Source organism: Neochlamydia sp. AcF84 (genome assembly GCF_011087585.1).
Lineage (GTDB): Bacteria > Chlamydiota > Chlamydiia > Chlamydiales > Parachlamydiaceae > Neochlamydia.
Genome location: NZ_VJOT01000061.1, coordinates 1 through 57,671, shown reverse-complemented (window position 1 = coordinate 57,671; position 57,671 = coordinate 1). Strand labels below are relative to the sequence as shown.

The window sequence follows — 57,671 nt, the reverse complement described above, 5'->3', positions numbered from 1 at the left end:
CCTGCGCATCTACTAATAGATGGTTGCTTAGTAAAGTGAGCTGTTGTTGTTTGGTTTTTAGATACTTTTCTACATCTTTGACTATCAGCTTATATTTTTCATAATTAACAGGGTGGCTTTTTTTTATCAATTGATAATATAGTTTCTCTAAATTAAATAGAAAATGGGTTTTAAGAGCTTTTGGTGCATAATATTTTATGCGATTATAGGTATCTTTATTTAATTTTAAAGGGCTACTAAATGTTAAAGTAAACTTTTTTAAAAAATCTGCTCGAGCTGCCAAGTCATGATATTCTCCTCTAACAGGTACACTCATTTTTTCCCTACTTATCTTTTATTAATGAAATTCTTTTTTCACGATTTTTAATAGTTTTTTGAATGTTTCTACCCTATCAGAAAGCACTGCTTCTTGTGAAGAGGGATTATTAGGCGAGGAAACATCTAATAATGCTGGTAATACTTCTGAGTCTTTGCAAGCTTCTAGTAAATTATGGGCTCCTTTACGAAAACCCTCTTGTAAGAACACTCTAATTTTATCATCTTTCTTTAAACTCTCCTGATACTCCTCAGCTGTTACAGGATCATCTTTAAGTTTAAAGTTAATAGAGGTGCACAAATTATCAATAATTTTTTCAGTTAAATTCCCTTTGGCTAAATTTTCAAGAGTCTTAGCGACAGTTGTCCAATTTCTACTATCAACTTTAAAATCATGATCAATTAAAGCTATACTTCTCTTCCCCTCTGAGGGCTCAGTTTGTAAGAGTAAATTATCCAAATTATTTGATCTTTCAGGATGCATGCGATCTGTATTGTGGAATAATACGTCTAAAAAGATCATTTCTCCTATATCCAATAAAATCTTTTCTTGCGTTAAGGCTTTCATAAATTCATCTACTGGCAGCTCAGCAAAAGGTGTGCCTGAAATATACTTCATTACCATTATATGTTGAGTACTTTCTAGCTGATATTCTAATTGCCTAATTCTCTCCCCATAGATTTCTGCTTGTTGGCTATCTTCTGCCAGCTGATGCTTTTCTCTTAAATCATTTAACGCCAAATTTTCTAGCTTCTTTAAGGCTAGTTGCCCTAACTCTGATTCTCTAGGGAATGTAGTATAAAGAGGGGTTGAAAAATTTAGCTTTCTATAAAAATGATCAGCGATCACATGGGTGCTAGGATTTGGCATTAATTTTAGAGCAAGAGGAGCCTCACTATAATCGGTATGATGTAGAAAATATATTCCTGTCTGTCCTGCTATAGAGCGTAGAATTTGAACAGTTTCTGGTAGTGTTCTTTCTAACTCTCCAAGAACAGCTCGATGATTTATAGCTATCTCGATAGGTACCTTACTTCCCACAGAAGAAGAAGAAGAGCTAAAAATGCTAAAAAACTTTTTGGAAAGAGTTTGTGGTTCTTTTGTGCTAAAAATTCTGTTTATGCTCTTTTGCGTTTCAATTACTTGATCTTCACTTAAATAGGGGGGTAGCTTACTAATAGAAATTTCTATTATCTTTTCATGAGTTAGTTTTGTAAAACCTGATGGAATCTCCTTCTTACGGCCTACGGCAATCTCATTCTCGTGAGGGTTTAGGTAAATATACTTTCTTCCCTCTTTTTTGACAGCTTCCTGTTGGCTATCTAACATTTGGCCAACAAGGATGTTCCAGCCCTCTAAAGATAAGGTATCAAGGTTGGCTCTGACAAATGGACTCTGTGAACTATTATCCATAGATAACCATATTAAATTACTATGCTTATAAAGCTATTATAAAATTAATTTTAAATTAAAAACATTAAATTAATTAATTAAATGAAAATTTTTATTATTATTATAAATAAATACTTAATCATTAATGCATTGTTATATCAGTAGACAAAAGAGTGAAAAAACTAGAGGATATTAGAAAAATTACAGGAAGATTTAAGCTGGAAAAGCAACGGATATGATTATCATTCTTTTCCTTGAAGAAGGAGAGGAAAATGAATACTCATAAGCCAAATAGCGTTTTTGTTGTATTTAAAGCTCTGGAAGATTCAAGGAAGCAAAGCAGCCAAGTTTATAGCTATTTGACATCACTATCATTGGCATTTTAGCGGTTTCATGGAGTGCAAATGATTGGGCAACAATCTATTGATGGGTATCTTGCAACCTAATTTGGCTGCAATAGCATGGAATTTGCCTAGCAGGCGTACATAATCCTTTAGGAAGGATTTTCGCTATGTTTTTGCCTCAAATTTTGAAAGATGTTTTATATGCTGGACATCAGCTAAGGCAGGGGCTATCAAAGGAGAAATTGCTATAGATGGCAAATAAGAGGCATCTCAAGATGCAGCTTGCGAAGGAAAAGCTATTCATAGGATTAATCTGTTTGCAGCCAAAAGTAAGAGACTTGGCCGGCTTGCTTACGGATACAAGATCAAAAGAAATAACTGCCATTCTATTCTTATTAAACATGCTGGGTATTTAAAAGAGTTATAATTAATTGGTAGTCTTGGATGTCAAAAGGTTACAGCTAAATATGTTAGCAATCAAGGAGGTTATTACTTACTCGCCGTGAGAGGTAATCGAGGGAATCTACATGCAAAAACCGAAAACATTTTTGATCAAGCTATAAAGGTAACACCTAAAAAAACGAGTGATGATTATGATTCGATTTGAAGAAAAGAGCATCCAGCGTTTTTATGCCATCTTTAAGGAAGTTTGTATGGAGGGTTCTTAAACCTTTTTCAAGCTTAGCCAATAAGTTAGTAGCTCAAGTTTAAAAGCTTTTTTTGCTTATTCAGTCTGTAAAGTTCACAAAGTTTTTTGTGCAATAACGCGCGTTGAAAAAGCTTTAAATACGTGAGAAGTACCTAGTAGTCTCAGAATTTTGAAAGTATTAAGAAATTTTACCTTAGAGCCTTATAAAGAAGAAAGAGGATGGTAAAAATTTAGCTGTAGATTAGCTTAGGAATAAAATCAAGGTAATCCCCTGAAGTTAAAATGTAACGAATCTGATTTTTTTCACCGAATAAGGGTAGATGTTTTTTTACATTATGTAAATGTCCGAAGAGGCAGGTATTAACATGATATTTCTCTAGCAGCTGGGAGACGGCTGAGTCTTTGAGGTCGGCACTAATAGGAGGGTAATGAGTCATGGCGATACGAATGGAAGCTTGAGAATTAAGGCATTTTAGGCTGCTTTCTAAGCGCTGTAATTCGCGTTGAAAAATCTTTTCAGCTTCTATTGGCTGATCATTTTTTTCTAGCAAAGTTTTTACACGAGGATTTTCTTTAAATTCGATATAAGCATTAAAATCATACGCGCTACTGTCCCATAGTCTACTACCGCCAATAGAATATTCCTTCCAATGAAAGGCATTATTTTGGATAAGATGAATAGAGGAAGGAAGAATCTTTTCTATTTTGCTAAGAGAACCCCACCAATAATCATGATTCCCTTTAATCATCACTTTAGTGCCAGGAAGTTCATGAATCCATTTTAAATCTTCAAAAGCATCTTTTAGGTGAATAGCCCACGAAATATCGCCTGGAAGGAGAACTAAATCAGAAGGCTGAATGCAATTAAGCCAATTCTTTTTAATTTTCTCTGTATAATTTATCCAAGGCTCTCCAAAGACATCCATTTTTTTTTCAGGGGTGCCAAATGCAAGGTGTAAATCAGCTAGAGCCCAAATTGCCATTAAAGTTACTTAAAGTTATAAGGTAAAACCATCGGGAATGCAGGCCCCACGAGGGACAATAATAATGCCATCGCGTATAAAAATTTCGTTACTGTTATAATGAGTGAGCTTATCTGCATTATTTAAACAGACATTATTGCCGATGCAGGCATGTTTGTCAATGATCGCTCGTTCAATCAAACAATTTTGCCCAATTTGATAATTTTTTGCTGTTTGATTGTCTTGCATGGGGGAATGGTAATGATCATTACCAAGAATGTAACAATCTTTGATGACAGTGCCTGTGCCTACTTGAGTACGAGGTCCTAAGATACTATGAAAAACTTCTTTGGCTTCGATTACGGAGCCTTCACAAATAATGGATTGCTGTACTTTGGTATTGTAAATTTTAGCCGCAGGAAGATTTAAACTATTAGTGACTAATAGATGCTTTTCGTCATACCAATTAAACTCCGGCTTATCTTCTGTAAGGGCTAGATTGGCATGATAGTAGGATTCAATTGTTCCAATATCTTCCCAATAGCCATCATAAAGATAGGCGGCAGCATTGCCGTTTTTAATGATGTTGGGAATTAAATGTTTTCCAAAATCTTCACGCATATCGGTAAGAAGGAGTTTTAAAAGAGCTGTTCTTTTAAATAGATAGATACCCATCGATCCTAAGCAAGCGCCCTCTTTATTATTCTTAAGTTGAAATTTTTTAAGGGTATTTTCGCTAACTTTAAATGCTTTTACTTGTTCCATATCTGTAGGTTTTTCCACAAATTCGGTAATACGTTCATTATGATCAATTTTTAAGATCCCAAAACGGTTAGCTTGACTCTCTTCAATAGGTAGGGTAGCAATGACCACATCTGCATTGGTCCGTTGCGCAACTTGCATCATTTTTTTGTAATCCATCTGATACAGTTGGTCTCCGGATAGTATTAAAAAGTAATCGATAGGAACATCGGTTAAATATTCAAGGTTTTGGCGAATAGCATCGGCTGTTCCTTGAAACCAGGCTTTAGTATGAGGTTTTTCTTCCACTGACAAAACTTCTACAAAGCCAGCTGTGAATGTGCCTGGTCGATAAGTTTTAAAAATATGGTCATGCAAGGTTTTAGAAAGAAACTGGGTAACAATAAATATTTTATGGCAACCAGAATGAATAGAATTAGACATGGGCACATCAATAAGGCGATATTTACCACCAAAAGTAACGGCAGGCTTACAATCAGAACGTGTAAGAGGATAAAGGCGAGAGCCTTGCCCTCCACCTAAGATAATGGTGGCTACACGGCTCATATCACATGAGAGTTCAGCAGTCGTATGGTGGATGGTCGGATGTTGTCCTAAATGATTTGCTTGTAAAGTGGCCATATTATTTCTCCTAAAAGTGACTTAACCGCACTTTAAATAAAGAGTATAATTACATCAAGAAATCAATTTAATTTTGGAGGATTAAGCCTTTTTAAGCAGCTCTGAAGGTGATAATCGAGGGTATATAAGTTATTTAAACTATATGATTTTTTTAATTAAAGGAGCCTTGCAGCAAATGTTCATTCTAGCTTTGCTCTCTTTCTTTTTAAGATAGGGGGTTTCCGCATGAAAGTAGCTTGACAAGGGTTTAAAAGTGGTGATCTATTCCTAAAAAAGTAAAGAATTACAACGATAAAATAGTACGCTTAAAAAACTTGTAGTTCTATCATTTGAGGATATGCACTAGCCTTTTTCTAAATTTTAATAAGGATGATGATTGAGGGGGAGAAAGAATATTAAGAAAGGAGAAAACCCTGCCGGTAGCTCTTTATCATATTACTGAGGGATTAAGCGCCATGGTAAAAAAGAAAGCCAGTGCTATCCTATATACATTAAAAGCAGTGGCTAAGGCGATGGAAAGGGAGTTTGCCTGCCAGACAGGAAAAGTATTTAAGTTATTGCACATGCGCTATTTAGAAATGGTTATAATGCTACAACTGTCATAATTTAGAAGGATCGGAGAAGATAGAAGGTTTGTAATAATTAGAAGAAAAAAGACCTTGAATGCCTGAGTAAGAAAAAGATTTTTTAGCATGGGTGAAAAAACGGCCTAAAACCTTACAAGCCGTTCATTATGTTTCTCTTAAGCGATCCTTAATTCATCCTAAAAAAGGATTAGGCAATAAAGCACCTTTACTAGGGTATGGGCAAACAAAGAAACACGACTTCAAGAACTTAAGATAGATTATAATAAAGTTACAAAGAACCAGAAAATATGACGATTGTTTCTTAAAAAAGATCGGGCTGGAAGAGAAATGAAAGAAAAGTTTATGCGCAGCTTCCTACACCTACTTACGTAAAGTGTTAGTTAAAAGTCTGCTCTATATTTAAAAACTAGGAATTAATTCTCATTTTTATCTTGTACGTTTTGTGTTTTCTTTTATATTCTTTTATTAAGCAGTGACTTAAGAATTTAGATAAATCTTAACCAAGGCTATAAAATGAATACTAACGCTTCTATTGCTTTTGCGCACTTGCCTGATGAAGTGCTAACCTCTATTTTAGAATATTGCGCCACACCTTCCCTATCTAGCGTATGTGGAAAATGGCGACACCTTTTAGATAGTGAGGTAATGTCCTCTATTTATAAGCAAATAGTTAAAGTTCACTTTCCTCAAGGAAATGTTAAAGAGCATGCTCTTATCTTAGATAAAATTTATAAGTTAGAAGATGGACTTTTTCCCATACAAAAAGTAAAGGCAATCTTTAAGCAAGTCTTTACTCTAGCTAGCACTCTTTCTCCTTTAGAGTTTAAAGATAACCTTGAGAAAACCAGATATTTCACCTCAGCTAATTACGCATCTTATCTGTTAAATATTAGTCGTCTCCTATTATGGAAAGAATTACCTGGTGGAAAAAAATACTTAGAGCAAGAAGAAATCAAGAGTTTGTCCCTAGAAAAAAAAGGAGAGTCCTTTAAGGGGTGGATTGAAAGATATGGAGGAGCTATTACATGCTTGCCATTAAGCATAATCGACTTAGCCTTTTTACCTCCAGAGATAGGTCAGCTTTCTCAGCTGCAAGACCTTCATTTAGAAGACAGCCAGATCACCACTCTTCCTCCAGAGATAGGGCAGCTTTCTCAGCTGCAAAACCTTCATTTAGAAGGCAGCCAGATCACCACTCTTCCTCCAGAGATAGGGCAGCTTTCTCAGCTTGAAAGTCTTTATTTAGCCTGTAACCAGATCACCACTCTTCCTCCAGAGATAGGGCAGCTATCACAGTTGCAAAGACTTTACTTAAATAATAACCAGCTTACCGTTCTTCCTGCAGAGATAGGGCAGCTTTCTCAGCTTAAAAGTCTTTATTTAGAACGCAACCAGATCACCACTCTTCCTCCAGAGATAGGGCAGCTATCACAGTTGCAAAGACTTCACTTAAATGATAACCAGCTCACCACTCTTCCTGCAGAGATAGGGCAGCTCACTGAGCTTCAAAATCTTCGATTAAGCGACAACCAGATCACGACTCTTCCTATAGAGATAGGACAGCTATCGAAGTTGGAAAGACTTCACCTAGATAATAACCAGCTCACCACTCTTCCTGCAAAGATAGAATGTTTATTACAGCTAGAAGAGCTTTACTTAAGAAATAACCAGCTTACCACTCTGCCTGCAGAGATAAGGCAGCTATCTCAGCTGCAAAGGCTTTACCTAGAAAACAACCAGATCACCACTCTGCCTGCAGAGATAAGTCAGCTATCTCAGCTGCAATGGCTTTACCTAGAAAACAACCAGATCACCACTCTTCCTTTAGAGATAGGAGGGCTCTCTCAGCTTGAAATAATTAGCTTAAGCAGCAACCAGCTTACCTTCCCTCCTGCAGAGATATGGCAGCTGTCTCGGCTGCAAAGGCTTTACCTAGAAAACAACCAGATCACCACTCTGCCTGCAGAGATAAGGCAGCTATCTCAGCTGCAAAGGCTTGAATTAAATCAAAACAAGCTTACCAGCCTACCTGCAGAAATCGGGCAATTGTCTCAGCTGCAAGGGCTTAATTTAAGCCAAAACCAGCTTACCACTCTTCCTGCAGAAATCGGACAGCTATCTCAGCTGCAATCGCTTGAATTAAATCAAAACGAGGTCACCAGCCTGCCTGCAGAAATCGGGCAATTGTCTCAGCTGCAAGGGCTTAATTTAAGCCAAAACCAGCTCATCGCTCTGCCTGCAGAAATCGGGCAGCTGCCTCAGCTGCAAAGGCTTTACTTAAATCAAAATCAGCTTACCACTCTTCCTGCAGAAATCGGGCAGCTATCTCAGCTGCAAAGGCTTGAATTAAATCAAAATAAGCTCACCAGCCTGCCTGCAGAAATCGGGCAATTGTCTCAGCTGCAAGAGCTTGAATTAAATCAAAACGAGCTCACCAGCCTGCCTGCAGAGATAGGGCAGCTTTCTAAGCTTGAAAGTCTTGACTTAAGCAGCAACCAGCTTACCTCCCCTCCTGCAAAGATATGGCAGCTGCCTAGGCTGAGACGTCTTTGCCTAGAAAACAACCAGCTTACCACTCTTTCTCCAGAGATAGGGCAGCTGTCTCAACTGCAATGTCTTTGCCTAGAAAACAACCAGCTTATCACTCTTCCTCCAGCGATAGGGCAGCTGCCTGGACTGGAATTTCTTTGCGTAGAAAATAACCAGATTACCACTCTTCCTGCAGAGATAGGGCAGCTGTCGTGGTTAAGTTGGCTTAACTTAGAGAATAACAAGCTTACCACTCTTCCTGTAAAGATAGGGCAGCTCTCGCAGTTACGTTGGCTTAACTTAGAGAACAATAAGCTTACCACTCTTCCTCCAGAGATAGGGCAGCTCTCGCAGTTACGTTGGCTTAACTTAGAGAACAACAAGCTTACCACTCTTCCTGCAAAGATAGGGCAGCTCTCGCAGTTACGTTGGCTTAACTTAGAGAACAATAAGCTTACCACTCCTCCTGCAAAGATAGGGCAGCTTACTGATCTTCAAAATCTTCGATTAAGCAGCAGCCAGCTAGTCCTCCCTCCTGAAAAGAAAGGGCAGCTCTGTCAGCTGCGTGTACTTTATACAGCGTGCAAGCAGTTTGACCTTTTTTTTTCAGAATAAGATTGCTCTCTTAGCTGCAAAAGCTTGGTTTGCAGCAAAATCAATTTGATTCTCTCTGTAATATCAGAAGATACCTACCTTTTAGAGAGGATAATAAGGAAAGGTGCGAATATATCATGACTAGAGGCTAGCTAATTAATTTTATAGATTTATTTATTGAGCAAAATCTGCTAAGATCTGCGGTTAGCACTTAAAGAAAATAATTTTCTTAAATAGCACTGGGGTTCGGACTATAATTAACAAGTACTGACATATCTAAGTGGAATCGACTAGTTTTTTAGCTTATAAAAATTTAATACGTATTTTTGTTATTCTTTTATTAGGAATCTTGCTGCTCATCGGGATTCGCTCTGGTTGCTTTTCTTCAAAGTATTTATCAAACTCTCAAAGCATAGTTATCGCACGTCATATCAATTGGAATGGTTTTGATTTTACTGGCAAAGAACTGAACGTCCAAGCCTTTGCTGAAGAGCTAGTGCTTGCTGCTGGTAAAGAAGCCAATCTGCGTATTCAATTTGTTCCTGCTAACCCCAATACCCTTTTAGAAGATCTTAGGGCGGGGAACTATGATGCCGTTTTCACTTTCATGGTACCTAATAGTCTTAATCGCCAAACCTATATTTTTTCCCATCCTTTATATAAATTAGGTTCCGTGCTTGTCGTGGACGAAAAATTTGATGCTCATCGCTTAGAGGATATGGATGGTAAAATTGTTGGTATTATTGCGGGAACTTCTTCCATTTATGATGTATCCCGTTATCCTTCTATTATCTTGGTAACTTATGAGAGCATGAATGCAGCTTTAGAAAATCTTAAAAACGACAAAATAGATGGTGTCATTATGGATATATGGCATGCACAAATGATGATCCATAGGTTTTATGATAATAAGCTAAAAATAGCCACAGCGCCTTTATCCCATCAAGGCCTTCGTTTAGTATCCTTAGATCATCCTAAATCGGAAGAATTTATTAATTTTTTTAACGAGGGGCTAGCGCGCGTCAAAGAAAAAGGTTTGTATAAGCAGCTTATACAAAAATGGGGCCTTTATGATAGCCCCTAATTTTAAAAAGCAAAATAATAAAAGCATTTATGAATGGGAAATGATTAACGGCCATACTGCCTATATTCGTGTTCTACCCTTCTCAGTATTTCAGGATCAGTAGGGCAAGGGCTTAAACCCCAAATCTTTTCGCAGTAATTTTTAATGGAAACATCTGTAGAAAATTTGCCCATTCCTGCTATATTGTGAATCGCATATTCTGCCCAAAGTAAAGGATTATCGTAAAGAAGCTCGACTTTCTTTTGTGTTTCAAAATAGCTTTCTAAATCCTTTAAAATAAAATAATGATCGGCTCCTGACCCGTAAAAACCTTCTAATAGTATTTGAAATATTCCATTAAAAGCTTGATGTTCCTGCTCATTATTGGCAAACGTATGATCTCGTAAGGTATTTAAGGCTGCTTGGATAGAGGGGTTTTTGTTATAGATTTCTTTAGGATTGTAAGAATGCTCGAATTGCATTTTTTCTATCTCAGCCCTCGAAGCACCAAAGGCAAAAGGCCACCATTTCTCAGTAATAGATTCTTTCATTTCTATGTTTGCCCCATCATCTGTGCCTATGGTTAAAGCTCCATTGATCGCCAATTTCATGTTACCTGTACCAGAAGCTTCCGTGCCGGCTGTAGAGATTTGTTCGGATAGATCGGTAGCAGGAATAATGATAGCAGCCCGCGAAACGTTATAATTTTCAATAAACACGACTTTCAAAAAACCTGCTACGGCAGGATCATGGTTGATCTTGCGGGCAACAGCATTAATGAGAAGAATAATATTTTTAGCCAGATCATAGGAGGCGGCAGCCTTTCCAGCAAATATGCATACTCTTTTTATCCTTTGATGTTGAGGATTTTTTAAAATTTCTTGGTAGGTCATGATGATATTTAAGATGTTCATCAATTGACGTTTGTATTCATGAATACGCTTAATTTGCACATCAAAAATAGCATCGGCTTCAATCAGGGGAGAGGGCACAACTAGGTCGCCTTTTTCATTGCGCTGCCTATTATTTTCATTAAGAAATTCTATTAACTGCTGTTTGTTTCTTTTTTTGATAGCCAAAAATTCTTCTTGGCTAGCCAGCTCGCTAGCAAAGTTAGCTAACTCTCCTATACTGGCAAAGTCCGTGATCCAGCCATCTCCAATGCGTTTAGTAATAAATTTAGAAAGCTCAGGATTGCATTCTAATAGCCAACGACGCTGAGTGACTCCATTGGTAACGTTAAAAAACTTTTCAGGAAACATCTCATAAAAATCTTTAAAAACTCGAGTTCTTAAAATTTCTGAGTGAATTTCTGAGACGCCATTGACTGAATGTGAGCCGATAACAGAAAGATTTGCCATGCGAATGCTTTGATTTTCTATGATAGACATGCGTCTTACCTTATCTTCATCACGAGGATATTTACTACGTACGGTATTACAAAATTCTTGGTTTAGCCTTTCAATAATCCGTAATTGTCTAGGCAACAGGTAGTTAAATAGATCTTTATCCCATACTTCCAGAGCTTCGCTAAGCACAGTATGGTTGGTGTATCCGGTACAGGCTTGTGTCATCTCTACAGCTGTTCTCCAAGGTAAGTCATGTTCTTGGATAAGCATGCGAATGAGCTCAGGGATTACCATGGCGGGGTGAGTATCATTAATTTGTATACGTACTTTATCAGCAAACGAGCGAAAGTTTTGATGATGAGCCAGATAATGGCGAACAATATCTTGTAATGAAGCAGAAACAAGCAAAAACTCTTGCTTTAAGCGCACCCTTTTACCTGTTTCGTGATGATCGCTAGGATATAATACGTCTGTTAAAGCGGAATTTTCAGCTGCTTGGTCCAAGCGACCGGCATTATAGCGTTGTAGCTGGAAATTACGAGGAGATTCTTTAGTCGTCCATAAACGTAAAGTTACGACAGAGTATTTATTATCTTTGGCATATCCTACGATAGGATAATCATAGGGAAGGGCTTGCACTTCTTCAAAGTCTTTTAGCTGGTAAATATCGTCACCGTGAATATTGTGGAGAGCAGTAGTATTTCCACAATATTTAACATGCACACGGCGGGTATCGCGGCGAAATTCCCAAGGGTTACCACTGATCAGCCAGCAATCAGGGGCTTCCACCTGCGCACCATTCCAAAGTTGTTGTTCAAAAATTCCATATTGATACCTTAGCCCATAAGCTTGAGCCGGATAATTTAAAGTAGCCAATGAATCTAAGAAACAGGAAGCAAGGCGTCCTAAGCCCCCATTGCCTAAGCCAGGATCGGCTTCATGGTAGATAATTTCGTTGTAGGAACGATTCAGCTTTTGCAGCACAGCTTGTACAATCTCTAGGGCTCTGAAATTGGTGACCCCATTATTTAGAATCCTTCCGGGCAGATACTCCATCGAAAGATAGTAAAGCATGCGGGTATCTTGCTTATTTTGTGTTCGGACCCCTGCTAACCAACGGATCATTACCTCTTCTCGAAGAGCATAGGAAAGGGCGTTATAAATTTCATCTGCATGCGCATCTTCAGCAATTCTACCGACAGTCGTAATCAGGTAGTGCTTGGTTTTATTTACAAGATTATCGACGATAGTATCTGTATCAATAGAGGCTGTCATAATGGATCTCCTTGGCTAATTTTAGCGTATATATTATCAACTTATTTTTTGATAAGTCTTTTGCCAAAATATTTACGCCCGCCCTGTAAAATAAGGCTTAAAGCTTTCCAAAATAAATTTTTTTAAGTCTTTAGTGTGAACGGATAATCATCTCTTTTCCCCTTAAAAAACCACCTCTTTTCCCCTTAAAATTAGTCTTTAAAATAAAAATATTTTTAATATTTATTAGTCCTTACAGGCTTGAATCTAGAGCTAAAATCTGATGAGTTTGCCTTTTATTAAAAAAGAATAGAGAAAATAAATGGAATAAGCCTGGTGTCTTCAAGTTGCTTTCTCTTTTTTAATCTATAAGCTGCTTGATATTATAAAAATTTAAAGGGAAAAGGCGCTTTTTCTTTCTTACTTCTTTATAGATCATAAAAATATAGCTTTTGTTTAAATTATTTTACCGACACTCCTACTAGGTCTTTGCATAAGTTAGAATCTTCCATTGGCTGCTTTTGTCTCTTAAAGGTAATTAAAATTACCTAACAAGGTGGCTAAATAAATATTTAGACCCTCCTTAAGCTTTTTTTTCGCTTTTCTTAAAAAAAAATTCTTTTCCTCCTTTAAAGCATGGAAGCTTAAGGGGCATTTATCATTTCTAGATCTCTTTTAACTTTCTCCATTCAAAAAGCTTTTTATTCCTCTCCTCAAGCAATTGGCGCATTATCAAAGGCAATTTGCTAAAGATCTAATTTCTAAGAGGAAAAAGGAGAGTCTTATGAATCATCCTATAGGCCCCCATTCTTCTCCGTCTTCTGAGCCCTTGCAAATAAAGAAGCCTAAAAAGGCCTAGAGAAGTTGACGAGAAAGGAAAAGAGAAGCAATTAGACGAAAGAGTAACTACAGTTTTTGTAAATCGAGTGAAGCAAGAAACTGAGGCACATCTGCAGTTTAAAGCTAATCTTTATACCTACCTGCAAATGAAAGAAGGGGATAGCGAGTCTTTGGCAATATTTCAATTCGCTAAAGAAATTTTTTCTTTGAAGCTCAGGCTTCCAGGCCCTTATTCAACTACAATAGGTTTCATCAGGAAAAAACTGGGCACCTATAGCGGCTACAGTGCATGTAGGTAAAGAAATTGAAGAAGTACTGAAGCACAGTTTACAGCAGACCGATGAAAAACTAGACATGCTCAGAGATTTAGAACAAAGCGTGCGAGCATTTGATAAGCTTCTTTTTACAAATAATCGCTACTCAATAGCTGAACTGCATGCTTCTCTGGTTGAAAAGTTCCTCCATTGTAGTGAAATAGATAATATAATTTCGCATATTCAAGAGTTGTTAGAAAGAATATCTAGCTTAGATGATTCTCATTCCCTTCCCCTTATCCTTCCTAATTTAGATGACACACGAGTAAGGCTTGCAGAATTTCCTCAAGATTTCCAAATGTTAGAAGATGAATATACAATTTATCAGCAGCAAGAAAAAGAAATTTATGGCCCAATAGATGAAAAAATTTAGTGTTTTGAGCAAGCAGTAAAGCAGAAAAAAGAGGTAATTGAAAAAATTGCAAACAAGCGTGAGAAATGTAAACTTGCAATAAATGAGGATTGGATTCTTTTAATAGACAAAGCTTCATCAGATTTTCCTCGAATAGAAAGAAAGCATAAAAGCTATCAACAAATGTCTAAAGAGCTAGAGGAAGCTCAGAGAAAATTCAATGCAGATAAGAAAGGACTTTCAGCTTGGCAGGAGAAAAGAGCTCGCTTAGTCTATCCTGGAGACGAGCAAATGCTGAAGCTTTCTCAACGGTATCTATTAGCTATAAAGAACTATTTTGGCTCTTCAATTTCTTTATCCGTTGATCCCTCTTCTTTCATCAAGCTTGAAGAATCTAGACATTTTATAGATGCTCAACTTCAAGTAACCTAACAACTCACTGAGACGCTTAGCCAAGAAATGAAGCAAGAAAAATATTCCTCTTATCGTTCTTATGAGCAGTTGCAATCTATTTTAATTAGCCAAACGCTTCAGATAGGCAAATAGTTTTCTTAAGCATAGGGAGGAGCCACTAAAATAGGCTCCTTTCCTTGCAAATGAGCAAAGTCCCATAGATGCAGCCATCCATGCTCATCACAAAAGAGTAGTTTGCGGCCATCGTAGCTAGCATGAATAGTATTAGAATTTACCCATGGATATGTGTTAGGCAGGAAGGGCAATATTATTCCACCATATTTTTTAGCTGGAGTATGTTGATAAAGTTCAAAACTCTTGAATTCAGGATGAAAAGTAGAGGCGAGGAAATGGTTTTCATCTAAAGCAAGAAAGCGCACAGAATCTATGTCGCCTATGTTTGATGACGTTAAAAAATTTCCATCATCAACATCATAAATTAAAACAAAAACTATACTTAATCCTACTCCTAAGCGCTTGCCATCATAACTAGAGGTTGTTAAAATTGACTTCTTATCCCCACATTTTTCCACAGGTCGTGGTGCCAAGGTAAACTCTATTTTCTTTTTTCCATTAGAAGCATCCCATATATGGCATCTTCTTTGTAAATCATCTTCACATAAAATAATGACTCGAGCTTCATCAAACTGGCAGAGTTCTTGATTAAGAGGGGACTTAAGGTTGCCTTCCAACGCCATAAGGCTGCTGGAGAAAGAGCTCTCTAGATTATTAATAAAATAAAGGCTGCCATCTAGACAGTGGATTAAGGCTTGATTATTTCGGCAGAGAATAAAATTGATCGGTGCCAAGGTAGTCTTGTAGCAGCTTAATCCTGTGCGTACATCCACAATTTTAAATTGCGTGAGATGAGAATTAACTAAAAATAAATGATTTTGAGCAAAGTAAGCCTCTTCAAAATTTTCAAGGTAACATAGAGAAGTTGTAGGAAAAGCCTCATTAACTTTCCAACGATAGAGCTGCCCTTCTTGCGTCACTTGAATAATATGGCCTTCTTGATAATGAATCAGACGAGAACTTTCCTCTTTCACATTATCATACACTAGCTGGCAACTTTTTTCGTCCAAGTGATAGATTTGCGCTGTACCTGCTGTAGCTTTTATAAAAGCAAACTGTTTCTCTCTTTTAAGTGCAAGGATTTTTCCTGAGAAATTAGGTAATTTGTAGATAGTCTCTCTACATTTATTTTTCGAATACTCGCCTTTCGTTAGCCTCATCGTTTGCGACATCTGCACTCTTTTCTTACAGATTTTTCGCCAGTTTTTTCCTGGAGAAGAAAAGTGGCTAAGGTTTTTCCAGCGTCGTTGGCAAATAGGCCGCCATAAAGAAGGATCTTGGGCCATTCGCTGCCAATGTTTGTTAACAAGGGCTGCAATCGGTAATTCTTTTTCATTTAGAAGGCTAAGAATCTTTAATTGCACCTCTTCGGGTATTTTTATGTGGGGGACAAAAGAAAGTGAATGCATATCTTTTTCCTATAAATTCCTTACAGATTATTTTTTGCAATCTCTTTTTCTCTATCTTTTCTATCCAACAAAGCGAGCAAAGTAGCTTCATAAGTTAAAGGGGCGCGAATTGGACCGAGTATCTGGCATAGATATTATAAAAGTTTTTATCCTTTAGCGTGATTTAACCTCTCTAGGCACTTCACGATGATGCCCCTCATAATAATAAGCAGAGAAAAATATAGGGAGATAGCCAATCACTTTTTCCTCTTTTTCTCCATCAATTTTAATTACTGCTTGATAGTGACGCATATTCCAATTTTGTTTAATAAAATCCTGTAGGGACGGCCATTGATGTTCTTTTATAAACTTAACAACAGTTACTTGCCCAGGATAGAGGGTAGGTAGGGGAATACTTTCTGTATGGAAAGTGCGACTTTGTAGTAAGTCTTCTAGTGGTTCGATCAAGACAAAGCGAATATAAACTTTTCCTGGAGCACTCGGCAAATTTCCGACATTCTTTATCTCAGCTTGTAGGGTAACTGCGGAGCCAGGATGGATTTTCATTGTTTTAATATCGCTAGGATTAGTTGAAGCTGCATGTAGGTGAGCTTGAAGAATAGCCTTAGGGCGAGGAGCCTCTGCATACATGCCAGATTGGATAACGAGTGAGTATAAGATAAACAGAAGAATTTTATTCATTTTAAAATTATCCTAAAAGAACGGTTAAAAATTCAATAAAGCTTTAAAGTCCTGCCATAGGTAGGTAAGGCGTAGCAGTTTAAATGACGGTAATAAGATACATTATAGCATTAAAAAAGCCTACAGCTATTAAAGCACCTGTAGGTACAGTCACTAGCCAGGAAATCATGATATCGCGTGTCATACTTAAGTCTAGAGCTTCTAAACCTCGTGCTAATCCTACGCCTACCACAGATCCCACCAACGTATGCGTAGTAGAAACAGGTAACCCTAATCTTGAAGCAAGTACCACTGTAGTGGCTGCGCCAAATTCTGCTGCGAAACCGCGAGTAGGAGTCAGTTCAGTAATTTTTTTACCAATTGTTTCAATGACACGCCAGCCCCAGGTAGCCAATCCTACTACGATTCCTACTCCCCCTAAAGCTAAGGCCCACACAGGCGTAGTGCTAGTGGTAATAACGGTATTATTAATGAGAACTTGGATGCCTTGGGAAAGAGGTCCAATCGCGTTGGCTACATCATTTGCACCATGCGCAAATGCCATTAAGCATGCGCTCATGATTTGAAGATAGCCAAAAATTTTCTCAACGGTAGCGTATTCAGATTTGTGTACTTCGCCATCGCTGGATTTCTTGATTGTGGTCGATACATTATCAACTTCATTTAGCAAGATAGATAAATGATAATGCATTTCATTTCCTGAGACTGTTTCTCTGGCCCTTAACAAATGCTTCCTAGCTTTATCTAAGGACAAGCTAGTCTCAGCATTACACACAGGCTGCTGGCACCGTGTAGGTGCGGAGATATTGCGTAAAAGTAGATAACTTATAAAAGAGCCGATCGTTCCTAAAAAAGCTGAGAAAATAAGGGCTTCTAAGAAGGTAAATTCTAAGTTTAAATTTTGCAAGCCTTTAAAAACCAGGATAAGGCCCATTACTATGACTGTTAAGAAAACGATCATAGGAGTAATCTTTTGGGCAGACCTGATAGGGTTAGGCGTATAGAAAATCTTCTTTCTTAGAATATTAAAAATAAAGTAAGAAATGATTCCACCCAGAATAGGGGAAATCACCCAGCTAGTGATAATAAATAATATATTTTCCCATTGTATTGCCTCTAATCCTCCTACAACAATGCCAAACCCTACAATTGCTCCTACAATGCAATGAGTAGTAGAAACAGGCCATCCAAAGTAGGAGGCAATCTGCAACCACATGCCTGCGGCTAGCAAGGAAGCTAGCATCCCATAAACTAAGATGCGTGGTTCATAAGCAAATAGAGTAGAGTCGATAATGCCTGTTTGAATAGTATCAGAGACATGGGACCCAAAGAAAAAAGCCCCTGAAAATTCTAGAAGAGCTGCGATGACTACAGCTGTTTTCAACGAAAGTGCGCCAGAACCTACAGAGGTTCCCATTGCATTTGCTACATCATTAGCTCCAATGCTCCATGCCATATAAAAGCCTGCTAGCAAAAGAAAGATGAGTAAAAGCATGTTTTCAGGTATCAATAGAATGTCGGGTATCATTCAATCTCCGTTATTGCAGTTCTAAGGTGAGTCTTACACGGTTAGCCAGCTTCTCAGATATATCGGAAAGAGCACCAGTTGTTCCAAAAATCTTTTGCCATAAATAAAAGGTACTATGCGTCATCTCGTTTTCAGAATGATAGAGGTTTTTCAAAAGTTTACGTTGAAGAATATCTACCTCATGTTCTTTAAAAGCTACCTTTTCTACCATACTTCGAACTTTTTCCGCTTCCACCCCTCCAAAGGAGGTTTCGATGAGTTCGTGTAATTCGTTAATAATTAGCCTTGCTTCTTCAAAAGATTCCATATTTTTAACAAGGAATAGATTAAATTCATTTTCGAAAATGGGCAATATTTCTAAAGGTTTCAACGTTGAAAGAACCCCTAGGTCTTGGGCTTTGTCAGCAATATCGTCCTGTAAAGATAAGATATCTAACAAATGCTGCCTTTCAATAGGTAGGTAAATATTTTTAGGTAGATGATTGCGAATATGGTTTTTAGCTAGATCGGCATGATGCTCTTGCTCAGATATTTTTTCTGCGATCTTTTCAACGGCAGCATAATCTTTATTTTTCATCGCTTCGAATAAACTAGGTAGCATTTGTACGCAGCTATTAACGATCTCCATATGAGACTGCAAAGGAGCAAAAGGAGAGCGACCAAAAATGCCTAAAATTGTTTTTAGCATAATTTTAACCTAAAATAATGAATTATAGGTAAACGATACAATAAAAGCGAATTTTGAATAAAGAAAGGAATATTTTAATAAGGGACTTACCTCCTATTTTAAATCTATTTTTCCTCGTAGCCCCACTTTGTCAAACCCTTTTGCTTGATCCTATAGCATGCTTAGTGTTAAAGGGGGGATTAAACATTTTTCTATAGTTTTTTCTTAACGCTAACCTTTTTATTATTAAATACCTAAGCATCCAAAGCCTCTTTTTAAGTGAAGAGATGTTCTATTAAAGCTGAGAGATAATTGGTTAAAAAATGTTGCAAAAGGTGAAAGATCCATGGTTATCAAACTACCATGGAAAAGAAGAGGAGAGAAAAGCCTTTTTTGGAGGTGAGGCTGTTTAAATGCTAATAGACAATCTTCTATCGTTTATAATTTTTAAAAAATTTTACATTTATCAAGAATTTTTTTAGATCATTTTTTTAAACTAATTGATTAAGTAGAAATATTATAATAGTTTAATAAACTAAATAAGTTAATATATAATATATTACTTTATTTAAAATTAATTGCAATAATTATAAATATATAGGTATACTAATTTTAAGAGAGTGATTTACTAAGGATCTTTTATGCAGCAGGAAAAAATAAAAGCTTTTGATGCCAAGATAAAGCCTGTAATTGAAGAATATGTGAACAACCAAGATTTTCATTTGCTAGCCACTCCATTAAAAACAGAGCATCAATACAGGTTAGCCTTTAAAGAGCAAATAGCCAAAGAGCTAAATTTAACTTTGCTGTTCCAAAAATATGTGAAAGGAATTAATTTGCTCAAAATCGAGCTATTAGAAAAAAGTGATACCCCCTCCATGCTAGAGGTTCTGAATGAAATAGAACAAGCTTTTAAAAAAATTCAAGAAATTCAAAAAAAGTATTCTATTTCAAAGGATCATGAGGTCTTGGATCCAAATAGTCTTATCGATGCCGATCAGCCTTTATGGACGACATTATATGGCCTTTCAAGTGAGACTTTACTCTTAATTTATGAGCTTGCCATCAAAAATTTTAACAATCATGCATTCGAAGAAGCTAAAACTCTTTTACATCTCTTATTAACATTTTCTCCCACCGTTTCCTCCTATTGGAATGCCATGGGATATTGCTATCAAAATGAGGGAGAGTACGCTAAAGCTCTTAATTATTATCTAATGGCTGAAGAAATAGATCCTAACTTTTTAGAGACCCAGTTTTATTTAGCTCGTTGTTATCAATCTATGCAGCAACATGGCTTAGCTTTGGAGTCACTAGAAAAGCTATGGGGCTTTATTGAGGCCTCACCCGAAGTAAAAGAAGAGTGGGAAAGCCATGTTAGGAAACTAGCTAAAGAAATAGAAGCTTAACATCATGAGGGTTATATGAGTGCTATACTTCCCAGAGATTTTTCTTCGGCCCCTAGCATGGATTCTGTACAGAAAACACAAGAAGCTCACAAGGGCTTTATAGAAATAAGTACAGAAAATCCAGGAAAAGGTCTGCCTAAGCTAACGACTGTGGCTAAACAAATGAAAGAGAGCAAAGCTTTGCATGCGCTTGCAACGATTGGTCGCGTAACAGCAGGTACTGTAGGGATTGTGGCCTTAATTCCCCTTGTACCCGTGGCAATGAGCTTGCATTTTTTTATAGCGGCTGTATTGGCCCCTGCAGGAGATGTGGTAAACAATGCCATTAAGAAATATACAGGTCATGAAATTAAGCAGGGAAGCATAGGCCTAGCGGATGCTTTTTTAGGCTTGTATTTTACCTCCTTCGAATTAATAGGAAATTGGATGATAGGCGAAAAGAAAAGCCATCCAGGCGTTCAGGTAGCAGAAAATTCTTCTGTCCCTCTGGAGCAGGCCATTACTCCAGGAAGTGTTGTAATCACACCTAGAACTTCCTCCACTTTTAAATCCTCTGAACACGTAAAAGAAGAAGAGGCGCGCCTAGAGGAAGAAGAGGAAGAACTTGAACATCATCCGCTACCTGCGGCTGCCTTTTTTAAAGCAGACAATGAGGAAAAAGAAGAAGCCGTTCACCATCAGTTAGCTGAAAAGGAAGAAAATAGTTCGAAGGCAAAAAAACATCCTTAAATAGGTGATTTCATAATGATAATAAAGTATATAGATAAAGAAAAAAGTTATACTCAATATGATAATCAATCGTTTGACTCTTTGGAATATACGGTTACAGGGCCTGATGGCAAAAAATATTCCCTTGAGTCTGGCCAGCAGACAAAATACACTCCTTTCCATAGAATTTTAATAGGTTTTAAATCCCTAGCATTGACCTTTTTTTCTTTAGGTTTTGGAATGATTTATAGCCAAATTAGAGAAGGATGGAAAGCATTTTTTACCGGTAAACGTTCAATAGCGGTTTATAAAAGCGATGACATACAACCTCAGGGCCAGGTGCGTAGGACTTCAGAAAAAGCGGATACTTTTTTCTATAAGTTCTCCCAAGAGGAAAAATCCACGCTGGATAAAGAGATAGGTAGACCCAATGCTAATTATCTGGAAGAGACTTTTGTAAGCGAGATTAAGGCAAATCCTAAGGAAAAAGTGAGTGAGCCAAAAGCTCAGCATAAAGCTTCTCTTGCTGCTAGCGATAGATTAGAGGAGAGTCTATTTCACTCAGACGATGGAGATTTCTATTACGAGAGCGACCTAGAAAGTGACGAAGATGAGATAGATTACGAGGAAATAGGCCAAAAAGAAGAAGATAGAGATTTAAAGAGCTTATGTATATCAAGCAATGATCCGTCTGCAAAACCGAAAAGAAGTGTAAAAGACCGATGCCTTGAACGTTTGAAAGGTGATTTAGCTGCCATAGATAAAGACTATGGAACAGCCATAGATAATGGTGATTGTTTTTTTGACGCTTTTGCTCAAGCGCTCAATAAAAAATTAAATAAAAACCTTACTCTTACGGATTTGCGAAGAAAAGTAAGCGAATATGTTAATACTCTTCCCTCTCAGAATAACTGGATAAAAGATAGCTTAGAGGAAGAATATGGAAATATAGATAGCTATGAAAGTTATATAAAAGGGATTAAGCATAATAGTAGTGAGGCAGAGAAAAATGGAGGATATCCTATTTGGGGTAAACCTGAAATAGATGGGATAATTCTTTGCCAGCTCTACCAGGTCAATTTAAAAGTATATGAAGTAGGTGATGGGGGCGATGGAATGGATGGGCTCTGGGTAGCAGAATTAGAGTATCCCTTAAACACCCCTTATGATACTACAGTGGAATTAGCTTTGTATCCAGACCACTTTCTACCGGTATATGATAAAAAATCACTTTAATACAAGCGATGGCTGCTGAAAAAATTAATATCACTTAGAAGCCTCTCTTTAAGCCAGTGATACATAGTAGAAGGAGATAAAACTTCTTTCTTTTCAACCTCTATCAGGAAGTCGTGGAGTTGCTTTAATGCAAGCTCTTCTAGCAGGTTTGTATGTTTTCCAATGCAGATTTCATAAAAATTGCCAATTTGATAGATGTATTCTAAGTCTGTTGGAGTATACGGGACGGCTTTTAAAGAATCTTTTCTCTTTTCGAGGTATTGATCGATAATGGTTTGATGCAGGGAGCTAAGGTAATGATAAGGATTATTGTGTGGCAGAAGATGCTTGTAAAAAGAATTTAAAATCGTTTCCGCATCTATCCCTATGATTTTCAACATGCATCCATTTAGCTGGAGATGAAGGGATAAAAACTCAGTTGCATGTTGATTAAAGCACTCTTGCTTGGCTTTTAGAAAAGCTTTAGCTTGTAGATTAAAACGACCCGTTGGTTTTAGTTCGTTAGCAATTTCTTGCATTTTGCCTTTCAATGCATGATCTTTTGGTAGGAAGAAGGGGGGTAAGCACCATCCATGGTGCTGAGAAGGGTGAGGGTACCCTGTTTGCTGGGACTGAGTGGTGATATGAAAGCTTTCAGGTATAGGAATGCTGGGACCTTTGCTTGTTAAAGAACGTTTGAAAGTGCCTTTAAGCTCAATAGTTTCCCCCGGAAAGGAAGATATCGTTTGCTCAAGAGCTACCACAGATTCAGCAATCGCTTTAGACAAAGGGGTCTGTTCCTTAATTACAATAGGCATTTCACGAATAATATTTAATTGTTCTGTCAAAGAAGTAAAGCGCACTTCATGATGTTTAAGCAAAGTAATAGCTTTCATACGAAAAGCGTCAATTTCTTGAGTAGTAGGCAAAAGTTCGCTTTGAGAAAACGGTGGGAGTGGTAACTTAATCTTTTCATTTTCTTGGCTATAAAGCTTGCAGGAAATTTCTTTGCCTAAATTTATTTTTCCTTTCTTTTTTTCTCTTTTAGGAATTTTGACAAGAAGTGTGTCCATCCATCGACGCCAGGGGAGTGGACGTCTGTTTAGATGATTGCTTACCGCATTAAAACGATCGACAGCTGTGTAAGCAGAAGATGCTATTTGTTTTTGCCGAAAAGTGCCCTGGGCTAAAGATTGAATTAAAGAAAAACTGTTTTTAATTACTGCAAGAGCTTGTTGAACCTTTTTTTTCTCTTCTACCTTAACAGAGCCAATAGAAAAAAGCTTTTTAGCAAATACTATAGTTTTTTTTAGAATAGAGGTAGAAGAAGATGTTTCTTTACGATAAGAAAAGCTCTCTAAAATTTTTATAGCAGCTTGTAGCTCTCTAGTAGAAACGTATTTTTCTTTATCCATTCAAATGATTACCTATTCATCAATAACTTCAGGGATAGGCTTGCCACAGGCCGCTGCCACTTTTACCTGTGTATTTTCGATAATATCCATAGCATTTTGATTTTCATGAGCTTTGTCAATAGAAATTAGCTCACCACGCCTTAAATACTCAAATGCTTTAGATTCGGAAGGAAGCACCTGCAAGCGGGAGCCTAAATGTTTTTTGCCATCTACCCCACATAAATAAAAACGTGTGCCATGAAAAGACTCAACTGGAGGGCTAATCACTCGGTAATATTTTCTCTCTTCTAAAATAGGCCATTCAGCTTGAGGGCTACGAAAAATTATATAAGACATTTTTAAAGAGCCTAGATTGATTTGGGCAGCACGTTGAATTTCTCTGATAATATAAGGCTTATAAAATTCTCGCTGGGCATAGCAGGGATTGTTTTTAGTTTGAAGGGCGGGACATTCTCCTTTCCACACACAAGGGGCTTGTATAGGTACCTTTTTTCTTACCATGCAATCGCGTATCTGTAAAATCCTCTGGTTTGCTTCAGGATGAGAAGAATCGACAACTACTAAATTGCCCGCAGGCGTGAGTCGATTAAGTAGCATGGATAAAAATTCATTTTGCTTAGTCTGCCAGTTAGCACTATTGATAGGAAAAAGTTCTTTTAAACAATGAGCTACAATGATTAAGTCAAATTTCCCTTCCAAAGGAAGGGGTGTTTTAAGGCAATTCCAGGAGCGAATGCTTAAAGCATAGCCTGATCTTCCACATACTTCAGCGCCGAGTTGTAGAGCAGCTTGATTATAGTCTAAAGCTGTTACTTCTGAGGCCCCATGCTTAATGGCTGCTAGAGAAAAAGCTCCTGGCCCACTACATATGTCTAAAACACGTTTAGGTTTAAGAGGGATTTCGGCTAGGATAGATAATCCTTGTTGATAATTAACTACCCAATGATAAAGCAGATAGGAGCCCAATAAATCTTTATCTGTAAAGTAATCTCTACCTATAAGTTGATTACCTGTTTCAAGGCCTACTTGTAAATTCTTTACACCTTCCACCACGCGACGAAATTCACGTGTTTGCAATTTATCAGCAGGGCCAGCCTCCTTATGCATACGCCGCCAGGCGCCTAAAAGGATAGGCATGATTTCTTCTAGCTGATGGGCAGGTATCCTATTTGCTTTCATTAATGAGTCTCAAATATTAATTTTTTTTCTCGATCGGTTAAAGAGCGCCAGCTGCCTACAGGCAATTGTCCTAAGATCAAACCACCCAGGCGAATGCGCGTTAAGGAGTAAACTTTTAAGCCTACTGCTTCTAATAAATGACGCACTTCGCGTTTTTTACCTTCCATAATGATCACCTTTAAAGTCCCTTTACGAACTTTTGTAACACGGACAGGTTTGACAAAAGAACCTTCGATCAGGGTACCGCTAGCAATAGCTTTTAGATGCTCATCCGTAATATCTTGGTCAGTTTTTACTAAATATTCTTTTTGAATATTTTGGGAAGGATGAATGACTTGATTAGCAAAATGCCCATCATTGGTCACTAAAAGCAATCCTGCTGTTTCTTTATCTAGACGACCGACCGTAAATAGCCTTTGCTCTACATTTTCAAAGAGATCTATAACAATTTTGGTATCACGATGCCTGGCATTTGTGCATTCGTATCCAGTGGGCTTATTTAAAAGATAGTAAACTTTTGCTTCCGCTTGCTTTATTTTTTCATCATCAACAGCAATGTTATCTTTAGCGCCGACCATGGTTTGCGGGATAAGGCAGATATCACCATTCACTTTTACCCGACCAGCAAAAATAATCTCTTCGCAGCCTCTACGAGAAGCTACTCCAGCAGCAGCCAAAAATTTGCTCAGTCTGTTTTTTGTTTTTTCCATTAAAAAGCCTAATTAATTGATTTTAAGAGATAACTTTAAACAATTTTTATTAAAATTACAACCCTTATATCTCTGTAGAAAAGCTCACCCACGGTAGCTTAGTTTGCAAGTCTAAATGATCAACCTTGACTAGTCTCTTAAGGAGTTATAATTTTCTTGATACTTGCTTGATGAGTAGCTATGATGAAAAATTATAATGAATGTAGGTTACTTAAAAGTGAGTAAGCTAATTTTAATGCGCCATGGGCAATCCTGTTGGAATGAATTGGATTTATTTACAGGTTGGGTAAATGTTCCTTTATCGTCAAGAGGAATGCAAGAAGCAATAGAAGGTGGAAAGCTCATTAGCGAGCTTCCTATCGACGCTATTTTTGTCTCTTCTTTGATACGAGCGCAGCAAACCGCGATGCTTGCCATGCTCCACCACTCCTCCGGCAGGGTACCTGCCATCCAGCCTAGCTCTCAAAAACATTTAGAGGAATGGTTTAAAATTCATAATGAAAAAACAAGGAAAGACACCGTGCCTGTCTATTGTGCCTGGCAGCTCAATGAAAGAATGTATGGAGAGTTGCAAGGCCTAAATAAGGCAGAGACCATAAGAAAATATGGAAAAGAGCAAGTTCAAATTTGGCGCCGCAGCTTTGAGGTGGCTCCCCCCGGGGGAGAGAGCCTGGAAATGACAAGTGCTCGTGCTGTTCCCTATTTCAAAAATTACGTATTACCTGCCTTGAAAAATGGAATGAATATTTTCATTGCTGCCCACGGCAACTCCCTTAGAGCAATCATTATGTTTCTAAGTAATTTGTCCAAAGAAGAAGTTGTCCTGCTTGAATTAACGACTGGCAAACCTATCATCTACGATTATCAAGACCCCTACTTTATTCAACAATAATATGCCTTCCATCTACTTTGATAATAGCACGACTACCCGTCCTTCAGAGAAAACGGTTAGTAAAATGCTCCCTTTCTTTTACAGACAGTGGGGAGCTCCATTAGCTCCTCATCATCTGGGACAAGAACTTCTTCCAGCAATCGAAGAAAGCCTTAATCATATTTATAAGCTGCTAAATATAAAAAAAACAGACGCTTTTGTATTCACTTCCTCCGGTGCTGAAGCAGTAAACCATGTCTTTTACTCCATTTATCATGATGTTACTCGTCTAACAGGGAAAAATCAATTCATCACTTCAAATATTGAAGAGGCCCCTGCTACCATGCTGATCAATCGCTTAGAAGATTGGACCTGCGTAGGAAGAATATTGAAAGCAAATCCCTCAGGCTATATTTCCCCAGAAGCGGTAGCTGACGCCATTACACCTCGTACGGCTCTTGTTTCTCTTGCATGGGCTAATGGGCTTACCGGTGTGATTAATCCGATAGCAGAAATTTCTGCAATATGCCAAGAAAAAGATGTTTTATTACATATCGACGCCACTCATGTCTTGGGTAAGCTTTTTTTTCAATTGGAAGATATTAACCCAGCTTTTTTGACTTTCAACGGGGATCATTTACATGCTCCTAAAGGCACAGGAGGCTTATATATTAAAGAGGGAATCAAGTGTAGCAGCTTTATTGTAGGGGGAATGGATCAAGGCGGCAAGCGAGCGGGGACTTTAAATGTACCGGCTCTAGTAGGGCTAGGTGAAGCTTCTTGCGAAGCTCTAGAAGCTCAAGATTTGATGTGTACGGAAGTGGCCCGCTTAAGAGACCTTTTTGAAACCCAGATTACTTCCTCCATTCCTCATACCCAGATATTTTTTCAAGACCAACAGAGGCTTCCTCATATTAGCGCAATTGCTTTTGCAGGTATCAGTAATGAAGCCCTTCTATTTGCCTTAAATAGAAAAGGTGTTTATGCTAGTATGGGAGGAGGAAATTTTCAGCAGCTAAAATTAATCCTCATGGCTTCTGCTAGGGATGAAACATTAGCTTCTTCAACGCTAAGCTTTAGTTTTTGTAAAGATAATTCTGAAGATGAGGTCATGCATGCAGTTGAAATTATTAAAGATTGTGTGTTGAAGCTGCGTAAACTTTCTTCACACCTTTACTTTCATCATTGAAGAGATAAATATGGGGATTTTGCAATTTGTCCATCCGTTTACTTGGACACGTTACAGCAAAAAATTAATCAGTAAAATTGATCATCCTTATTGCGGAGGAATTTTCCTAAAGGAAGATGCTGCCGAAAGGGGAATGTTTTTTATAGAAGGCTCTGCCGGTAGCTTAGAAGAAGGAAATATAGTCTCTTTTTATTGGTTGGTAGATAAAGACGATGGAGTGATTGTAGATGCAAAATTCCAATTGTTTGGCCATACAGCCTTGATTGGCGCCTCGGAAGTAGCTTGTGAATTGCTAGTAGGAAAAAATTATCTTCAAGCTCAGCGCATAAATGCAGATCTTATTGATAGGCAAGTACGCGATCGTGCCGATGAGGCTGCTTTTCCTCATGAAACTTATTCTCACTTAAATCTAGTGTTGGAAGCCATTGAAAATTGTGCCGAGCAATGCATAGGCATACCCCTTGCCGATTCTTATTTGACTACACCTGTGCCTGTAAGTATGGACAATGTAATTCCAGGAGGTTATCCTGGTTGGAAAGAATTACCTTTAAAGAAAAAGTTAGCGGTTATTGAAGAAGTGTTAGATCAAGATATCCGTCCTTATATTGCTTTAGATGCGGGTGGAGTTAGTGTTCTAAATTTGCTGGAAGATAAAGAGCTGCTTATTGCTTACCATGGTTCCTGTACTTCGTGCTACTCTTCTGTAGGTACGACTTTATCTTATATTCAACAAATTATTCGTGCTAAAGTGCATCCGGAGATCAATGTTATTCCGGAAATGAAAGAGATAACGGGCTAAAGGCTATTTAGGCTGACCTGGGACTAAGCCTCGATCATTTCCTTATTATTTTCACTTAAAAAAAGAAAAACTAAATATTTGTAGTAATGTTTACTAGCGTACAATATGGTTTTCTATAGCTTTACAACGTTTTGAGAATGCTAATCTGTTTTAATTATACATTGAGCGCAAAAACGATGCAGACTTTTTCGGCTACCGTCTAAAGCGCTTTTTTAGTTCTCTAGGAATACTTTCCAGCGGATTGCCATCTAGCCTCAGATCTAACAGATGTTCAGTTAGCTGCCCTATCTCTTCAGGAAGAATAGTGAGCCGATTATCGGATAAATCAAGTTTTTGCAGTTGAGAAAGACACCCTATCTCGGCAGGAAGTATAGCTAGCTGGTTGTAGTCTAAATTAAGCATTTCAAGCATAGTCAGCTGCCCTATCTCTGCAGGAAGAGATGTAAGCTGGTTGTAGTCTAAATCAAGCATTCTAAGCTTAGCTAGCTGCCCTATCTCGGTAGGAAGAAAAGTAAGTTGGTTATCGAATAAACCAAGCTTTTGCAGTTGAGATAGCTGCCCTATCTCAGCAAGAAGAGAGGTAAGCTGGTTGCCGCTTAAGAAAAGCTCTTGCAGATTAGAGAGCTGCCCTAGTTCTGTAGGAAGAGAGTTAAAATTGTTGTGGCTTAAGTTAAGACTTTGCAGCTGCGACAGCATCTTTATCTCTGTCGGAAGGGTAGTAAGCTGATTGTAATTTAAGTAAAGCTCTTGCAGCTGAGTGAGTTGCCTTATCCCTGTAGGAAGGGTGGTGAGGTGGTTACCGATCAAGCTAAGAACGCGCAGCTGCAAAAGCTGCTCTATCCCTGCTGGAAGAGTGGTGAAGTGGTTGTTGTTTAAGTAAAGTCTTCTTAGCTGCGAAAGCTGCCCTATCTCTGCAGGAAGGGAGGTGAGCTGGTTATTGCCTAAGTAAAGCTCTTGCAGCTGCGAAAGCTGTCCTATTTCGGCGGGAAGGGTGATCAAGTGGTTGTAGTTTAAGTAAAGCTCTTGCAGCTGCGAAAGCTGTCCTATCTCCATAGGTAAAAAGGTCAAGCCAAGTCCTCGTAAATCTAAGCTTTTAATATCTCTGCCATGCCCTTCAATCCACTGCTCAAGTAGCTCTCCTTTTTTTGTTAAAGACAAATACTTGATTTTCTCTTGCTCTAAGTACTCCTCTCCACCAGGAAGTTTTTTCCACATCAATAGACGATTAATATTTATAAGATAAGAGGTATAGTTAGTCAGAGTAAAAAACCTTGTTTCTTCATTTTTCCATTTAAATTCTAGCTTCATAGGAGCAAGAGAGCTAACTAAATTAAAGGTTTGTTTGAAAATTGCGTTGACTTTTTCTACTTCTGAAGGTCTATCTTCTAGCTTATAAATTTTGTCTAAAATAAGTGCCTGTTCGCTAGCATTTCCTTGAGGAAAATGCATTTTACCTATTTGCTTATAAAGCGAGGGCATGACCTCAGTAGCTAACAGGTGTCTCCATCGTGTACAAACGCTAAATAAGGCAGGCGAGGTGCTATGCTCTAAAATGGGGGTTAGTATCTCATTAGGTAAATGGTCGATAGTAACAGAAGAGATGGGATTCATGGTATGCTTTCTCTAAAGTATATACATATTTTTGATTACTTTTTAAGGGAATGCTTATATAGGGAAGAAGCAAAATAGGCAAGATAATACAGAACTAGATACTTAATCTTTAATTTTGCCTAGAGAGAGATATAAAAATTTGCTGAGAAGCTTCTATTGCCTTAATAAAGAGAAGATGATTGCAGCTGGTAAGGTTATTGGATAAAAGAAATTTTTATGTCTTTAAAAGCTTTGGAAACGCTAGTTTTCTTCTTTTAACAACTTAGGTGATAAAGACAGCCGGCTTTATCCTAAAAAAAGCCGGCTTACTTTTATCTCGCGCATCGAAAAGGTATGGCAGTTTGCCAAAGTGCAGCCCTTAAGAAATTATTTAAATTAATTTCTATCAAGGAAGTAAAAGTTCCCCCGCGTAGAATCTTTGGATGCGACCGTTTGGCAATCGTAGCACAAGAGCTCCCTGCTCATCAATCTCTTCAAATGTGCCCTCGTGTTTGTTGATACGGATAATGTCGCCTGGCTGATGGAGGATACCTTGTTTAAAATCCTCTAGCAAGGGCTGAAACCCTTTTTCAAGAAAAAGATCAAGCAATGGCATGAAATTATTTTTTAGCAGATCTAGAACGTGAGAGGTTTTAAAAGTTTGCTCTGTTTCTATGAATAACGAAGTGGCTGGTTGATCAATTTGGCTAGTGATTTCTAAAGGCATATTAACATTCATGCCAATCCCCAGCACGATAGCGCTTTGGTAGTTATCCATGATAGTTTCACAAAGTATGCCAGCGATCTTTTTTTTGTTTATTAAAATATCGTTAGGCCACTTCAAGCAAGGTTGGAGGCGCAACTCTTTTAGTGTTTTCAGAGCAGCTAAAGCTAAAACTTGGGGAATATTAGCTATAAACGTTTGTCTGCTATCTACAAAAAATGTGAAGGTAGCATAAATATTTTGAGCCGCAGGCGAGAGCCAGCGACGCTGGTATTGCCCTCGGCCCATCGTTTGGTGATCAGCAAAGACAAGGGTTAGGCAGGCAGGATCAAAATTTTTGTAATTTTCTTTAGACCAACTGTTTGTAGAATCTAAAGTATTAAAATAAAGACAATTGATTTTCATATAAAGGACGTGCTCGTATAGAATAGCTGATATTCTATCTTAAGATAAAATTTATGTGGAACTACCAATACCTTTCTCGTATAGATTTTCGCATTATTCCTATAATATTAGGATTAATGGTAATGAGCCTTCTTGTCATCTCAGCCTACTCTCTTGAAGGATCTGCAGAGATCACAGAGGAAAGGTTTATTACACCTATGGTTAGGCAGCAAATTCAATGGTTTATAATAGGAGGGTTTGTTTTTATTTTTTTTGCAGGTTTTGATTACAATAAATTGCGCGAGCTGGCCTGGATTTTATATGCCCTAGTGCTCTTATCTTTAGTTGGCTTATTTTTTACAGATTCAATTGCGCGGGTCAATCGCTGGTATCGCCTTCCATTTCTTAATATTAGCTTTCAACCGTCGGAATATGCTAAGCTGATCGTAGTCATCACTTTGAGCTGGTTTTTAGAAAGAACCAAAACAGATTCCCATTCTTTTCGTACAGCTTTCTTTAGCATGATTATTGTAGGCATTCCCTTTATTCTAATCCTTAAGCAACCTGATCTAGGGACGGCTCTAGTTCTTTTTCCTATCACTCTTGTCATGTTTTACTTCGGAGATATGCATCCTCAGATAATTAAAGCGATGACTTTTGTAGCTTCTATAGTCTTAATTGTGGTAGCCCTAATTTTTCTGGGTGTGCTTCCTCATGAAAAATTAAGACCCTATGCAAGTCTTATCTTAAAAGATTATCAGTTTGATCGACTCAATCCTTATACTCATCATCAAAAAAGTGCCTCTATTGCTATCGGCATAGGAGGACTAACGGGAGTAGGGTTTAGAAAGAGCGAATATACAAGCGGTGGTTGGCTTCCTGCTGCTTATACGGATTCAGTTTTTCCTGCTTTTGGTGAAGAATTTGGCTTTATCGGCTTGCTTCTTATGCTTATGCTTTTTTATGCTTTAATCTATTTTAGCTTTCAAGTATCAGTAGTGGCTAAAGATCATTTTGGTAGATTATTATCAGCAGGGATAACAGTTTACCTGGCTATGCACATTTTAGTTAACATTGGTATGATGAGTGGCTTTTTACCCATTACGGGTGTTCCTTTAGTATTAGTTACATATGGAGGATCTTCTACTTTATCTACTATGATGGCCCTAGGAATTTTACAAAGTATCTATAGTCGGAGGTTCATGTTTTAATGACTAATTACCAAACCCATCATTTTATTTTTCATCCAGGAGTTTGGATCGGGGAGGGAAAAATAACTTTTAGCACTTCTCCTGAAAGCTTACATTTTTATACAAAATGGGTAGTAGACAAGCAGAAGGAAAAGATAGGTTACATCTGCCAGCAGTCTGTAGAAATATTGGGGATAGATGAACAGGTGTCTAATCAATTGACCTTTTTCGAAATGGCTCCCGCTTCTTTTAGCGTCAGGTTGGAAAATGAGCTTATAGGAAGCGTAAGTGGTAAAGGGGTAATAGATGCTAAAATTATAGCCTGGGAATACCCTCTAAGCAATGACTTTGAAGGTTTCGAAGTTTATGAGCTGCAGGAAAATGGGGATTATTTGTTGCGTGCCGAATATAACTCTTCCGATCAGTATCGGACCATCATAGAGGGAAAAATATGGAAAAAATCTACATAAATTTGTTGTTGCTTTTTTTAACTGGATGCATGGCTCCTATAATGACTACTGCAGGTTTTGAGGAAATAGCACCTGGCACTTCTATAACAGCCATTGAGGCTCACTTTGGCGCTCCCTATGCGGTAAATAATCTGCCTAATGGTCTTCAAGAGTATATTTATATCCAGCGCACTTCTCTTTCCTCTTCTGCCGTAGATCAGCTATCTTATGTCTTATATGTATCTCAAGGAAAAGTTATTTCTAAGAGCTTAAAAAGTGATTCTCAGGCTTTATTTCTTAATTACTACTAGTTAAAGCTTTGCTTTAAGCCCCAGCAGCAAAAAGAAAAGCTAATAAGATCTTTGCTGATAGAATAAAAAAGACATTTTTTATGTGCCTTATACGCTTTTAAGCAGCTTCCTTAAAGATAATCCTCTATCTACGATTAAATAAATCAATCTAAAAACTTTATTTATTGGACCAAGAATGTAGAGAAGAGACGCGTCTTTATAGTGCTCGCCTAATCTAAGCTTATGAGCTTAGGGGATGGAGACTGTCTAGGCAGTTTTTTTGCATAAGAAAATAAGAGACTATACATGAGAAAAAAAAGCTGTAGAACTTAGGCCAAGCTTAAGCTCTACAGCATAAAAACAATTACGCTTTAATTTTGATGTCCACGCCCGCTGGTAAGGTCAACGTTTTAAGAGCGTCGATAGTTTTACCGGTGGGGTTAAGGATGTCAATAAGACGTTTGTGCGTGCGCATCTCAAATTGTTCACGCGATTTGCGGTCAATGTTAGGTGAGCGCAAAACAGTAAATTTTACAATACGTGTGGGCAGAGGAATAGGACCAGCTATTGCTGCACCTGTACGCTTTGCTGTTTCTACGATATCTTCAGTAGAACGGTCGAGGATCCGTTGGTCGTATCCTTTAAGCCTAATACGAATCTTTTGACGCGCCGGCTTGTGCACCTTTTCTTGCTTTATTTGTTTCTCTTGTTGTTTTGCCATAGGATGATAAACCTTATTTCTTGATAATTTCTTCTTGTATTTTTGCCGGCACTTTTTCAAAGTGGCTAGGTTCCATTACATAGGTTGCACGTCCTGAGGATAACGAGCGCAACAAGGTGGAGTAACCAAACATTTCGCTAAGCGGAACCTCAGCATGGATGAGGACCGCGCCTTTATGGTTTTCTTGACCTAAAATCTGCCCACGGCGGCGGTTAAGATCGCCAATTACATCGCCCATATATTGTTCAGGAGTAGTCACATCCACTTTCATGATAGGCTCTAATAGAATCGGCTTACCTTTTTTAGCAGCCTCCTTAATAGCCATAGAACCACATATTTTAAAGGCCATCTCGTTAGAGTCGACATCATGGTAAGAACCAAATACAATAGAGACTTTAACATCTACTAGATTGTATCCAGCAAGCACACCCGTAGCAAGGCCTTCTTCAATCCCTTTAATTGTCGGAGGTATATATTCTCTGGGAATCGATCCTCCTACAATTTTGCTAACAATTTCATTGCCCTTGCCTTTCTCGTTTGGTTCAATTTCTAGCTCGACGTGAGCATATTGACCACGGCCGCCGGATTGTTTAACAAACTTAGTTTGGCTAGCAGCTGGCGAAGTAATGGTTTCCTTATAAGAAACTTGTGGTTTACCGACGCTAGCTTCTACGTTGAATTCACGCTTCATACGATCGTGCAAAATTTCAAGGTGAAGTTCGCCCATACCCGCAATGATAGTTTGTCCCGTTTCTTCGTTAGTGTAAACTCGGAAAGTAGGATCTTCTTCGGATAAGGAAGAAAGAGCCTGAGCTAGCTTTTCACGGTCACCTTTAGATTTCGGTTCAATCGCCATAGAAATTACAGATTCTGGAAACTCCATTTTTTCGAGCAAGATAGGATGCTCAGGAGAACAGATGGTGTCGCCTGTGCTAGCTTTCTTTAGCCCAATACAAGCTGCAATGTCGCCTGTATAAAATTCATCTTTCTCTTTACGCTGGTTGGCATGCATTTCTAAAAGACGGGAGATTCTTTCTTTACTATCTTTGGTACTGTTGATTAAGTTCATCCCTTTCACTAATGTACCGCTATAAATACGAATGTACGTTAAACGGCCCACGTAAGGGTCTGTCATAATCTTAAAAGCTAAGGCAGCAAAAGGTGCATTATCTTCAGGCTTCAAGAAGATATCTTCATTGGTTTTAAGATCATGGGCTTTAATTTGGCCACGGTCAAGGGGAGATGGCATCCAGTTAACCACTGCGTCAAGCAGGTGCTGCACACCTTTGTTTTTGAAAGCAGAACCGCATAGCACCGGAGTAAATTTGTTTGTACATACACCTTTACGGATAACCTTATTGATTTCATCCACTGTTAAAGAGTCGGGATTTTCCAAAACTTTTGTCATGAATTCTTCATTATTTTCATCTATAGTGGCTAGTTCATCCAATAACTCTGAACGTAATTGCTTGCATTTTTCCAGCAGATCTGCAGGAATGTCTGCCTCTTCCCAGTCAGCCCCTAGGGTTTCATCGTGGAAGAAAAAAGCTCTCATACAGACTAGATCGACCATACCCTTGAACTCCGACTCTGCGCCAATAGGACAGTGAACGGGGATAGCATTAGCATGAAGCTTTTCACGCATGGTTTTAATCGCATCGAAGAAGTCCGCACCAATACGGTCCATCTTGTTAACAAACGCAATTCGTGGAACACCGTATTTATCTGCTTGACGCCATACTGTTTCAGACTGAGGTTCTACTCCAGAAACTGAGCAAAATACAGCTACTGAACCATCTAAAACTCGCAAGGAACGTTCAACCTCAATGGTAAAATCCACGTGTCCAGGAGTATCGATAATATTAATTTTGCACTCTTTCCAGAAAACTGTGGTTGCCGCGGAAGTAATCGTAATTCCACGTTCTTGCTCTTGCTCCATCCAGTCCATGGTAGCCGCGCCTTCGTGCACTTCACCCATGCGGTGTGTACGGCCGGTATAATACAGAATTCTTTCTGTGGTTGTAGTTTTACCGGCATCAATGTGAGCCATGATACCAATATTACGTACATTTTTAATGTGTTCTTTCTCAGGTCTAGCCATAATTAATTCTTTCCTTCGTTACCATTTATAATGAGCAAAAGCTTTGTTAGCTTCAGCCATTCTATGGGTGTCGTCTTTCTTTTTAATGGTGGTACCTTGATTATGGAAGCAATCAACTAACTCTGTAGATAGACCTTCTTCCATGGAGCGCCCGGTTTTAGCGCGCGAGTGATTGATAATCCATCCCATTGCCATTGCGATGCGGCGGTTAGCAGGAATTTCAATAGGTACTTGATAGGTAGCACCACCAATACGCCGGGATTTAACCTCTAAGGCGGGCTTAGCGTTTTCTAAAGCTTGCTCGAAAGCTTCTAAAGGGTTGTCTGCTTTGATGCGCTTGGCAAATTTTTCTAAAGCATTATATACTATTCTGCGAGCCACAGATTTGTTTCCACCGATCATCACCCTATTGATAAACTTAGCAAGCAAAGTGCTGCCATAAAGTGGTTCAGGGTCAATGTGTCTTTTTTCTGCTCTACGTCTTCTTGACATTTTTTCCTCTTCGTTGATGTATTTTTTTATACTTGGCAGTTTTAAAGCTTCTGCCTTTATCGAAGATCGAATGCTTCACCTGGATTTTAGGAAAGTTATCCTAATAAGCCTGCGCGTGATTGGCGTTCTTTTTAATATTGATAGAGCGCGAACCACGGGCCAAAATATCCATTGAGAATATTCTAGCGTTACTTGGGCCGTTTTGCCCCATATTTCGATCTTGATTTTTTGCGATTCTGTACAGCTGCACAGTCTAATGTTCCACGTACGATATGATAACGTACACCTGGAAGGTCTTTTACACGGCCACCACGGACAAGTACAATGCTATGTTCTTGCAGATTATGACCTTCACCACCAATATAGGCGATTACTTCTTGGCCAGTTGATAAACGTACCCATGCTACTTTACGAAGAGCTGAATTGGGCTTTTTAGGTGTTTTAGTTTTTACCTGTAAGCAAACGCCACGTCTTTGTGGACATTTCAGCAAAGCAGGAGACTTGCTACGTCTTTTTTTAGGTGTACGAGGTTGCCGTACAAGTTGGTTAATTGTGGGCATGTGATTCCCTTTCTCCTTATTAATTAATGATAAGTGCCCCTTCTCATGAGATAGATTTTGAGAAGCTATGGGGGGTAGTATAGGAAAAAATTACTTTTATGAAAAGAAGTTTTGTTCACTCGTTTACTAGATAGGTGTCTACTGTTTGCTTGCCTGTCATTGACTTTATTCATTTTTCAGCTATACTTTCCCCTTCATATACAAAGGATAGCATGAAAAATCTCTCAATTTTGGGCAGTACAGGCTCAATTGGTCTAAATACATTGAAAGTAGCCAGACATTTGAAAGATAAATTTCGAATAGTAGCTCTTGCCGCTAAATCTAATATTGATTTGCTAGAGCAGCAAGCTTTGGAGTTTCATCCCGAGCTCGTCTGTGTCTACGATGAAAAAATGGCGATGGAGCTAAAAAGAAAACTTCCTCATGTAGAAGTGGTGACAGGCCTTGAAGGTCTGCAAGCGGTAGCTACGCATGGAAAGGCGGAAATGGTCATTTCGGCGATGACAGGGACGAGAGGGTTAGCTCCTACAGTAGCTGCTATCCAAGCAGGTAAAAACGTAGGATTAGCTAATAAAGAATCTTTAGTTTCGGGTGGAGAGCTTATCATGTCATTAATTAAAAAGAATGGCGTGCATCTACTTCCTATTGATAGTGAGCATAGTGCTCTTTTCCAATGCTTAAATGGAGAAGATCCTAAAAAAATTTATCGCATGATTCTGACTGCTTCAGGAGGCCCTTTTCGTGCTTGGTCTAGCGAGCAGCTAGCTCAAATAAGTGTTGAGCAAGCATTGGCTCATCCTACTTGGAATATGGGCCCTAAAGTGACGATTGATTGCTCGACATTAATGAATAAGGGATTAGAAGCAATAGAAGCACATTGGTTGTTTAGTATACCTATGGAGCAAATCGAAGTTGTCATTCACCCTCAAAGTTTGATCCATAGCATGATCGAATTTACAGATGGATCTATAATGGCACAAATGGGAGAGCCTAACATGATTGTTCCCATTCAATATGCAATGACTTATCCGGAACGCCATGTAGGGATGTTGGCTAAATTTGATTTTACAAGAATTCATGAATTTCAATTCTATCCTCCCGATTTTAAAAAATTTCGTTGCTTGAGCCTTGCATTTGAGGCTATACGCCAGGGAGGTAGTTTACCTTGTTATATGAATGCTGCTAATGAGACTTTAGTTAGCCGCTTTCTAAACAAGGAAATTGGCTGGCAAGATATCAGTAATAAATTGGAAAAAATGATGAGCGCCCATCCCCTATCCAAGGTAAATACTTTAGAAGATGTTCTTGCTATCGATGAGATAGCGCGAGAGGAAGCTAAAAAGGCTTAAAGCAAAACTTATAGGTTTTTTATATGAAAGGAGGCCAACCAGGATTGCGAAGCCCTCTCTAGGAAAAGAAAAGGTAAAATAAATTTTATTATGTGCCTTAGCTTCTTGTTGCTTTACGAAAGGCCTAACGTTAAATTCTTCACTTAGCGCTTTTTATGGTCGATTACTAAGAGCTTAATTTTTAATTTCTAATTAGGCTACTTTAAGTAACGATAAAAGCTTAAAAATTTAAAAGAGACTGATGTATAAAGAAATCAACTTTTAATTCGTCTGATTTTACCAGGCTGGCCGTGCAGTTTTAGTGTTGCTAAAGCTTTTGTTTTATGGCATACTTCTGTCTTCTTAATCATTCATTTTTGTTAAATTAAAGGGTTATATCGATCATGATCTTTAGCTTTTTGTACATTATACTTGCTGTTCTTGCACTGAGTTTTTTGATTTTTATTCACGAGCTAGGTCATTATTATATGGCCCGCAGAGTAGGCATGCGGGTAGAAACATTTGCTATCGGTTTTGGTAAGCCTATATTTTCTTGGATACGCGACGGAGTTAAATGGCAGATTGGCTGGATCCTTTTTGGAGGCTATGTCAAGATTGCAGGCCAAGACCTTGGTAAAGATCAATCTTCTTACGAAGCACCCGACAGCTTTTTTAGCAAACGTCCTATAGAGCGAGTCAAAGTAGCTTTTATGGGACCTTTTGTGAATCTTTTATTCGCATTTATTGTTTTTTGCCTACTTTGGGTGAGTGGAGGAAGGTACAAAAATTTTAGCGAGTACACGTCTAAAATTGGCTGGATAGATCCTAAATCAGAACTTTATAAACATAATGTGCGTCCTGGCGATGAGCTTATTTCTTACGATAATAAGCAGTTTCAAAGCTCTAAAGATCATCTGTATGCGGCTATGATGGGTGCCCACCTCATCCAGGTACAAGGAAAAAAGGTTGCCTACGACACAGGCGTGAAAACTCCTTTTGAGTTCACGGTAAAAACTTATCCTCATCCTGCAGCTATGGAAAAAGGAATTTTGACCACTGGCATTCTCCAACCGGCTAATTATATCCTTTACGATAGGCTACCTAATGGAGCTGAAAATCCTTTACCCGATGGTTCGCCTTTACAAGGAAGTGAAATTCAATATGGCGATCGTATTGTCTGGGCAGATGGAGAATTGATTTTCTCCTCTACGCAGCTTAGTAGCATGCTGAATGATGATCGGGTCTTACTGGTGGTACAAAGAGGGGATAAGCGCTTTTTAGCTAGAGCGCCTCGAATTCCTGTGCAAGAGTTACGTTTTGATGCCCATATGAAGGATGAGTTAACGGATTGGCAGTATGCGGTGGATTTAAGCCACCTAAAATTACAAGATCTTTACGTCCTACCTTACAATTTAACTAATCAAGCCGTAGTAGAAAATTCTCTTAAATTTATCGATAAGGAAAAAGAAGAAGAAGCATTCCCTCCCGTTCCTTTCTCATCCCTTGAAGCCGCTTTACAGCCTGGCGATAAAATTCTTGCTATTCATAATACTCCTATTAAGAGTTCTGCTGAATTATTGCAACAATTGCAATCAAAAAGAGTAACACTCATCGTACAAAGAGAGCTTAAAGCTCCTACTCCTCTTCCTTGGCAAGAGGCCGATAAGGCTTTTGATCAAAAGCTGCATTGGCAGGATTTACAAAAGATTATTGATAGTATGGCTGCTTTAAATCCTTTGCAACAAGCGGGTGAATTTATTCTTTTAAATCCTCTTGAACCTAAAACTCGCAGTCAAATTTTCTTATCACCTGAAAAGCAAGCATGGCTAGCAGCAGAAACCCTTCAGGAAAAAAAGCAAATAGAAGCTGTTGAAGATCCTGAGCTAAGGGCTCGTGCTATGCAACATTTTACTGTTAAAGAAAAAGAGCTGATGCTTGGGCTCCCTGCCGCTCAAGATTCTAAAGTTAATTATAATCCTGCCCCCACTCAAATGTTTATGAGTGTTTTCGATGAAATTTGGCGTACCCTAAAAGCTTTATTTACCGGAGCGCTTAATCCTAAGTGGATGAGTGGCCCGATTGGTATCGTGCAAGTGGTGCATGATAGCTGGATGATTAGCATGCAAGACGCTTTATTTTGGATAGGAGCGATTAGCCTTAATCTAGGAATCTTAAATCTCTTGCCCGTTCCTGTCTTAGATGGAGGAACAATCGTCATGTCCTTTATGGAAATGCTGACAGGTAGAAAAATTAGTTCTAAGATGTTAGAAAAGTTAGTTTTACCTTTTGCTATCCTCCTGATCGGCATGTTTCTATATTTGACCATTAATGATCTAAGTCGTATTTTTGGCGGCTTTTTTCATTGGTAAAAATTTCCATAGTTCTTAAAAAAAAATTGCCTGTTGCTGGCAGGCAATTTTTTTATTAAGTACATATAAGCGTAGGCTGCAGGCTCCTAAAAAAGTTTGCATGCTTTATTTTTGTAGAATGTAATAAATCTTTAAAGAGCTGTTTTGATCCTAAAGAGGCGGTTGCAGTACTAGCCTATAAGCTAAATTACCTCATAGGGGTCCAGCCTATCCTTTATAAGCTTTAAAGTCTTCCTTAATTGTCTAATCGATTAACTACAGCTTTGATTAGGTCTTGCAGAGTAACCTTATTGGATTAAAAAGCTGTGTAATAAGCTACCTTATGAGTGCCGTTTAGGTTATACTTTAATAAAAGCCAGTGTATTCTTATCTTTATGGCTATCTAAAGTAGTTTTTAGACGATCATAACTCTAGTAGCCTTCACCTTTTGTCTCTTTTTCTATCAATAAAATCTGCCCATCTTTTGGCTTAATTTCTACAAGAAATCGCCTGATCGGGCTTTGGCTCCAGCCTAAGCTCACATGGTAGTTAGTTGGCACGGCTAATGGAGAGGAAAGATTTTCTTCTTCTTAGGTAATTCTTTTCGGAGTAATTTCCAGCCATCTAGTTTCTCTTTATCTAGAAAAGGCCAGATTTTATGACTAAAAGCTCTCTATAACTTTACTTTTGCTGATTGCATTTTTGCCTTGGATTAACTTCTTTAAAGACATTATTTTTTTATGTTCTCCATCTGCCAACTAATCGTTATAGATTATTAGGATTTATTACCCCTGAGCATAATAAGGGAGTTACATAGAAAGCGAAAAAATAGCATATTAAAAAGGAAATAATCGACATTGTTGTTTACAAATTAAGATTTTCTGTTTATTCCTTAAAGGAGAAATAAAAACTAGATCTTACATGGGAGAGAATTAATTTATAAAATTAGAGATTCTTTATAATTTTTTATGAAAAATGAAAGGAGGGAATATGAGTTCTATTCAACAAGCGATTAACCAAACCTGCGCTATCATGAGGCCTTTCTTTACTACTATTGATATTAGCCTAGATATTGCGCAAATGATTACCGATGAAAATGTCTCCAAACTTAGGACTGCGGCGATAGTTTCTCGAACAGCTGTATTAGTACTTAATATATTTTCTTTAGTAGGGGAGAAAAAAGACTTTTCCAATCATACGTTAAAAACTCTCAAAGGAATTGAACTAGGTGCTCGCATGGTGGATGGGCCTATCCAATTTTCAAAACATATAAAAGATTTAAAAGAGGAGAAATATACATTATCAGCAATCATTCGCTTGATTACAAAAGGCGCCATTAATCCTTGTACAGGGATATTAAGAAATATTTGCGAATTAAGTATCTTTAATGAAAAAATCTATTTAGAAAAATTGGCTAAAACTTCTGAAGCCATGCGTCCCCAATGGGAATATGATAATGCTGAGCATCCTAACCTTATCGGATATAAAAAGATTGATCGTCAAGAATGCGAAAGAAATATTCAATTATTCGAAAAACTCAGTGCTGGCTTTAATATCGCCGAAGCAAGCGTATATAGCATAGAGGCAAGCTACTATCTGATCATACAAAAATTTTTGGAAGAGGCTTTAAGACAGGCTGCCATCCGAGAAAGCCATGGAGGGCAACAGGTAGTTCAGCATATAAATCCATTGCCGGCAACTGATGCCGCTCAATTGCCTGAAAACATCGTAGATGCAGATCATCTTTTTAACTTCAAAAAATTACCATTAATTCCTGTCGAATTTCACCAAGATCCTACTTTGAGTAAATATAGCTGTCCTTTAACCCTATCTCCTATACGTAATATTGTACAAGATCCTACTGCCCGAGGCGAAGAGCCCATATTCTATGAACGAGATGCTATTGCTTTATGGCTGGCTAGCAATCAAACTTCTCCTATGACCAGACGTCCCTTAACGCTAGAGCAATTATTTCCTCGCTTTGATTTGCAAGAGCTTATTGATGCAAGATTAGAATTTTTTGAAAATGCTGTTAAAGATTTTTTAAGAGAAAAAATTAACGAAAGCTTAGCACATTAGCAATAAGTTTAAAAAGTGAGGATAATCAATGAGCGCACTAGAAATTGCAAGCCTAGTGGTAAAAGGCTTAGAAATCATTCCCGCGGCCACAGAAATTATACGTGTATGTCACAAGTCAGATCGCTTAAATACTGAGGAGAAATTATCTATAACGGCCGAAGCTCTTTTTGTTTTTTTTAGAGCCTTGGAAGTCGGCTTCCAAGGTACGCGCCTAGCCACATCTGAAAAAGTGGATCAATTTTGTAAGGAAATAGGAGTTTCGGCAGACGAGATTAAAATTGGTTTAACCCTTTCTTCTAATTTTGCAGACGTTGGACGCATAACTTGCCATAAAATAGGTTCTAATGAGCGTTTACCTATAGCTATGATAGATATTTTGGCAGTAGCCATCTTTAAAGTAAGCGAAACTGTCGATCAGATTTCTAAATTAGAGACTTTATCCGCTCAAACAAAAGAAGCTTTAAGTTGGGTGGACACAGGTGGAAACCTTGCCGCTACTAGTCTTAGTATGGGAGTTACAAGCTATCGAGTTTATACTAATAGAGAGAAAATCTTTTTGGCGACAAAGCTTATCTTTAAATATTTAGCTCACATCCATCAAGAGCCTGTGGTTGTAGAAATAAAAGGTAAATATGAAGAGGATGCGAATAAAAATGCGGAAATTTTAAATGCTAAGAATAGGCAGTTATTATTACGCATGATTAAGTGGTATAATTTAGAAGAAATTCCCAGTACCTTTCATAAAGATCCTATTTTCTCTCAATACATATGTGCTATCAGCGGTAAACCTATTCGAAGGCCTGTTAGAGCCTTGCATGGCTTGGGAAAAACACTTTATGAACGTACAGAATTGTATCAATGGAAGGCCCAGCACCCCCATGAGCTTCCTAATCATTGGCCAGAAGATATTCCTTTTGTGCCTCAAAATATGATGAGCGACAAGAAGATTCAAAAGACTATTGATGCACGCCTAGAAGAGTGTGCAAGCTTTTTTAAAATTGGACTTAACACAAGGAGAACTTAAAGACAAAACTAATATTTCATTTTTATATCTTAACATAAGTCAGCCAGGAGTAATCATGATAGTACCTTCAAGTGTTATTAGAGATAAGAACAGCGAAGACGCAGAAGTTATAGAATATATATATAATCGTTTACCTAAGAACGGGACTTTTTCTAAAACAGATATTAAAGTTTCTAGAGTCATCTATGATTGGTTTAAAGGAGCTGAACATCCTACAAATAAGCCCCTTAATAAATTCTGTGAAATAACTAGAAAAATTACTATAAAAAGGCAAACGGCTTCAAAAATAGGTGAAGGATTTCAAGCCTTTTTTTTGACATTTTTAAATATGGCCCAAAATAAATATAATTTAGATGAGGCAGATGTAGCATATGCAAAAGACGCCATTGAAGAAATTCTTTCAGATGAGCACTTAGAAGATAACCAAAATAGTCGAGAGCTTAAAAGTTTGTATGTCAACTGTAAAACCATAGTTTTTTATCAATCATTAGAAAAAGAAGAACATAAGTACGGCCCCTTATTCACAGATGGGCAAGGAATAGCCTATACGTGTACAGCTGCTGTGGTCGCACACCGAATTACTCCTTTAGCTCTCAGCGTCATTGCAACTATTTTGCAAGCGTCTAAATCGTCATGTACACTTTTTTAATTAAAGGGAGATTTTATATATGCACAATATAGAAAATTCATTATGCCAAGCGTCTCAATATACATTAACAAATACAAATTTACACGAACAAGGTATCCCAGAAGCTTCTTTAGAAGAGTTTGAAAATAAGAATACGTCTTTTGGTGATCTTTTAGGGGGCGCTCAAATGCAGCTTCAAGATAACCAGTCTAGAGATGTGTACAATCGCAAAGAACCACAAGAACTACAGGGATTGCTTAAACAATCTATCGAGAATATCGCAAGCATTTATGAGGCTTCTAAAGAATTAAGCAAGCCTTCTAAAAGCAAGCAATATTCTCTGTTGGTCTCAGAGGTAGAAGAAGAGGTAGCTAAAATAAAAATTTTAGGTGGAGTCTTAACCGATAAAGATCAGGTGGTAGAGAGTAAGCAGATAGAAGACCAAGAGAAGGTTCTTAAGCAAATGTATAAAGATATGCCCTTGGGAGAAAGCATTCTACTTCGGTGGGATATAGAGATGATGAAAGGTATGTCACGTCGTCCCGCAGAAAAGATTTACACTACTTCTTATGGAACATTTGAAAATCCTAATGTCTCACACTTAGAATTATCGCGCTGGTTTTCATCTTATATAACAGAAGGGGCTTTCTTTGGTTTTTGTTGCATGTTTAGGGAGCATGAGCTAGGAGAGGAAAAAGATTTTAATAGGATGTTTACTTGTATTAATCTTACCAAAAGCGATGAACAAAGAAAAATAGAGAGGAAGCTTTATAATGGCAGGCCCTCCTTTTGGGGAAATATTCAATCTTCACTTTTTTCTATTGGTCGAAATCTTTTATCTAAAGATCAATCCTCTGGCGAAGTTGAAGAAAAAAAAGAGACTCAAGCATTAAGCTTATCCTCTACAGAAGTAAGTGTAGCTGGATTTATAAACCTTCCTACCAAGCCCGTAAGCAATTATCAGATCAAGCAGCAAAAGGTACTAGCAAAGCTTGCACAAGATTTGCCTGCAATGATGGAAGTATGGAATGTGGACTCCTTTCAAATTATAACTTCCGAGCAAATGCTAGCTGAAGGCTACGAATACGAAGGTGCTTATTCAGGAGATAGAATTCTACTTTTCCATAAACGGGTAGAAAACCAAGAGGCTGCAATTGCAGCCATGGATCCATTATCAACTCAAGGAAAATCGGATTAGCAAAGAGCTATTAATCGTACATACTCGTCTCCTACCTGCATTTTTATATAAAATGCAGGTGTTTAATTACTAAATGAGAAACGAGCAGAATGATAGTTTGATAATAAACAAGTGTTTTCTATTTTAAATTTGAGGGAAGAAGATTAATATAATTTATTAGCTTTATACTAATTTGTGGTGTTAATAAGAAGCTGCTTTCCTCTTAAAAATCTAACAGGAACCCAGTATGCCTTATCATTTGACCAATCATCCGAGAAAATATGATTTATCTTATAAAGATATAGGACTATCTTTAATCACAGGCTTATCAGGAGCTCCTTATGCTAGTCGACATTGGCAGCTCTCTAACTATGCCAAAGCTAAGCATTGCTTAGGCCATCGTTTGATTGCCTGTATAGAAAGTATTCCTTTTGCAGGCGCTTTGGCAGCTATCCTCGAAAGAATTATTGTTTTTATCCAAGAAAAGCTTTTAAAAAATGGCGTGCTAACCAAGCATAAAGCCGGTACTTCACCTTCTTGCCATGCTATAGCTAACACTCTTGTGGTTTCTCACCTAGCTAGCACTAGTTCCCCTCTACCAGAGACATCTATAGTGGGATTGCTCGATCATGGCCAGTATAGCTTGCAAGATAAGCAATCTAGAGATGTGTACGATCGCAAAGAACCGCAAGAACTACAAGTTTTACTCAAACGATCTGTTGAGAATATTGCTAACATTTACGAGGCCTCTAGAAAGCTAATGAAACCTTCTAGAAGCAAACAATATTCTCTGTTGGTCTCAGAGGTAGAAGAAGAGGTAGCTAAAATAAAGATTTTAGGTAAAGTTTTAGCTGACAAAGATCAGCTGGTAGAGAGTAAGCAGATAGAAGGCCAAGAGAAGGTACTCAAGCAGATGTATAAAGATATGCCCTTGGGAGAAAGCGTTCTACTGCGATGGGATATAGAGATGATGAAAGGTATGTCACGTCGTCCCGCAGAAAAGATTTACACCACTTCTTATGGAACATTTGAAAATCCTAATGTCTCACACTTAGAATTATCGCGCTGGTTTTCATCCTATATAACAGAAGGGGCTTTCTTTGGTTTTTGTTGCATGTTTAGGGAGCATGAGCTAGGAGAGGAAAAAGATTTTAATAGGATGTTTACTTGTATTAATCTTACCAAAAGCGATGAACAAAGAAAAATAGAGAGGAAGCTTTATAATGGCAGGCCCTCCTTTTGGGGAAATATTCAGTCTTCACTTTTTTCTATAGGTCGAAATCTTTTATCTAAAAATCAACCTTCGGATGAAGCTGAAGAAAAAAAAGAGACTCAAGCATTAAGCTTACCCTTCACAGAAGCAAGTGAAGCTGGATTTATAAGCCTTCCTAACAAGCCTGTAAGCAATTATCAGATCAAGCAGCAAAAGGTACTAGCAAAGCTTGCACAAGATTTGCCGGCGATGATGGAAGTATGGAATGTGGATTCCTTTCAAATTTTAACTTCAGAGCACATGCTAGCTGAAGGCTACGAATATGAAGCCGCTTATTCAGGAGATAGAATTCTGCTTTTCCATAAACGGGTAGAAAACCAAGAGGCTGCAAGCTCAGCCATGGATCCATTATCCACTCAAGGAAAATCGGATTAGCAAAGAGCTATTAATCGTACATACTCGTTTCCTACCAGCATTTTTATATAAAATGCAGGTGTTTAATTAATAGAGGGGTAATTGATAAAGTGCTTTTTAATCTACCTTTAAGCAAAGAAAAGTTAATATAATTTTTTTGGCTTTATACTAATTTGTATTGTTAATAAGTGGTCGCTTTCCTCTTAAAAATTCACCAGGGTTTAGGTATGTCTTATCTTTTAACCGATCATCCTAGAAAATATGATTTATCTTATCAAGATATAGGATTGTCTTTAATTACAGGCTTATCAGGAGCTCCTTATGCTACTCGGCATTGGCAGCTCTCTAACTATGCCAAAGCTAAGCATTGCTTGGGCCATCGTTTGATTGCCTGTATAGAAAGTATTCCTTTTGCAGGCGCTTTGGCAGCTATCCTTGAAAGAATTATTGTTTTTATCCAAAAAAAGCTTTTAAAAAATGGCGTGCTAACCAAGCATAAGGCTGTTACTTCACCTTCTTGCCATGCCTCAGCTAACATTCTTCCGGTTTCTCACCTAACTGCCATTAATTCCCCTCCCTATGAGACATCTATATTGGGATTACTCGATCATGGCCAGTACGGCTTGCAAGATAAGCGATCTAGAGAGATGTACGAGCGCAAAGAACCGCAAGAACTACAGGGGTTGCTTAGACAATCTATCGAGAATATCGCAAGCATTTATGAGGTTTCTAAAGAATTAAGCAAGCCTTCTAAAAGCAAGCAATATTCTCTGTTGGTCTCAGAGGTAGAAGAAGAAGTAGCTAAAATAAAAATCCTCGGTAAAGTTTTAACCGATAAAGATCAGGTGGTAGAGAGTAAGCAGATAGAAGACCAAGAGAAGGTTCTTAAGCAGATGTATAAAGATATGCCTTTGGGAGAAAGCGTTCTACTCCGATCGGATATAGAAAGAATGAAAAGTTTGTCACGTCGTCCCGCAGAAAAGACTTACACTACTTCTTGCGGAACATTTGAAAATCCTAATGTTTCTTCTTTGGAATTATCCCGTTGGTTTTCACCCTACATATATGAAGGAAACTACGAATGCTTCAGCTGTATGTATAGAGAGCATGATATAGTAAAGGAAAAAAACTTTAATAGAATGTTTACTTGCATTGGCTTGGATAAGAAGGAAGAACAAAGAAAAATAGAAAGAAAGCTTTATAATGGCACGCCCTCCTTTTGGAAAAATATTCAATCTTCCCTTTTTTCTATCGGTCAAACTCTTTTATCTAATGAAGCTGAAGAAAAAAAAGAGACTCAAGCATTAAGTTTGCCCTCCAAAGATGCACGCGAAGCAGGATTTATAAGCCTCCCTACCAAGCCCATAAGCAATTATCAGATCAAGCAGCAAAAGGTACTAGCAAAGCTTGCACAAGATTTGCCGGCGATGATGGAAGTATGGAATGTGGATTCCTTTCAAATTTTAACTTCAGAGCAAATGCTAGCTGAAGGCTATGAATATGAAGTTGCTTATTCGGGACACAGAATTTTGCTTTTCCATAAACAGGTAGAAAACCAAGGGGCTGGGATGGAAGCCATCAATCCTCTGCCACCTCAAGATTAATCATGAGCGGTCACAGGGGGACCAGATTTACAAGTCATACTTTATAAAACTAACTTATTCGCTTTTGCTTGTCCGTGCGAGCAGACTGAATGCAGGGCTTATTAGGTTAAGCAGTGTCATCTACAATTTCACTACTTTAGGTTCTGACAGACTCTGTTTATTCTTTTAAAACAACATCAAGCGTGAAAAATTGGAGACATAGGATAAAGATTTTCTATCATGAATAATACGCTTTTAATCTACTCCTTATGCAGTCACGTACTTTATAAAATCCCTTTTGCTAAGCAGAGGGATGTCTTTCAGAAGGTTGGGTAGGTAGACTAAGTTTTTTTAAAGCGTATAATTTCTAAGAGGAGGAAAAGTAGGCTACAGTAAAGAAAAGAAGACAGCGCTTTTTTTCGCTGTCTTCTGAAAGGCCGACATCTATTTTTTATTGTCATCAATAATTTCTATGTCTGCTTCCTCTATCGTCTCTTCTCCATTGCCTTGCTTCTGAGATTCTTGCTGCTCAGCACCAAAGCCAGCTCCTGGGCCACCTGCCGTAGACTGCCCATAGGAAGCATCAGGGCTGCCTGCGTGTCCTGCCTTTGCTATGGCTTCCCCAATATGTTGCATTTGGGTTTCCAGTTCTTGTTTAGCTGTTTTTATACGCTCGATATCCACGCCTTCTAAAGCTTTTTTAATAGCCTCGATTTTGCTTTGGATCGTATCGACAAGATCTTTAGGTAGCTTTTCTTTATACTCTTCGAGTGATTTTGCCGCACGGAATGAGAGGGAATCTGCTTCATTGCGAATTTCCACTTCTTCCTTGCGCTTTTTATCTTCTTCGGCATGAAGTTCAGCATCTTTAAGCATACGTTGAATATCGTCTTCACGTAGCCCTGATTGAGCTTCGATACGAATTTTTTGCTCTTTACCACTCGATATGTCTTTTGCAGAAACATGCAAAATACCATCCGCATCGATGTCAAAAGCTACTTCGATCTGTGGAATACCTCGAGGAGCTGGTGGAATATCACTCAAGTCAAATCGTCCTATTTCTCGGTTATCATTGGCCATCTTACGTTCACCTTGCAGAACACGGATTGTTACGGCAGGTTGATTGTCAGCTGCGGTAGAGAAGATCTGTTTCTTTTGAGTGGGAATAGTAGTGTTTCGCTCCACTAGAGGAGTCATTACGCCGCCCATAGTTTCGATACCAAGCGTTAGAGGGGTAACGTCGAGTAAAAGTACATCTTTTACCTCGCCTGTCAAAACTCCACCTTGGATTGCTGCGCCTACAGCGACCACTTCATCGGGGTTAACACCTTTATTTCCTTCTTTGCCAAAAATGTCTTTCACCACCTCTTGCACAGCAGGCATACGAGTCATTCCTCCTACGAGAATAATTTCGTTAATGTCCTCTTTTTTTAAGCCAGCATCTTTCAAGGCTTTTAGGCAAGGCTCTTTAGTACGCTCGATTAGGTTATGAGCTAAGCTTTCTAGTTTCGAGCGAGTTAAGGTTAAAGACAAGTGTTTAGGCCCAGTAGCATCCATGGTGATGAAGGGCTGATTAATCTCTGTCGATTGTGTGCCAGAGAGTTCAATTTTCGCCTTCTCGGCCGCATCACGTAAGCGCTGCAAAGCCATCTTATCATTATGCAGATCGATGCCATTTTCTTGTTTAAAGGTATCAAGAATCCATTTAAGAATTTCGTTATCAAAGTCGTCACCACCCAAGTGAGTGTCACCATTGGTGGCTAGCACTTCGAAAACACCATCTCCTATTTCTAAGATCGAGATATCAAAAGTGCCTCCTCCTAAGTCAAATACCGCGATTTTTTTATCACTCTTTTCTTTATCTAAACCATAAGCTAAGGCAGCGGCGGTAGGTTCAGGGATGATACGTTTAACATCTAAGCCAGCAATACGACCGGCATCTTTCGTGGATTGGCGCTGAGAATCGTTAAAGTAGGCAGGAACTGTAATCACAGCTTCCGTTACTTTTTCTCCCAAATATGCTTCTGCTGTCTCTTTCATCTTAATTAAGATTTGTGCACCCACTTCTTCGGGGCTAACAATCTTATTACCTAATACTTCAAAGACTGCATCTCCATTAGCATTTTTGGTAACTTTATAGGGCACTGTCTTAATCTCAGACACTACTTCATCATATTTACGGCCAATGAAGCGTTTTGAAGATGAAATAGTGTTTTCTGGATTAGTAATAGCTTGGCGCTTTGCAGGAATACCTACAAGGCGCTCATTGCCTTTATAAGCTACGATAGAGGGAGTGGTTCTTGTACCTTCAGCATTAGCAATGACTTTAGGAGCTCCACCTTCCATCACTGCTACGCAGGAATTTGTAGTCCCTAAGTCAATGCCTATAATTTTTGATTTTTTTTGAGTCATCTTTAAAACTCCTTATTTGTAATTTGCTATGTGATGGTTTATTTGGCTTAAGGCCTTATGTGAGTGTTATAGCTTTGCTTTCAGAAAAGGCAACACTCACTCAAGCGTTTTCTGTAATCAATTCAACGTTTACTTTCACTTATTCAGTGGTAGAGGAGGATAAATTTTCCTCTATATGCGTCTCAGGACTTGATTTTTTGGCTACTTTTACTCGAGCAGGTCGAATAATCTTGCTACCCATTTTATAACCTTTAGTATTCTCCTCGACGACAGTCCCTTCAGGAAATTCTGTAGTTTCTATCATTTCTACTGCTTCATGGTGATGAGGGTCAAAGGGCATCCCTATCGATTTAAAAGCATGCACATCATTATTAGTGAGGGCTTCTTTAAATTGATTAAGTATCATTTTAAATCCAGTGGCCCAGTTATTTACCTCTTCAGACATTTGATCTGTAAAAGACAAAGCCTTCTCCATATGATCAAGGGGAGTAAGAAAATCTACTATCACGCTTTGAATAGCCATCTGCATCATTTCTTGTCGTTCTTTATTTAAACGTTTTCTTAAATTTTCTGCTTCAGCAATCGAGCGCAAATATTTGTCTTTATAATCGTGTATCTCTCTTTTGAGATGCTCGAGTTCAAGATCGCTAATATGTACTGTTTTTGGCTCTTTTTTAGGCTTTGTTTCCTTTTCTAAAGATGGGGTAGATTCATCTTCATCAGGTATATCTTCAATAGTCATTTTTTGCTCCTCTTTTACGTACCATTGTGTTCAATCAGCATGAGGGAAGATTCACCCAAAAAGCATGGCTTATCCGGTTGGGTACTAATCGTCCCTCTTTGTGGCTGGCGAAATGTGATTTTGAATTTATAAATACTTCGGGTAATAGCCTCGCTAATGTTTTCTGAAAAGTTATGCAATAAGCCAAATAGATGTCGATAAGGCAAGCGTATAGGGCCTAGCAGTCCTATAGCTCCCACACACTGTTTATTGGCATAATAAGGAACGGTAACTACTGAACATTCTTGCGGGCCTGCAGAAAGAAAATCAAGATCCTCGCCTATCCAAAACTTTAAGGTCTCTTTTTTGCTGCATTCTTTTAGCAATAAACGCATGGAAGGAACGTTTTCAAACAAAGAGAGACAGTGGGTAAGCTTTGAGACATCTTGCATTTCGGGATAAGCTAGCAATTTTGAGAAACCGGTGCGATAGATATCTTCATCGGTAAAATTGGAATAGCTAACGATGTAGCGTACCATAATTTCATTATAGAATAATTGAGCTAAATTTTTTTCTTCTTCAGTAAGATTATCGGGTGTGTTGATATCTATCGAGCTAGAGGATTGATGAATACGGTTGAGTCGCCATTGAAAGTATCTTTCCATTCGCTTTAAGGAGAAGGTGCTCATTCGCTTATCAAGAGGCATGATTTCCGTCTGTATCAAGCCAATGCTAGTAAGAATGATACATAAGCAGCGCGTATGATCAATCTCCACAATTTTTATTTGATTGATATAATCTTGATCAAAACGAGGTGCCGATAAAAAGACGGCGCATTTTGCTAGGTGACTTAATGTTTCAGCAGCTTCTTGTAGATAAGAAGCTAGTTCGTGAGTTTCTTTATCTCGAAGTTTTTGAAGTTCATGTTGGTAGGCTTCTGAAGTCTGCTTTGTGGTAGAATGTTCCTGAGCATATAGTCGGAATGCTTGAGTTGTAGGAATACGTCCGCCGGAAGAATGCTGTTGAGAAAGATAACCTTCTTTTTCTAAATTCGAGAAATAATTACGGATGGTAGCTGAGCTTAACTCTTCAAAACGAAATTCTTTAAGAGTATGAGAGCCGATAGGTTTACCAGTTTTAAGGTATAATTCAATCAGCCCCATTAAAACTTGCCGCTCACGGTTATGTTTAGCCGATTTCTTTACGGTAATAAGCTTTAACGCTTTCAAGATGTGCTCCTTCCTTTGTGAACTTATGATAATTTATCAGGTATTTGCGATCAAGCAATTTTTAGCAGTTAATGTTTTTAATTGCTAAATTTTAGAAAGTCTTCTTTTCAAGAGAGAAAAAGTATCAATGCCCCCCCTTGGTAAGATACACAAAAGGGGGAGTAGCAACTTAAGAGAAGAAGTTTATCTAGAAAGGTTAAGAAAAAATTTGCTTTAGCTTCTAAAAATTAGGCTCTTCGCTAAATATTTTTCTTAGATGCCGCGCAGCATCTTTGGAAGGAGTAGGGGGCGTGGAGTGAGGAGAAGAAAAAGGAGTTGATGAAATTTCATCTTCTATTTCCCCCTGTAAAATTTGCTCGCTATTCTCCACATTAAGCTCATCATTATATAATACTCTTAGAATTCGAGCGGCATGGGTGGCAGGGGTAGGAGGAACAAGTGGAGGTTTTCTTGGAGGAGTAGCCAACACTTCATAACTAGTATCCATTCTTACCTGCGGCGTGCTCTCTATAAAGGGAGGAGGAGTAAGTGTAGGCTCACCTTCGCTGCTTACAGAAGGAATGGCTAGAGATTGATTTAATTGCTGAATCTCAATTGCCTTTTCTTGCAACGTAGTCGTTAAGATGCTAACTTCATTTTGCAATTCTAGGTTCCTAGCAGCTAACCGTTCGACCGTCTTGTTTTTTTTATAGACTTCTACTGCCAATAAAGCACACACTCCTGCTGCAGTTGCTATAATTTTTTCAGAGGAAAATGCTATAAATTTTGCTTCAAAGTTATTCAAAATCCTGGGGTCAGTCAAGGTGATCTGCTCCTGCTTAATACATTTAATGGCTAGTAGAACAGTAGCTGCAGTCGCCCCAAATATTATCGTTTTTACTGTAAAGGAATAAAAATTTTTCTTAGGATTTGAAGGCGGTTGAGGCGAAGCGGCTAATGGAATAGCCGCAGAATCATTCTGCGAAACCTGGCTATTAGGTGTAAGGCTTGACATTTTTGCTTTTCCTTTATTTAAAAATGCTTTTTAAGGATATAAGAAACTGTTAAAGAATAAAAATCTATTGCGTAGGAATAAACCATTAAAATTTTTTTGTTTTTTGCCTAAGACAGAGCTCTAAATGCTTAAAAAAGATTGGCTCTATTTTCGTTCGGACTATTTTATTGCATTTACCATCTTATCGATCGCTACTAAAATTTCTTCCTTGCTTGAATTTCTTTCCATCAGGTGATAGATTTTGTTTCGCAGTTTATCAATGAAATTTTGTGTACCTTCTTTAACTTCATGAATATAGGCTTTAGCTTTGCTCCTGACCTCTTCAACCTCATGCTCTTTATCTTGAATAGCAGTTTTTAATGCCTGAAGCTCTTCAGTTAGCTTTTCAATCTTGGCAACATACACTGGATTCTCAGCTGATGTATTAGCACTTAGATGCTCTGCCACAGTAGCGGAAGAAGTAAGAGCAGGGGTAACATTTTCATCGCTTGAGGGGTTCTCGCTTAATCTTTTTTCTAACTCTTCTTGCCTAACTTTTAAGCTTTGTATTTCTTCCACTTGATGTTTTGACAATTTCATCGTGTTGTCTAAATTTTTTCTTAAAAGCCCAATTTCTTGTTCTTTTTTGGCTAAGCTGTCTTGTGCAATATCAAGTTTTGATTTTGTCTCTTTTAACCTAACTTCAACTGCCCTCTTCTCATAATCGGCTTTAGTGAGCTTCTTCTTCATTTTTTCTATCTCTTTCTGCGTTTCCGAAAGCTTTTTTTCTATCTCTGTTTTCGCTTTCTGAGTGGCATGAAGTTCATTCAGTGCCGTTTGCGCGACCTTGAGATTAGACTCAGAATTTGAAGAATTTTTTACTTCTTCTATTTCCTTTTCTTTGTCAGCAACTATTTTCTTTGTTTCTTCAAGTTGTTGTTGGAGGGCTTGAGTCTCTTCCATTTTAATGCCCATTTTAGCCTTTATTTCATCAATCTGTTGATTAAGCTCACCTATTTGCTCTTCAGCTTTGGCTATAGCCTCTTGTGCATAGTGAAGTCGTTCTCTCGATTGGTGAGTTTCTTCGTTGCTAGTTCGAATTTCTACTTTTAGTGCATCTATTTGTTGATTAAGTTGAGCTATTTTTTGTTTAGCAACTTCATCTTCATGATTAATAGGCTGATTTCTTAATTCTTCTATCTGTTGATTTAAAGCATTATTAGCTTGAAACAAAGTTTTAACTTTTTCTGTAAGCCTCTTAACCAGGTTAATTAATGAAAAAGGAACTTTAAGGCTGCTGGCTAGAATGGTAGAGATAAGTGTTCCTGTTAGCGCAGTAGTAGCACAGGCCCCTGCAATCACAGGAGAAGCAAAAATGAAGGCCGCTACGGCTGCTGCGGTAGAAGCTATGATTGCCAGGCTGCCAAAGCAGATAGTAGCTACTCGACGACCCTGCATATTTCCTGGAGATTCCTTTCTTTGGGTGGAGGGCTGTCCATCTCCTAGGTATAAAGCTTGTAAAGCGTTATTTATTACTTCTTGTGTCATTTTGTTTCTCCTTAGAAAATTCAGCGTAAAATGACCTTAAGTTTATAAGTGTACTTAGGTTTTTTTACAAGAGGAATATGATTTAGTTAGGGAAGATAACTTTTTAAAAGGGAGCCTATCTATTATTGTTTAAATTTTCTGCTTGCTTTTTATTCTCTAAAAGAACAAAGTATTTGGCTTTATTTTTTTATTTGTCGAAGAATATAATAAGAAAAGCAGCTTGAAGGCAGGTCTTGCTAGATAAAGCAAGACCTTAAAAGAAAGATAAAATGATCAGCCTTTATTGCTTATTTCTTCATAGTGAGAGAAGCAAGACATTGCTCGACAAGAGGGATAATCTTTTTGTTAGTTTTTTTATTTTCTTCTAATTTAGCCTTAAATTTTTCTAAAAGTTCTGCTTGATCTTTAAAGTAAAGCAGCCGTTCATTTTTAAGTTTTTGCGTTTCTTGCTTAAGCTCCTCTAGCTCATTTTCATTGGTAACCAAGGCGTTATTCTGCTTTAATTTCTGCCTTAAATCTTCAATTTCTGTTTTAAAAGCTTCATATTTTTTAAATATTAGGTTATTAAAATTGATATCGATCCATTCAATAGCAGGGTCTCTTGCTTCACTGCTAACTTTACTGCCTAATGCTAGGATATTCTTTTTTAGTACACCTAATATATGGAGCTGCTGATCGATAGAAAAGGTTAAGGCCATATCTTTGGCTTTGAAATATTGTTTCAAATTTTCTTCCATTTCAGGAGTAAAATGTAAAGGAGAAGTTTGGACAGCAGGTTGAGAAGATTTCTCTTGAGCAAATCTTACTTGTTTCTCGCTGGAGGACTTATCTTCCGGATGTTTAAGTTTTTCCTCTTTAATTTTTTCTACTAAGGTAGCATTCAGTTCTTTCAAGTTGATAAATTCATGACTTAATTTTTCATTCTCTTGGCGAAAGCTCTGGATATTCTTTTGGAGCTCTACTATCTGCTTTTCTTTGGTCTCTACGTTGGAGACTTGATTCTGAATTTGCTTTCTCAGCGCTTCTAATTGCGCTTCCAATGCCGCATTTTTCTGAGCTATTTCTTCAGAGTGCTGTTGAGACTGCAGCGTTTTTTTAACCGCTTTTAATTTCTCTTGCAGATCAAAAACCTCATTTTCTTTTTGTTCTAACAATTTCTGATGCACGCTTTTAAGTTGTTCAAAGTCAGCATTTTTTGCTTTTAGGCTATCTTCTAACTGTTTTTTTTCTTGAATAAGTTGCTCCAAGGCGGCTTGCCGCTTTACCTTTTCCTTCTCCTGTGCCTCTACTTTAATTTTCTCTTTGCTATTTACTTGCCCCTGGGTAGGAACTGTTGGTTGAGGAATGTTTTTTTGTAGTTCTTCTAACTGTTTTTGGACCTTGTCTAATTGTTTGCTTAGCTCTAGGATTTTAGCTTCTTTTGCTTTTATCTGAGCCTCATAATCATCTTTCATTCGTTGCTTCGTGCTTTCTGCCTCTAACAAACTTTTGTTAAGATGCACCAATTTTTCCTTTATATCTTTTACTTCGCTTGTATGCTTGTCTAGAATTTTTGCTGGATCCTCTAATTTCTCTTGGGTCAATAGCGAGGGTGTTTTACCTTCGCCTGCATGAAGCTCTGCCTCTGCATTGGCCTTTAGCCGATTGAGTTCTTGAAGTTGGTTTTCAAGGCGAGCAACTTGGATTTTAAGTTCAGTATGCTTTTTTAAATCTTCACCAGAAAGATTTATACGAGTGGCGGAAATAGTAGCTAAGATTGTTGTCACTAATGTTGTGGCCGCTATAGCAGCTACCAAGTAAGAAGAAAAAACTGCAGCTGCAACAGCTGCGACTGCTGCCACGCTTGCTGTAATTCCTAAAGTGGCGATTGTAAAAGTCTTGCCTCTGTTCATTGAACCAAACTGAACTGGCATATTTTTTTTATTTGCTAAAGGTTGTCTTTCCATAGCTGGCTCTACAACTCTAGCTTTTGTAACGGTAGGCGCTGACATTTCTTTTCTCCTGGGTAAACGTAAGTTTATTTATAACAACAATTTATAGAATGAGAATGTTTTTTTTACAACATATTTTATTAACATTAAATTAAAAGAATATGTGCCGAGATACGATGCTAAATAGTTTGACATGATTTAAAGGATGTTTCATGCTTAAGTAATATTTTGAGAGCGTTTTTTCTCCCAAATCGCTATACTTTATTTACGCCTAAATCATTATAAAGCTCTTAATTTCTTGCAAAGTTGACTATGAAACCAATCAA

46 protein-coding genes (1 of these 46 running past the window's edge) are annotated in these 57,671 nt (G+C 38.0%); 22 read left to right on the top strand and 24 right to left on the bottom strand.

Going from position 1 to position 57,671, the window contains the following annotated elements:
* The 4 genes from NEOC84_RS07080 to glgC form a co-directional block, all read right to left on the bottom strand.
* Positions 1-316: the 5' portion of a hypothetical protein gene (locus tag NEOC84_RS07080; protein WP_166157270.1), read on the bottom strand. It extends 350 nt beyond the left edge of the window; 316 of the gene's 666 nt are visible here — the first part of the coding sequence; its start codon is at positions 314-316; its stop codon lies beyond the left edge, outside the window.
* A 21-nt stretch (positions 317-337) separates the two neighbouring features.
* A complete protein-coding gene (locus NEOC84_RS07075) occupies positions 338-1,729 on the bottom strand; it encodes a hypothetical protein (protein WP_166157267.1) in 1,392 nt (463 codons plus the stop codon).
* Positions 1,730-2,931: 1,202 nt separating this feature from the next.
* Positions 2,932-3,684 (bottom strand): metallophosphoesterase, encoded by a 753-nt coding sequence (locus NEOC84_RS07070; protein WP_166157264.1) that lies wholly within the window; start codon positions 3,682-3,684, stop codon positions 2,932-2,934.
* 15 nt (positions 3,685-3,699) lie between these two features.
* Complete coding sequence (gene glgC / locus NEOC84_RS07065) at positions 3,700-5,046, bottom strand: glucose-1-phosphate adenylyltransferase (RefSeq protein ID WP_166157262.1); 1,347 nt, start codon at positions 5,044-5,046, stop codon at positions 3,700-3,702.
* Positions 5,047-5,501: 455 nt separating this feature from the next.
* Here glgC and NEOC84_RS07060 point away from each other — a divergent pair, with 455 nt between their 5' ends.
* The 3 genes from NEOC84_RS07060 to NEOC84_RS07050 all read left to right on the top strand — a co-directional run bounded on the left by NEOC84_RS07060 (position 5,502) and on the right by NEOC84_RS07050 (position 9,840).
* The gene (locus tag NEOC84_RS07060; RefSeq protein ID WP_166157259.1) at positions 5,502-5,651 is read left to right on the top strand and encodes a hypothetical protein; all 150 of its coding nucleotides are present in this window, start codon (positions 5,502-5,504) and stop codon (positions 5,649-5,651) included.
* Positions 5,652-6,146: 495 nt separating this feature from the next.
* Positions 6,147-8,777, top strand: a complete 2,631-nt coding sequence (locus NEOC84_RS07055) for a leucine-rich repeat domain-containing protein (RefSeq protein WP_166157256.1) — start codon at positions 6,147-6,149, stop codon at positions 8,775-8,777.
* 328 nt (positions 8,778-9,105) lie between these two features.
* Entirely contained in the window at positions 9,106-9,840 is a 735-nt protein-coding gene (locus tag NEOC84_RS07050; RefSeq protein WP_166157253.1) for a transporter substrate-binding domain-containing protein, read from the top strand.
* A gap of 44 nt (positions 9,841-9,884) precedes the next feature.
* Here NEOC84_RS07050 and glgP read toward each other — a convergent pair whose 3' ends face one another.
* Entirely contained in the window at positions 9,885-12,443 is a 2,559-nt protein-coding gene (gene glgP, locus NEOC84_RS07045) for a glycogen/starch/alpha-glucan family phosphorylase (protein ID WP_166157250.1), read from the bottom strand.
* 1,104 nt (positions 12,444-13,547) lie between these two features.
* On the opposite strand from glgP, the gene NEOC84_RS07040 reads away from it, so the two are divergent.
* Both NEOC84_RS07040 and NEOC84_RS07035 read left to right on the top strand, forming a co-directional pair.
* A complete protein-coding gene (locus NEOC84_RS07040; RefSeq protein ID WP_166157247.1) occupies positions 13,548-13,949 on the top strand; it encodes a hypothetical protein in 402 nt (133 codons plus the stop codon).
* Positions 13,950-14,111: 162 nt separating this feature from the next.
* Positions 14,112-14,360 (top strand): hypothetical protein, encoded by a 249-nt coding sequence (locus NEOC84_RS07035; RefSeq protein WP_166157244.1) that lies wholly within the window; start codon positions 14,112-14,114, stop codon positions 14,358-14,360.
* Between the two features lie 119 nt (positions 14,361-14,479).
* On the opposite strand, the gene NEOC84_RS07030 is transcribed toward NEOC84_RS07035, so the two are convergent.
* The 4 genes from NEOC84_RS07030 to NEOC84_RS07015 all read right to left on the bottom strand — a co-directional run bounded on the left by NEOC84_RS07030 (position 14,480) and on the right by NEOC84_RS07015 (position 18,762).
* Positions 14,480-15,865, bottom strand: a complete 1,386-nt coding sequence (locus tag NEOC84_RS07030; RefSeq protein ID WP_166157241.1) for an F-box-like domain-containing protein — start codon at positions 15,863-15,865, stop codon at positions 14,480-14,482.
* A 153-nt stretch (positions 15,866-16,018) separates the two neighbouring features.
* A complete protein-coding gene (locus NEOC84_RS07025; protein WP_166157238.1) occupies positions 16,019-16,546 on the bottom strand; it encodes a hypothetical protein in 528 nt (175 codons plus the stop codon).
* 79 nt (positions 16,547-16,625) lie between these two features.
* On the bottom strand, positions 16,626-18,074 hold the full coding sequence (locus NEOC84_RS07020; protein WP_207391825.1) for an inorganic phosphate transporter: 1,449 nt from the start codon (positions 18,072-18,074) through the stop codon (positions 16,626-16,628).
* A gap of 10 nt (positions 18,075-18,084) precedes the next feature.
* On the bottom strand, positions 18,085-18,762 hold the full coding sequence (locus tag NEOC84_RS07015) for a TIGR00153 family protein (RefSeq protein WP_166157235.1): 678 nt from the start codon (positions 18,760-18,762) through the stop codon (positions 18,085-18,087).
* A gap of 620 nt (positions 18,763-19,382) precedes the next feature.
* Between NEOC84_RS07015 and NEOC84_RS07010 the strand changes: the two genes are divergently transcribed.
* Genes NEOC84_RS07010 through NEOC84_RS07000 form a run of 3 tightly spaced genes read left to right on the top strand, consistent with a single transcriptional unit; the run spans position 19,383 to position 22,094 of the window.
* Entirely contained in the window at positions 19,383-20,150 is a 768-nt protein-coding gene (locus NEOC84_RS07010; protein ID WP_166157231.1) for a tetratricopeptide repeat protein, read from the top strand.
* Between the two features lie 15 nt (positions 20,151-20,165).
* The gene (locus tag NEOC84_RS07005; RefSeq protein ID WP_166157228.1) at positions 20,166-20,879 is read left to right on the top strand and encodes a hypothetical protein; all 714 of its coding nucleotides are present in this window, start codon (positions 20,166-20,168) and stop codon (positions 20,877-20,879) included.
* A 15-nt stretch (positions 20,880-20,894) separates the two neighbouring features.
* Complete coding sequence (locus NEOC84_RS07000) at positions 20,895-22,094, top strand: hypothetical protein (RefSeq protein ID WP_166157225.1); 1,200 nt, start codon at positions 20,895-20,897, stop codon at positions 22,092-22,094.
* Here the strand turns inward: NEOC84_RS07000 and NEOC84_RS06995 are convergent.
* From NEOC84_RS06995 to NEOC84_RS06985, 3 genes are read right to left on the bottom strand one after another with little or no spacing between them, the layout of a single operon-like run.
* On the bottom strand, positions 22,091-23,488 hold the full coding sequence (locus NEOC84_RS06995) for a hypothetical protein (protein ID WP_166157222.1): 1,398 nt from the start codon (positions 23,486-23,488) through the stop codon (positions 22,091-22,093). The genes NEOC84_RS07000 and NEOC84_RS06995 overlap by 4 nt on opposite strands.
* A 12-nt stretch (positions 23,489-23,500) precedes the next feature.
* The gene (locus NEOC84_RS06990) at positions 23,501-24,667 is read right to left on the bottom strand and encodes a small ribosomal subunit Rsm22 family protein (protein ID WP_166157219.1); all 1,167 of its coding nucleotides are present in this window, start codon (positions 24,665-24,667) and stop codon (positions 23,501-23,503) included.
* Positions 24,667-25,377 (bottom strand): pseudouridine synthase, encoded by a 711-nt coding sequence (locus tag NEOC84_RS06985; protein WP_166157216.1) that lies wholly within the window; start codon positions 25,375-25,377, stop codon positions 24,667-24,669. Before NEOC84_RS06985 ends, NEOC84_RS06990 begins: the two co-directional genes overlap by 1 nt.
* 217 nt (positions 25,378-25,594) lie before the next feature.
* Here NEOC84_RS06985 and NEOC84_RS06980 point away from each other — a divergent pair, with 217 nt between their 5' ends.
* Genes NEOC84_RS06980 through NEOC84_RS06970 form a run of 3 tightly spaced genes read left to right on the top strand, consistent with a single transcriptional unit; the run spans position 25,595 to position 28,236 of the window.
* Positions 25,595-26,269 carry a 2,3-bisphosphoglycerate-dependent phosphoglycerate mutase gene (locus NEOC84_RS06980; protein WP_166157213.1) on the top strand — a complete coding sequence of 225 codons (675 nt, stop codon included), beginning with the start codon at positions 25,595-25,597 and terminating at the stop codon, positions 26,267-26,269.
* 1 nt (position 26,270) lies between these two features.
* Positions 26,271-27,437: a cysteine desulfurase family protein gene (locus tag NEOC84_RS06975; RefSeq protein WP_166157210.1), complete on the top strand. Its 1,167-nt coding sequence runs from the start codon at positions 26,271-26,273 to the stop codon at positions 27,435-27,437.
* A 10-nt stretch (positions 27,438-27,447) separates the two neighbouring features.
* Positions 27,448-28,236: a NifU family protein gene (locus NEOC84_RS06970; RefSeq protein ID WP_166157206.1), complete on the top strand. Its 789-nt coding sequence runs from the start codon at positions 27,448-27,450 to the stop codon at positions 28,234-28,236.
* Positions 28,237-28,428: 192 nt separating this feature from the next.
* Here the strand turns inward: NEOC84_RS06970 and NEOC84_RS06965 are convergent, their stop codons facing one another.
* Positions 28,429-29,847: a leucine-rich repeat domain-containing protein gene (locus NEOC84_RS06965; RefSeq protein ID WP_166157203.1), complete on the bottom strand. Its 1,419-nt coding sequence runs from the start codon at positions 29,845-29,847 to the stop codon at positions 28,429-28,431.
* A 385-nt stretch (positions 29,848-30,232) separates the two neighbouring features.
* Positions 30,233-30,955, bottom strand: coding sequence for a biotin--[acetyl-CoA-carboxylase] ligase (locus NEOC84_RS06960; RefSeq protein WP_166157200.1), 723 nt, complete (start codon positions 30,953-30,955; stop codon positions 30,233-30,235).
* Between the two features lie 53 nt (positions 30,956-31,008).
* Here NEOC84_RS06960 and NEOC84_RS06955 point away from each other — a divergent pair, with 53 nt between their 5' ends.
* The 3 genes from NEOC84_RS06955 to NEOC84_RS06945 are packed head-to-tail and all read left to right on the top strand — an operon-like array spanning position 31,009 to position 32,884.
* Positions 31,009-32,145 carry an FtsW/RodA/SpoVE family cell cycle protein gene (locus tag NEOC84_RS06955; protein WP_166157197.1) on the top strand — a complete coding sequence of 379 codons (1,137 nt, stop codon included), beginning with the start codon at positions 31,009-31,011 and terminating at the stop codon, positions 32,143-32,145.
* A complete protein-coding gene (locus NEOC84_RS06950) occupies positions 32,145-32,594 on the top strand; it encodes a hypothetical protein (RefSeq protein WP_166157194.1) in 450 nt (149 codons plus the stop codon). The genes NEOC84_RS06955 and NEOC84_RS06950 overlap by 1 nt, the downstream gene beginning before the upstream one ends.
* Positions 32,576-32,884: a hypothetical protein gene (locus NEOC84_RS06945; protein ID WP_166157191.1), complete on the top strand. Its 309-nt coding sequence runs from the start codon at positions 32,576-32,578 to the stop codon at positions 32,882-32,884. The genes NEOC84_RS06950 and NEOC84_RS06945 overlap by 19 nt, the downstream gene beginning before the upstream one ends.
* 343 nt (positions 32,885-33,227) lie before the next feature.
* On the opposite strand, the gene rpsJ is transcribed toward NEOC84_RS06945, so the two are convergent.
* The 4 genes from rpsJ to rpsL all read right to left on the bottom strand — a co-directional run bounded on the left by rpsJ (position 33,228) and on the right by rpsL (position 36,737).
* On the bottom strand, positions 33,228-33,584 hold the full coding sequence (rpsJ, locus tag NEOC84_RS06940) for a 30S ribosomal protein S10 (RefSeq protein WP_042236533.1): 357 nt from the start codon (positions 33,582-33,584) through the stop codon (positions 33,228-33,230).
* 13 nt (positions 33,585-33,597) lie between these two features.
* Entirely contained in the window at positions 33,598-35,685 is a 2,088-nt protein-coding gene (fusA, locus tag NEOC84_RS06935) for an elongation factor G (RefSeq protein WP_166157188.1), read from the bottom strand.
* A gap of 18 nt (positions 35,686-35,703) precedes the next feature.
* Positions 35,704-36,177, bottom strand: a complete 474-nt coding sequence (gene rpsG, locus NEOC84_RS06930) for a 30S ribosomal protein S7 (RefSeq protein ID WP_166157185.1) — start codon at positions 36,175-36,177, stop codon at positions 35,704-35,706.
* A gap of 188 nt (positions 36,178-36,365) precedes the next feature.
* A complete protein-coding gene (gene rpsL / locus NEOC84_RS06925) occupies positions 36,366-36,737 on the bottom strand; it encodes a 30S ribosomal protein S12 (protein WP_039383654.1) in 372 nt (123 codons plus the stop codon).
* Between the two features lie 212 nt (positions 36,738-36,949).
* On the opposite strand from rpsL, the gene NEOC84_RS06920 reads away from it, so the two are divergent.
* The 8 genes from NEOC84_RS06920 (at position 36,950) to NEOC84_RS06885 (ending at position 48,552) form a co-directional block, all read left to right on the top strand.
* Positions 36,950-38,086, top strand: a complete 1,137-nt coding sequence (locus NEOC84_RS06920; RefSeq protein ID WP_166157182.1) for a 1-deoxy-D-xylulose-5-phosphate reductoisomerase — start codon at positions 36,950-36,952, stop codon at positions 38,084-38,086.
* Positions 38,087-38,469: 383 nt separating this feature from the next.
* Complete coding sequence (locus NEOC84_RS06915) at positions 38,470-40,434, top strand: site-2 protease family protein (RefSeq protein WP_166157179.1); 1,965 nt, start codon at positions 38,470-38,472, stop codon at positions 40,432-40,434.
* A gap of 969 nt (positions 40,435-41,403) precedes the next feature.
* Positions 41,404-42,492, top strand: coding sequence for a U-box domain-containing protein (locus NEOC84_RS06910; protein ID WP_166157176.1), 1,089 nt, complete (start codon positions 41,404-41,406; stop codon positions 42,490-42,492).
* Between the two features lie 28 nt (positions 42,493-42,520).
* Complete coding sequence (locus NEOC84_RS06905) at positions 42,521-43,516, top strand: hypothetical protein (RefSeq protein ID WP_166157172.1); 996 nt, start codon at positions 42,521-42,523, stop codon at positions 43,514-43,516.
* Between the two features lie 55 nt (positions 43,517-43,571).
* The gene (locus NEOC84_RS06900) at positions 43,572-44,165 is read left to right on the top strand and encodes a hypothetical protein (RefSeq protein WP_166157169.1); all 594 of its coding nucleotides are present in this window, start codon (positions 43,572-43,574) and stop codon (positions 44,163-44,165) included.
* 19 nt (positions 44,166-44,184) lie between these two features.
* Positions 44,185-45,342: a hypothetical protein gene (locus NEOC84_RS06895; RefSeq protein WP_166157166.1), complete on the top strand. Its 1,158-nt coding sequence runs from the start codon at positions 44,185-44,187 to the stop codon at positions 45,340-45,342.
* Between the two features lie 226 nt (positions 45,343-45,568).
* Positions 45,569-46,969: a hypothetical protein gene (locus NEOC84_RS06890; RefSeq protein WP_166157163.1), complete on the top strand. Its 1,401-nt coding sequence runs from the start codon at positions 45,569-45,571 to the stop codon at positions 46,967-46,969.
* A gap of 206 nt (positions 46,970-47,175) precedes the next feature.
* Entirely contained in the window at positions 47,176-48,552 is a 1,377-nt protein-coding gene (locus NEOC84_RS06885) for a hypothetical protein (protein ID WP_166157160.1), read from the top strand.
* Positions 48,553-48,975: 423 nt separating this feature from the next.
* Here NEOC84_RS06885 and dnaK read toward each other — a convergent pair whose 3' ends face one another.
* The 6 genes from dnaK to NEOC84_RS06855 all read right to left on the bottom strand — a co-directional run bounded on the left by dnaK (position 48,976) and on the right by NEOC84_RS06855 (position 57,405).
* Positions 48,976-50,943, bottom strand: a complete 1,968-nt coding sequence (gene dnaK, locus NEOC84_RS06880) for a molecular chaperone DnaK (RefSeq protein ID WP_166157158.1) — start codon at positions 50,941-50,943, stop codon at positions 48,976-48,978.
* Positions 50,944-51,082: 139 nt separating this feature from the next.
* Positions 51,083-51,685 (bottom strand): nucleotide exchange factor GrpE, encoded by a 603-nt coding sequence (locus NEOC84_RS06875; protein WP_166157155.1) that lies wholly within the window; start codon positions 51,683-51,685, stop codon positions 51,083-51,085.
* Positions 51,686-51,699: 14 nt separating this feature from the next.
* Positions 51,700-52,893 carry a heat-inducible transcriptional repressor HrcA gene (gene hrcA, locus NEOC84_RS06870; protein WP_166157152.1) on the bottom strand — a complete coding sequence of 398 codons (1,194 nt, stop codon included), beginning with the start codon at positions 52,891-52,893 and terminating at the stop codon, positions 51,700-51,702.
* Positions 52,894-53,113: 220 nt separating this feature from the next.
* Entirely contained in the window at positions 53,114-53,887 is a 774-nt protein-coding gene (locus tag NEOC84_RS06865; protein ID WP_166157149.1) for a hypothetical protein, read from the bottom strand.
* Between the two features lie 159 nt (positions 53,888-54,046).
* Complete coding sequence (locus NEOC84_RS06860; RefSeq protein ID WP_166157146.1) at positions 54,047-55,414, bottom strand: hypothetical protein; 1,368 nt, start codon at positions 55,412-55,414, stop codon at positions 54,047-54,049.
* A gap of 287 nt (positions 55,415-55,701) precedes the next feature.
* A complete protein-coding gene (locus tag NEOC84_RS06855) occupies positions 55,702-57,405 on the bottom strand; it encodes a hypothetical protein (protein ID WP_166157143.1) in 1,704 nt (567 codons plus the stop codon).
* Positions 57,406-57,671 lie beyond the last annotated feature (266 nt).

Bases quoted from the DNA above. Each gene is read 5' to 3' on its own strand.
- NEOC84_RS06955 (WP_166157197.1), top strand. From the start codon at position 31,009: ATGTGGAACTACCAATACCTTTCTCGTATAGATTTTCGCATTATTCCT.
- NEOC84_RS07005 (WP_166157228.1), top strand. From the start codon at position 20,166: ATGAGTGCTATACTTCCCAGAGATTTTTCTTCGGCCCCTAGCATGGAT.
- NEOC84_RS06890 (WP_166157163.1), top strand. From the start codon at position 45,569: ATGCCTTATCATTTGACCAATCATCCGAGAAAATATGATTTATCTTAT.
- NEOC84_RS07030 (WP_166157241.1), bottom strand. From the start codon at position 15,865: ATGCATTCACTTTCTTTTGTCCCCCACATAAAAATACCCGAAGAGGTG.
- NEOC84_RS06875 (WP_166157155.1), bottom strand. From the start codon at position 51,685: ATGACTATTGAAGATATACCTGATGAAGATGAATCTACCCCATCTTTA.
- NEOC84_RS06855 (WP_166157143.1), bottom strand. From the start codon at position 57,405: ATGTCAGCGCCTACCGTTACAAAAGCTAGAGTTGTAGAGCCAGCTATG.
- NEOC84_RS06920 (WP_166157182.1), top strand. From the start codon at position 36,950: ATGAAAAATCTCTCAATTTTGGGCAGTACAGGCTCAATTGGTCTAAAT.
- NEOC84_RS06990 (WP_166157219.1), bottom strand. From the start codon at position 24,667: ATGAAAGCAAATAGGATACCTGCCCATCAGCTAGAAGAAATCATGCCT.
- NEOC84_RS07055 (WP_166157256.1), top strand. From the start codon at position 6,147: ATGAATACTAACGCTTCTATTGCTTTTGCGCACTTGCCTGATGAAGTG.
- rpsL (WP_039383654.1), bottom strand. From the start codon at position 36,737: ATGCCCACAATTAACCAACTTGTACGGCAACCTCGTACACCTAAAAAA.
- NEOC84_RS06860 (WP_166157146.1), bottom strand. From the start codon at position 55,414: ATGACACAAGAAGTAATAAATAACGCTTTACAAGCTTTATACCTAGGA.
- NEOC84_RS07000 (WP_166157225.1), top strand. From the start codon at position 20,895: ATGATAATAAAGTATATAGATAAAGAAAAAAGTTATACTCAATATGAT.
- NEOC84_RS07015 (WP_166157235.1), bottom strand. From the start codon at position 18,762: ATGCTAAAAACAATTTTAGGCATTTTTGGTCGCTCTCCTTTTGCTCCT.
- dnaK (WP_166157158.1), bottom strand. From the start codon at position 50,943: ATGACTCAAAAAAAATCAAAAATTATAGGCATTGACTTAGGGACTACA.
- NEOC84_RS07035 (WP_166157244.1), top strand. From the start codon at position 14,112: ATGTCTAAAGAGCTAGAGGAAGCTCAGAGAAAATTCAATGCAGATAAG.
- glgC (WP_166157262.1), bottom strand. From the start codon at position 5,046: ATGGCCACTTTACAAGCAAATCATTTAGGACAACATCCGACCATCCAC.
- NEOC84_RS06965 (WP_166157203.1), bottom strand. From the start codon at position 29,847: ATGAATCCCATCTCTTCTGTTACTATCGACCATTTACCTAATGAGATA.
- rpsJ (WP_042236533.1), bottom strand. From the start codon at position 33,584: ATGGCAAAACAACAAGAGAAACAAATAAAGCAAGAAAAGGTGCACAAG.
- NEOC84_RS06895 (WP_166157166.1), top strand. From the start codon at position 44,185: ATGCACAATATAGAAAATTCATTATGCCAAGCGTCTCAATATACATTA.
- NEOC84_RS06985 (WP_166157216.1), bottom strand. From the start codon at position 25,377: ATGGAAAAAACAAAAAACAGACTGAGCAAATTTTTGGCTGCTGCTGGA.
- NEOC84_RS07075 (WP_166157267.1), bottom strand. From the start codon at position 1,729: ATGGATAATAGTTCACAGAGTCCATTTGTCAGAGCCAACCTTGATACC.
- NEOC84_RS06910 (WP_166157176.1), top strand. From the start codon at position 41,404: ATGAGTTCTATTCAACAAGCGATTAACCAAACCTGCGCTATCATGAGG.
- NEOC84_RS07070 (WP_166157264.1), bottom strand. From the start codon at position 3,684: ATGGCAATTTGGGCTCTAGCTGATTTACACCTTGCATTTGGCACCCCT.
- NEOC84_RS06950 (WP_166157194.1), top strand. From the start codon at position 32,145: ATGACTAATTACCAAACCCATCATTTTATTTTTCATCCAGGAGTTTGG.
- NEOC84_RS06995 (WP_166157222.1), bottom strand. From the start codon at position 23,488: ATGGATAAAGAAAAATACGTTTCTACTAGAGAGCTACAAGCTGCTATA.
- NEOC84_RS06975 (WP_166157210.1), top strand. From the start codon at position 26,271: ATGCCTTCCATCTACTTTGATAATAGCACGACTACCCGTCCTTCAGAG.
- fusA (WP_166157188.1), bottom strand. From the start codon at position 35,685: ATGGCTAGACCTGAGAAAGAACACATTAAAAATGTACGTAATATTGGT.
- NEOC84_RS06885 (WP_166157160.1), top strand. From the start codon at position 47,176: ATGTCTTATCTTTTAACCGATCATCCTAGAAAATATGATTTATCTTAT.
- NEOC84_RS06970 (WP_166157206.1), top strand. From the start codon at position 27,448: ATGGGGATTTTGCAATTTGTCCATCCGTTTACTTGGACACGTTACAGC.
- NEOC84_RS07025 (WP_166157238.1), bottom strand. From the start codon at position 16,546: ATGAATAAAATTCTTCTGTTTATCTTATACTCACTCGTTATCCAATCT.
- NEOC84_RS07010 (WP_166157231.1), top strand. From the start codon at position 19,383: ATGCAGCAGGAAAAAATAAAAGCTTTTGATGCCAAGATAAAGCCTGTA.
- NEOC84_RS07020 (WP_207391825.1), bottom strand. From the start codon at position 18,074: ATGATACCCGACATTCTATTGATACCTGAAAACATGCTTTTACTCATC.
- rpsG (WP_166157185.1), bottom strand. From the start codon at position 36,177: ATGTCAAGAAGACGTAGAGCAGAAAAAAGACACATTGACCCTGAACCA.
- NEOC84_RS06915 (WP_166157179.1), top strand. From the start codon at position 38,470: ATGATCTTTAGCTTTTTGTACATTATACTTGCTGTTCTTGCACTGAGT.
- NEOC84_RS06900 (WP_166157169.1), top strand. From the start codon at position 43,572: ATGATAGTACCTTCAAGTGTTATTAGAGATAAGAACAGCGAAGACGCA.
- NEOC84_RS06865 (WP_166157149.1), bottom strand. From the start codon at position 53,887: ATGTCAAGCCTTACACCTAATAGCCAGGTTTCGCAGAATGATTCTGCG.
- NEOC84_RS06960 (WP_166157200.1), bottom strand. From the start codon at position 30,955: ATGAAAATCAATTGTCTTTATTTTAATACTTTAGATTCTACAAACAGT.
- NEOC84_RS07060 (WP_166157259.1), top strand. From the start codon at position 5,502: ATGGTAAAAAAGAAAGCCAGTGCTATCCTATATACATTAAAAGCAGTG.
- NEOC84_RS06945 (WP_166157191.1), top strand. From the start codon at position 32,576: ATGGAAAAAATCTACATAAATTTGTTGTTGCTTTTTTTAACTGGATGC.
- glgP (WP_166157250.1), bottom strand. From the start codon at position 12,443: ATGACAGCCTCTATTGATACAGATACTATCGTCGATAATCTTGTAAAT.
- NEOC84_RS06905 (WP_166157172.1), top strand. From the start codon at position 42,521: ATGAGCGCACTAGAAATTGCAAGCCTAGTGGTAAAAGGCTTAGAAATC.